This window comes from Microbacterium sp. B35-04 (assembly GCF_010634885.1).
In the GTDB taxonomy this organism is placed as follows: domain Bacteria; phylum Actinomycetota; class Actinomycetes; order Actinomycetales; family Microbacteriaceae; genus Microbacterium.
In genome coordinates this window covers 1-57,671 of record NZ_MWLP01000058.1, presented here as the reverse complement: position 1 = coordinate 57,671, position 57,671 = coordinate 1, and the positions used below count along the sequence as shown (strand labels likewise).

Genomic DNA, 57,671 nt, shown 5'->3' with positions numbered 1-57,671 from the left:
CACGAACCGCGGGTTGGTCTTGCGCCAGTCATCGTCGGGAATGTCGGCTGCCGATCGGATCTGCCCCGTCAGCAGACCGTGTCCGAGAGGCGAGTAGGGGACGAAGCCGATGCCGAGCTCGCGGAGCACCGGCAGGATCTCCGCTTCCACGTCGCGAGTCCACAGCGAGTACTCGGTCTGCAGCGCCGAAACCCGCTGCACGGCGTGTGCCCGGCGAATGGTCTGGACGGATGCTTCGGAGAGACCGAAGTGCCGCACCTTGCCTTCGGCGATCAGGTCGGCGACCGCGCTCGCAGTCTCCTCGATGGGCGTGTTCGGGTCGACGCGGTGCTGGTAGTACAGATCGATATGGTCGGTGCCGAGACGCCGCAGGGAGCCCTCGACCGCGGCTTTCACGTTCGCAGGTGTGCTGTCGGTGACGCCCGGTCCGCCGCCGGAGTGGGAGACGAGCCCGAACTTGGTGGCGATCTTCACCTCATCGCGGCGGCCACGGATGGCCTGGCCGACGATCTCCTCACTGAGGTAGGGGCCGTAGATCTCGGCGGTGTCGATGTGGGTGACGCCCAGGTCGAGGGCGCGGTGGATGGCACGGATGGACTCGTCGTTGTCGAGACCGCCACCGGTCGTGTAGGTGCCGGCCATCGTCATAGCGCCGAGCCCGATGCGGGATACTTCGAGGCTGCCGAGGTGTGCGTTCTTCATGGGTGTTCTCCGTTCCGGACGGTCTAGGCCTGTGAGGTGGGCATGGCCCACAGTTCGTAGTGGTTCGAGTCAACGCTTCTTCGCCAGAGTGAGCGTGGCCCTACCTATGGGTGCCCCCACAGGGACCCCTTATGCGCCCGGGAGTCGGCGTAGTTTCGGTGGCATGGAAGCCTCGGACGCGATCAGCGAGTTTCTCACCACGCGGCGCGCGAGGCTCACGCCGGCGCAGGTGGGGCTCCCGGACTTCGGCGGTCGCCGACGGGTTCCGGGGCTGCGCCGTGAGGAAGTCGCGCTGGTGGCGGGAATGAGCGCGGAGTACTACAAACGCCTCGAAAGGGGCAACGCCGCAGGCGTCTCCGAAGCAGTCATCGACGGTGTCAGCCGCGCCCTGCAACTCGACGAAGCCGAACACGCCCACTTGTACGACCTGATCCGCGTCGCCAACGCGGGCGCTCACCCGCAGCAACGAGTGAGGACCACCCGCAAGACGCAGCTCACATCCGGCATGAGGCAGACCATCGACGCCATGTCGACGGTACCGGTCTTCATGCAGAACGGCCGTCTTGACGCTGTCGCCACCAACCGGCTCGGGGCAGCTCTCTTCTCGGAGATGCTCGACGGCGCCCGCCCGCCGGTCAACGCCGCGCGATTCATCTTCCTCGAACCGCGCGCTCAGACCTTCTACCGGGAATGGGAAGCGCAGGCCCGCCAGATCGTGGCGGTGCTTCGTGCCGAAGCGGGCCGCTCGCCCTACGACCGTCAGCTGACGGACCTTGTGGGCGAATTGTCCACGCGCAGCGATCTGTTCAGAAGGCTCTGGGGAGCCCACGACGTCCGCGACCACCGCACCGGCCTGAAACTCGTCCACCATCCCGCGGTCGGCGACCTGGACCTCACTTTCCAAGCAATGGACCTCGCGTCAGACCGCGGACTCCAGATGATCGTGTTCTCCGCCGAACCCGGATCGGCTACCCACGAACGCCTCCAACTACTCGCCAACATGGCCGAAACAGCCATACCGAACGCGCCCGTTTGAGTGGCGTCTGCCGAAACGTGCCCCGCGCGCTTCAGCGCCTGGTTATGGTTGCTCGAGTGATCAGTGATCGCCTGTTGCGAGAGATGGCAGCTGAGCTCGTGGGCGTGCCCGGCGTGCGGGCAGTGGCTCTCGGCGGGAGCCGTGCCCGCGGAACCCACCGTCCCGACTCCGACGTCGATCTCGGCCTCTACTACGACCGGGCACTGCTCGATGTCGATGCTCTCGCGGCTCTCGCGCGACGATGGGTCGGAGGTCGAGTCGACATCGCGCCGCCCGGGGGTTGGGGGCCGTGGGTCGACGGCGGCGGGTGGCTTTCGGTCGACGGCGTCGACGTGGACTGGATTCTTCGCGATGTCGACCGCGTCCGCGAACAGTGTGAGCGCGCACGGGCAGGGGAGTTCGCGTTCTTCGCACAACCCGGTCACCCTTTCGGGTTCCTCGACGTCGCTTACGCCGGCGAAGTCGCGAACGCCCTGCCACTCGAGGATCCCGACGGCATCCTGGCGGGCATGAGAGCGCTGCTCACGCCGTTCCCTGCGGCGCTGCAATCAGCGTTTCTCCGCAGCCTCTGGCAGGTGGACTTCCTGTTGGACGGCGCGGCGAAGGGAGCGAAGCGAGGTGACGTCGCGTACGTGGCGCTCTGCGCGTCTCACGCCGTCATGCTCATCGCGCACGCGTGGCATGCTGCGGCCGGTGAGTGGGCTGTCAACGAGAAGGGACTCGTCCTCGACGTCGCCCGTCTCGCCATAGACTCACGGGGATTCACGGGATCCGCAACGGACATCCTTCAGAAGCTGGGGAGTGAACCCGGGCAACTCAGCCTCGCCGTTCGTCTGCTCCGCGAGCTTCCCCGACCCGACTCCGCGGCCCGGTGACGGACCCGACTCCGTCAGAGAATTCACCCTTCGGATCCTCGCCAGCGCGTGGGCTGCGCAATAGGATCACAGCACCCTGACCCAGAGTCCGGAAGCGACCGGCCGGTCGCTTTCGGAGATCAACCGAAGGAGAGATCGATGGGTACGCAGAACCTCGCACTGGTAGTCGGCTCGTACGACGACACGGCCTCCGCGGCGGACGATTACCAAGCCCTCCGAAGCGGCCAGGACGCCGGCGGGTACGAGATCATCGGCGCCGTGGTGCTCGTCCGTGACAAGGACGGCAAGGTCCAAGTGAGGGAGCACGGCGACAAGTCCGTAGGACACGGTGTGGCGTGGGGCGCGGGTGCCGGAGTGGTGGTCGGCCTGTTCGCGCCGCCGCTGCTGGCGGCCACCGCGGTCGGGGCCGGCATCGGTGCGATCCTCGGAAAGATCAAGAAGAACCGCGAGGAGAAGCAGTTCGGCGTCGATGTCGACGAGTACCTCGCGCCCGGGACCTCCGCCGTCGTGGCGGTCGTCGACGACAAGTGGGCCGACAACGTCGAGAAGGCCCTGACCAGGGCCGACAAGCGCATCAGCAAGGCGATCGACTCCGACGATTACGAGAAGCTGCGCAAGGCGATCGAGGAGTCGGCGGACGACGTCGTCGAGCAGATCAACTCCTGAGCTGCTGATGGGCCCGGTGCGCGAGCGCCGGGCCCCTCTGCCGCCACCTCACGCGAGATCACGGCCGTGGCCACCAGCGGGCTCAGAGCCTCACGACGCCTGCTGTCGGGGGTGTGCGATTCACAACCAGCCGTTGTCGGTTGCGATCCGGACGGCCTCGGCGCGCGAGGCCGCACCGAGCTTGCCGATGGCCGCTGACAGGTGGTTGCGCACGGTGCCCTCGCTCAGGAAGGTGGCCGCGGCGATGACGGCCGATGACCCGCCCCCGGCGGCCGCTGCCAGTACCTCCGTCTCCCGCTCGGTGAGCGGTGAAGCGCCGATACTGAGGCTGGCAGCGGCCAGCATCGGGTCGACCACTCGCAGTCCCGCGGAGACACGCCGGATGGCGTCCACCAATCGGTCGGCCGAGGCGTCCTTCACCATGAACCCGACGGCTCCCGCCTCCATCGCGCGCCGCAGATAGCCAGGGCGACCGAAGGTCGTCAAGACGATCACCTTCGCCGCGGCGTCGGCGGCCACGATCGCCGCCGTGGCGTCGATGCCGTCTCTGCAGTCGTCGGTGCCGGGCATCTGCACGTCCATGAGCACGACGTCGGGAGCGAACTCGACGGCTCGGCGGACCGCGTCCGGCGCGCTGTGGGCCAGGGCGACCACCTCCAGGTCGCGCTCGGTGCGCAGCAGTGCGGCGAGCGCCTCGGCGATGATCGCCTGGTCGTCGGCGATGAGCACCCGGATCATGGCGCACTCCGGTTCGGTTGTGGCGACGAGGTGAGGTCGGCGCGGACCGACGTGCCGCCCCCGGGTGCGGCCGCGATCTCGATCACGCCGCCGGCGGTGGCGACCCGTTCCGCCAGCCCCTTCAGCCCGTGCCCCGCCCGCTCCTTACCCGGTCCGACGCCGTCGTCGCGCACTTCGACGCGGTGCTCGTCCACGTCGATGACGCACCACGTCGCCTCCGCGTGCCGGACCACGTTGGTGACCGACTCGCGAACCACGTACCCGAACAGCTCGCTGACGGCATCGGATAACGCCGGAAGTGCCGCGGGCGTGCGGGCATCGATGCCGGCCGCGAGCAGCACCGACCGCGCGCTGGCGATCTCGGTGGCGAGCCGGATCTCATTCAGTCCCGACACGGTGGCGCGGACATCGCTCAGAGCCTGGCGGGCGATCGCCTCGACGGCAGCCATCTCCTCCTTCGCCGCGGAGGGTTCCGTGTCGGCGAGGCGGGCCGCCAGCGACGACTTGATCGTGATGGCGGTGAGCGAGTGGCCGAGGATGTCGTGCAGGTCGCGGCTGATACGGGCCCGTTCGGCGGCCACCGTGAGCATCGCCACCCTGGTCTGGCTGCGCTCCAGCATGCGTCTGATCCGGCTGCTCTCCAACCAACCCGCTATCCCGAGCCCCACGCCGAGGGACAGCGCGGCGATGAGGACCGGCATCCATAGCCCGCCCAGCAGCCCGGCCAGGCTGAGCGCCAGCGCCCAGCCGAGGAGGGCGAAGCGGGCCTGGTGCCACGGGATGAGGGTGGCCGTCAATATCGCGGGGTAGGCCCCGAAGTTGGCGAACTCCCATCCCCACAGCAGCGCCCCGCTGACCACGAAGCCCGTGAACCCGGCGACGTAGCACGAGCGGAGCCAGAGCGGGGCGTCGGCCGTCCAGGCTGCGCCGACATAGGCCGTGGCGAAGACGACGAGGTAGCCCGCCCGCAGGCCGAGCCCGACCGGACCCACCCCGACGGCGATGGTCGGGATTGCGAAGACGAGGAAGACGATGCCGACCAGGTAGGTCAGGAAGAGGTTCGGCCGCACCCGACGCCAGCGATACGGCAGGTCGGTCGGACCGCCGGGGAGCGCCCACGGCGCGGCCTCGGGATCGTCCCCCGGCCCGAAGGGCGCGGGCTGAAGCAGGCCGTTGAGGATGGATCGAGCCATGGCACCTCCTCGTGCTCAGCGCTTGCTGGTGGCCGCGGCTCGACGATAGCCGAGCGCACCCACGGCTGTCAGGACGATCGACCATGCCAGGAGCACCCAGATCGCACCCGAGGGGAAGTCGGCGTCGGGGAGGAAGGGGAAGCGGCCGAGTTCTCCCAGCCAGTATGTGGGGAGGACGGGCGCCACCGCCGCCATGACCGGCGGCATGGCATCGACCGGGAACCACAGGCCACCGAGCAGCGAAAGGGCGAGGAGCAGCATGGTCGTCACGCCCTGGACGGCCTCCGCCTTGACCCATACCCCGACCACCATGCCCAGCACCGTCATCGGCAGAAGGCCGATCCAGAGCAGGCCCAGCGAGGCGAGCCACTGGCCGGCGGTGGCGGAGACCCCGCCGATGGCTGCGCCGGCGATGAAGACGAGGAGCAGCGCGGGGAGAACGAGGAACATGGTCACGGCCGCTCGGGCCCACAGGAAGTCGCGCGGCGGCACGCTCGTGATCATCAATTGGCGAAACCAGCCGGACCGACGCTCGAGCGCGAGCTGTGCGCCCCCGCTCATCGCCGCGCCGAGGCTGCCGTACGCGGCCATCGAGACCATGATCATCGTCGAGGCGAGCCCGGCTTCGGACTCGCCGCCGTAGATGGTTGAGAAGATCAGATACAGCGTCACGGGCATGATGACGGTGAACACCACGAAGGTGACGTTCCTCGCTGTGAGCGAGGCACTGTGCAGCGCGTAATGGAGTGCCGGTGGCAGCCCGGTCGCGCGGCTGGTTCGGCGCCGGTCAGTGAACACGGTCATGAGATTGCTCCTCGGTCGGCGTCGGGCGTGGTGGTGAGTGCGAGGAAGGCGTCCTCGAGCGTGGCGGCGGTGACCTCGACGTCGCGGGCGCGATCATCGCGGAGGAGGGCGCGCAGCGTGCGATCGGATTCAGTGGTGTGCAGGTGCCATCGGGCCCCGACCCTCACGATCGCGACGACGCAGGGCAGCGCTCGCAGGGAGGCCGAGTCGACGCCGCCGGCTGCGAGCGTGATGGTGCGCCCCGCGACGCGCGAGCGGATCTGGTCACCGGTTCCCTGGGCCACGACCCGGCCGTGGGCGAGCACGATGATCCGATCGGCGAAGGCATCGGCTTCGTCGAGGTAGTGGGTTGTGAACAGGACCGTCCGCCCGGCGTCGGCGAATTCGCGCATCGAACGCCAGAAATCACGGCGCGCCTCGACATCCATCCCGACGGTGGGCTCGTCGAGGATCAGCAGGTCGGGGTCGGGCAGCAGTGCCAGCGCGTATCGCAGGCGCTGAGCCTGACCGCCGGACAGCCGGTCCGTCCTCGTCTTGAGAAATCCGCCGAGGCCGGCACGTTCGACGACCTCACGCACGGCGAGCGGCCGGGCGTGCAGACCGGACATCAATTCGAGGATGTCGATCACCCGGGTGTCGGCGAGCAGCGCGCCCACCTGAAGCATCGCCCCGACCCGACCCGCACGAACCGCAGTGAGCGGGTCGAGGCCGAAGACCGTGGCGGAGCCGGCGTCCGGTTTCGCCAGACCGAGGATCAACTCGGCAGCAGTCGACTTGCCTGCGCCGTTGGGGCCCAGAACGGCGACGATCTCACCGCGCTCGACGCGCATGGTGAGATCGTCGACCGCCCGTACGGCACCGTAGGACTTCGCCAGGCTCGAAAGCTGAACGGCGGCGACCTGGTCGTTCGAACCGGGCGCCGAGCGGGTGAGCCGGGCCGGATGGATGAGGTGCGTCTCGTACATGCCACCAGCCTCGCCGTGGCCGCGTCGTACTGCCTCAGCCCCGCGTCACGACCTGACGATGACATCTGTCACCGATGCAGTGGCCGGCGACTCTCCCGGAAGGGACAGGGTGCCAAGTAGCGGGCGAGGTCCGCACCGAGCCGACCGCGTCACGGACCGACCGCGCGGCTCGATAGAGTGCGTTCCATGACAACGGACGTGAGCCTGTACATCGGCCCGGAGACGGTTTACAAGAAGTTCCGGTTCACCGATGAGAAGGCGTGGGAAGCCGTTCGTTCGCAGATCCTCACCGCCATGAACGCGGGCAAGGGCACGATCGAGATCCCGTGGAAGGGCGACAGGATCGTCTACGTGTACAGCCCCTACCTCATGGTGACGTGGGTCGAGAAGGATACGGAGTAGCAGCAGTAGCGGCGGCCGCAGCCGCTTCTACGCCGGCTCGGTGGCGCGGACGAGTCCGCAGTTCACACACGACCACGCAACGAGAAAGCGCTCATCGTCGAGGATCTCGAAGCGCAGGGGATCGCCGCAGGTCGGGCAGACTCTCGGGTCCACAGCATCCGACTTCATTCCGTCAGCTTACGGACGAGAGCCGCGGCCCGGGACGTCCAGGCCGAAGCTTCCCGGCCTAGCCGCAGTTCGGACGGCAGCCGCGCTGCGTGACGGCGTCCACCAGCACCGTGCCGATGTCGGTCGGCTGCAGCGCCTGATACGCCGCACCGTCGGTCGCAGCGGCGATCTGCTCCAGGGCGGCCTGGTCGGTGTCGGGTCCGTAGCCGATCGCGATGACGGCGACGGGTTTCGCCGGATCACGCAGCGCTTCGAGCTGCGTGAGCAGCGCCGGCAGGTCGAGGCCGTCATCGTCCTCGTTGTACCCGTCGGTGTTGAGCAGGACCAGGTTGATCTGACCGGGGACATACGTGTCGCGCATGTACTGCACCGCTGCCAGCACGCTGTCGTACAGCCCCGTCCCGCCGCCGACGAGGCTGTCGAGCCCGTTCGCCGTGTCGATCGTGCGCTGTTTGTGAGCCGGATCGCCCAGCGGACCGAACGGGACGATCTCCTGCCAGTCCTGGCCGCCGATCCGCCGGCTGGAGAACACCCACGTGGCGAGCGACGAGTCGGCCGAGAGTGAGTTGACAGCGCGGACCGCGGCCTGTTCGAACAGGTCGATGCGCCGCATGTCGGCCGTCGCCGGCTGGAGCATGGATCCCGAGACGTCGTTGAGGGAGAGCATTCGCGACGGCGCAGTGAGAATCTGCCAGGTACGGAGCACCTCTGCCTGGTTCGCGCTGTCGCTCGGCTCGGCTGCCGCACCGGGGTCCTCGGCAGCCTCCGCGGTGGAGCCCGGAGCAGCGTTGCCCTCCGCATCGCGCAGGCCGTATTCGGCGAGTTGGTCGCCGGCGTCCGCGATCGCTGCGGCGAGCGCGTCCACGGCCATGAGCGTGTCACCCGAGGCGTCGGCGAGCGTCACGAGCGGCACGCTCACCGCCGGCTTCACGTCGGCGGGGTAGACCGGCACCAGGGGAGTCGCCGCGTCGTCGCCCTGCTCCAGCACCGCCTGTTCGGTCGTCATGGCGATGGTCGGCGTCGTTGAGGCCGCTGCCGCGGCCAGCGCGTCGGCCGCGGTGGGAACGACGCCGGTGTCGAGGGCGAGTGCGAGCGCGGTGAACGTCCGTGCGTCTCCGCCGAGCGCGGTCTGCAGGGCGAGCAGCGCGGCAGAGCTCGCAGCGACTGTCGCCGGATCCGGCAGTACGGCGGCGACCGTGCGTCCGGCGAGGGTCGCGAAGCCCGCGCCCTCCGTCTGCAGCGCCGTCGCGGTGGGTTCGGTGGTCGCGAAGACGACCGGGGTGGTGGCTACGGTGGCGCCGACCACGAGGTCCGCTGCGTCGACGCCCGTCAGTTCCGCCTGGCCGGTCGCCCGCGCCGGCCACATCGCGGAGTCGGGGACCCAGACGTCGAAGTCCGGCGCCGACCCCGCAGCCAACGCGGCCGCCGTGACGGCGCTGTCCTCGGCGCGGACCGTGACGTCCGGGCAGTCGGACCCGGATCCCGGCAGGTCGGCGACGATCGCCTCGAGCGCTCCGGCGACCGCGGGATCCGAGGTGATGCGAAGGGCCGACGGCAGACACTCGCCCGCCGCCGGCGGCGCCGTCTCGGGTTCGTCCGCGGCGCCGCGCAGGAACAGGATGCCGAGCACGACCGCAATCGCGACGGCCAGCGTCAGGATGACGGCCAGGAGGATCAGCGAGCGCTTCCGGTGCTGCGCGGCACGCGCGGCCGCGCGCGTGGGGGCGTTGTCGCCGGCGGGCGTGTTCGGCTGCATTCGAACCACATGCACTCCGATGGACGGCGGGTGGGGGCCCGCGTGCGGGGATACGACGTCGTATCGAGAAATACGGCATCGTACGTTGGGGGGACTTCAGTGGAGTATAGGCGACGGCGGAGAAGAGCCGAAACGGACCGTGCGCCTGGTCGCCGGTGCTCCCGGCAAGACATTATCGGAGCTGTCTGCCCAGCGATTCGAGGAGGCCGCGGGTGCCTTCTTCGCGATTGGGGCCGTCGGCCCAGAACTGGTCGAAGAAGACACCGTGCTCGGCATGGGTGAGCCGGGTGCCCTCGGGGATCTGCTCGAATTCGAACGCCGCCACCGAGGTCGACATGTGGGCGCCGTCCAGCCACATGTCGTAGGTCGTGACGATGCGGACGTGCTCGACGATGTCGGTGTAGACGGCCTCATACCGGGACACCGGGCCACCGTGGAACTTCGCCTCGTCGACATCGCGCCCGCCGACGCGGAAGTCGAACGCCCACTCGCGGGGCTCGAAGGTGTCGCCGTCTCCGATCCAGTTGCGCTTCTGCTCTTCGTCGGCGAACGCACGCCAGACTCTTTCGACGGGGACGGGATAGTCACGGGTGAGGGTGAACCCGGCGTGGGCGAGTCGGCGCTCGATCGTCATCGCTGCCCCTCTCGGGTGAAGGTGACGTGGATCGTCCCGCTTTCGGCGACCTCCGTGGTCACGCGGTGCGTGTGCTCGAGGCCGCGGAGGTCGTCCCACACGCGGTTGCCCCGGGCGAGCACGATCGGCGCGATCGTGACGTGCAGATCGTCGACGAGGCCGGCGCGCAGGAACTCCTGGGCGGTGCGCACACCGCCCCCGACCCGGACATCGAGTCCGCCGGCGGCGGCCGTGGCCTCCGCGAGAACGTCCTCGATGGCGCCGCCGCGGAAGTGGAACGTCGTGCCGCCGTCCATCGCGATCGACGGGCGGGGCGCCGAGTGGGTGAGCACGTAGACCGGGTAGCCGAACGGCGGTTCGTCGCCCCACCAGCCCTTCCAGTCCGGGTCGCCGGGGTTCGCGTGCAGGCCGAACATGGCCGCGCCCATGATCTCTGCGCCGACGCCTGAGAAATACGCCGAGGCATAAGAATCGTCGATGCCGGTCGTCCCCGCGCCGGTCGTGTCGCCGAGGACCTTCTGCCGGAACGTGCGAGTCGCTGCGTATGCCGTCGTGAGGGGTCCCCAATCCTCACCCATCGGATTGTCAGAGGACGGATCGGGCGCGGCGGTGTAGCCATCGAGCGATGCGAACAGGCCGATGCGGACGCGGGTCATGCGAGGTCTCCTTTGGTGATTGCGCGGGCGAGATGGATGCCGAGGCGGTCCGCCTGACGTTCGGCGGACGTTCGCTGGTCGCCGAGCCAGAGATGGAGGACGTCGAGCGCGCCGGGTCGCAGGCTCACGGTGCGCACTCGTCCCTGCTTGTTCGACGTCACCACTCGCGCGTCTTCGAGGACGCGCAGGTGCTGAAGCAGCGAGGGCAACGTCATCGAAACCAGTCCCAGGAGGTCCGACACGACCGCTGGGGACTTCGCGAGCCGCTCCACCACCATCCGTCGAGTGGGATCCGCGAGCGCGCGCAGCACCGCATCCAGCTCGTCGGAATAGTTAGGCATATGCCTAACTATTCCGCGTCTGGGGCGGCACGTCAAGAGAAGGAGATGAGCGGATGCGGCCGGCACCGGCATCCGCTCATCTCCTCGTCGGTCGGGTCAGAGAACGACCAGGAATCCGAGCACGGCGCTCGCCGCCGAGAGCACGGCGAGGACGATCGACGGCGTCGCCGACTCCTTGCGGCGGACGTGGACGGCGATCGCGCCGATCATCACGATGGCCAGTGCGGTGGCGGCGATCGGGGTGAGGATCGGGGCGATGCCCGTGAGGAGCGGGAGGATCAGGCCGATGCCGCCGATCACCTCCGCGGCGCCGATGAGCTTGACCGTCGGGTCGGTGAAGTCGTCGGCCCAGGCCATGCCGCTCGCAACGAGGGTGGGCCTCGGACGGGCGATCTTCATGGTGCCGGCGGCGATGAATGCGAGGGCGAGCAGGCCGTTGAGGATCCAGAGGGTGATGATCATCAGTACTCCAGGGGAAGAATCGTGGGGTCTGTTACTGTTTGTAAGCAACCTCATGATGCGTCACGCGAAGGACGCGTGCAAAAGGCACATGGGTGTGAGTAGGTGACATCGGATGGCGAAGACACTCACCGTCGAGGTCGCGGGCGATCCCGCCCCGACCGGATACGAGCGTTCGTGCGAGGGTGACCCGGCGGGCACAGACCACGGTCGCGCGATCCGCGACGTGCTCGACCGCATCGGAGACAAGTGGTCGCTGCTTGTGGTCAGCACCCTGCGCCGCGAGCGGCTGCGGTTCACCGAACTGCAGCGCCGCATCCCGGGTATCTCGCAGCGCATGCTGACCCTGACGCTGCGCCAGCTCGAGCGCGACGGGCTCATCACGCGAACGGTGCACGCCGAGGTGCCCCCGCGGGTCGAGTACGAGCTGACCGAACTCGGCGGAACACTCATCCAGCTCGCGATGGCGCTCGCCGACTGGGCGATCGAGAACCAGCCCCGCGTCGAGGAGTCCCGCGCGGCATACGACGCGGCGCACCAGCGCTGACGCCGGCGATCGAGGCAGCCGACGTCCCCGGTCTGCGCCATGATGGGCGCATGATCCGCACGCCCCCTCCAGTGGCCGGAGCTTCCCGCAGCGCAGGCGCGGCCTCGACCATCCGCCACGAGCGCCTTCGCTCGCACCGCCTGAGCGCACCGGCGCCCACCATCGCGGAGGCCGCACGGCACATGCTCGCGACGCAGGCGCAGGAGTTCTGGGGCGGGCGGTGGGCGATCGCAGCGCGCACGACCGGCCGCACCACCATCCGCGACGTCGACGCCGCGTTCGACCGTGGTGAGATCGTGCGCTCGTGGACGATGCGGGGCACCATCCACCTCATCCCCGCCGAAGACCTCGCCTGGGTCCTGTCGATCACGGCCGATCGACAGCGCCGCCAGGCGGCGGCGGTGCACCGGGCCGAGGGCATCGACGACACGGAGCTGGACCGGGCCGAGGCGGCGGTGCGCGCCGCGCTCGGCGGCGGCAATCGCCTCACGCGCAAGGAGACGTTCGAGGTGCTCGAGCGGGCCGGCGTGTCGACGGTCAAGCAGCGCGGCTATCACCTGCTCGTCGCGCTCTCGCTGCGCGGCGTCATCTGCCAGGGGCCCGTCGTGGCGCGCGAGAGCGGCCCGACCCGCGAGCAGTACCTCGTGCTGACCGACGACTGGATCGTCGAGGTCGCCACACCTCACGACTCTCTCGCGGAGCTCTTCGCCCGCTTCATCCAGTCCCACGGGCCCGCGGGAGCACGGGACTTCGCCTGGTGGACGGGGCTGCCTCTGGGGGTGGCACGTTCCGCGGCGGAGGCGGCATCCGCTCGGCTCACCCTCGTCGCGGACGAACCGGAGCCCCAGTATGTCGCCGCGACGGCGCCGCCCCGGCGCGTCGCCTCGGCGCCCGAGGTCGTCGCCCTCCCGCCGTTCGAGGAGTACTACATCTCGTACGCCGATCGCACGGTGGCCTGCGCGCCGGAGTTCCTGAAGGCGATAGGTCCGTCGATGAACGGGATCGTGCGGCCCATCATCGTCGCGCGCGGCGAGATCGTAGGCGTGTGGACGCATTCGGTCGCCGTCGGCCGCCACGCCGACGACCCCATTCCCGAGCTGTTCACGACGGATGCCTCCACCGACGCGGAAGTCGCCGCCGCGCTGGACCGCTACCGCGACTTCATCACCGCTGACCCGCGCAGCTGAACCCGCTAACGCACAAAAAGGCACACATCGGCGCTGCGGCTGTTCTGGATAGGAGCCTGAAGGTGGGCCGGATTCTCCGGGCGGTTTCCCGAGAAAGACGATCATCCGGCTCCCTGAACACCTGAACCGCACGGGCGATGTGTGGAATTGTGCGTTTGTGCCCAGATTCATTGCGTCTCCGGGCCGCGTCTTCTTCACTGGTCGCATCCACGCGTTCAACGGAGAGGCGTTCTCATGGACAGGCCACAGATCACCCGACGTGCTGCCCTTCTGGTCGGCGGAGTCATCGCTGTCGCAACCGTGCTGGGCAGCGTGCCCGCCACGGCGTCGGCGTCGCCGTTACCCACGGCGGTATCCGCCCCACCACAGATCGACGACCTCGGGCCCGCGGTCGTCCAGTTCTCGCTGATGAGCTCGGTGACCATCGGCGACACGCTGTATGTGGGATCGCGCAACGTGGAGCCCGCGCGGATCGTCGCCGTCCACGTGCCGACCGGCAAGGTGACCGCGGTCACCTACCTCGACACGGGCCACTCCCTGCAGGCCATGGCCGCCGACCCCACGGGGCGGTACGTCTACGCCGGGGTGCTGCAGAACGCCACCGGGCCTCAGCCGAATCTCTACCGATGGGATGTCACCACGCCCCAGGAGCCAGCCGTCCCGATCGGTCGGATCGGCAACCGCAATGTGCGGGCCATCGCCGTCGCCCCCGATGGCCACGTGTTCGCGGTCGGAGACGGCGGTCCCACCCCGCCGCCACTGTGGGAGTACGATCCCGGAACCGGTCTGGTGACGGACCTCGGTTCCCCCGACCCGTCGGCGACCGGCGCGCGGGCGGTGGCCGCCACCGACACGACGGTCTTCTACGGAGGAGGAACGCTCTTCGGCGGCGGCGCCGCGAGGGCCGGCCTTTACGCCTACGATCGCGCGACCGGCGCCTCTACCAACATCACCCCGGCGGAGATGCAGAACGATCCGAGCATCCGCGAACTGGCGGTCTTCGACGACACGCTCATGGTGGGATCGGCTGCATCGACCGAGCAGTCGAAGGTCGCCGCGATGGACCTCGGCGACTTCACGAGCTATTCGATAGCGACCTCGATCGGCAAGACCGCCAAGAAGTTCGCGATGATCGGCGACACGGTGTACTTCGCCAACGAGGCCGGCGTGATGTCGTACGCCCCCGCTTCGGGGGCGATCGAACAGCTCTCGTTCGACGGACCCTCCCTCGGCGAGATCTGGGGGGTCGACGACAGGGGCGACAAGCTGGTCGTCACCTCCGCATTCGGTTTCGTGGCCGAGATCGATCCGGCCGCGGGAACGTCCGTCATCACCGATCTCGTCACGGCCGGCGCACCCGCCTCGCCGCAGGCGGCCATGGGCTTGGCGGCCGGGCTCGGCTCGGTGTACGTCGGAGGGACCGGCGCCATCGCGCACCACGACCTCGCGGCCGGATCCGTCGACTACCTGCGCGCGCCGGGGGAGGCCAAAGACGCCATCTCCGTCGACGGCGTTCTCATCACGGGCCAGTACAGCTCGCAGGGCATCTGGCGATACGACCCCACCGACGGTCTTCCGCTCAGCCAGGCGGCCGACTTCCCGGGCGAGCAGAACCGCCCGCAGGACGTGCACTGGGACGACGTGAACAAGCTCGCGCTGGTCGGGGTGCAGTCCGACACCGTCGGAGGCGGCTCGCTGTGGACGTACGACCCGGCGACCGGCCAGTCCGACATGCTGCTCAACCCGATCGACGCCCAGCAGTACGTTCGCGCCGTCACCACGCGTGACGGCGTGGCGTACCTCGGTGGCGGCCTCCAGAACGCGGACGGTCCCGGCACCGTCGTCGCGGTCGACCCCGTCAGCGGCGAGGAGGCCTGGCGGATCGCCCCGCTCCCCGGCGCAGGCGTCTCTGCGCTCGCGGTGCAGGGGGATCACCTGTACGGATTGACCCGCAAGGGCGGCTTCTTCGTCGTCGACCTGGTGCAGCGCACCGTCGTGCACACCGCGGACGTCAGCTCGGTCAGCAGCGGGTTCGCGGCTCTCGTGACCAACCGCGGCGTCGTCTACGGCGTGTCTGACACGGACGTGTTCCGGTTCCACCCGGCCACCTTCGCCGTCACCGAGGTCGTCCCCGACATCAACGGCGCCTGGTACAGCGGTGCGCACATCACCAACGACGAGCTCGGCAACCTCTACACGCTGCAGGGTCGGAACCTGGTGCGGATCGACGATCGGCCGATCCCCGTGGACGTCGTGGCGGAGGCCCGCTGCCTCGGTTCGAAGGCGCACGTCATTGTGAGCGCGACGAACGACGGGCCGGAGCCGATCGTGCTGACGATCACGACACCGTACGGCGAGAAGGCATTCGCCTCGGTGGCTCCCGGAAAGAGCGCCACGGCGACGTTCCACACGCGCTCGACGAGCGCGCCGTCCGGTGCGGTGACGGTGCGGGCGGCCCGCGCGTCGGACGGTTTGGAGACGTCCAACCCGGCGGTCTTCGAGGCCGTCATATGCCGCTGATCGCTGTTCGAGGGGGACCCGACACGAGGAGAGTCCGCCGCACAGGCGCGGTGGACGAGAGAGAGGATCATCGATGACCACCCAGCTCACTCGACGGCAGATGCTGATCGGCACCGCATGCACCGTCGCGATCGCGATGACACTGCGGCCGGGCGATGCCGCCCTGGCGCAGCCACGCGCTGCGCTCGGACTCGGCGAGGTGCGCATCCGCGACCTCGGTCCGGGTGTGGTGCAGTTCCCGCTGATGAGCAGTCTCGTCGTGGGGAACACGCTCTACATCGGGTCGCGTAATCTGCAGCCGGCCCGCGTGATCGGCTTCGATCTGACCAGCCGCACGGTCACCAGCCGCACGGATCTCGACTCCGGGTACGCGGTCCAGGCGATGGTCGCCTCGCCGGACGGGACGGCGCTGTACATCGGCACTCTCCGCAAGGACGACGACACCGGTGCGAGCGTGCACAGGTGGGACCTCACCACGCCCGCCCTGCCCGCGACACCGCTGGCCACGACCGGCGACCGGGATGTGCGTGCCCTCGCCGTCGCCCCGGACGGCAGGATCTACGTCGCCGGCGGCGGTGAGCCGCCGAAGGCGCCGTCGCTCTGGGAGGTCGACCCCGTGACCGGTGCGGCCACCAACTGGGGAACTCCCGACCCCGGGGCCACGATCTCCCAGGCCGTGGCAGCAACCGCGTCGACCGTCTACTTCGGAACCGGGTCCACGCTCGCCGGCGGCGCCGGCAGCACCGCTAAGCTCTTCGCCTTCGATCGCAGCACCCGTCTGTTCGCCGACGTCCTGCCGCGCGAGGTCGCGGCCGCCGTCTCGGTCACCTCGCTGTCGGTGCTGGACGATCTGCTCGGCGTCGGACTCAAGGGACCCGGCAAGTCGCTCCTGCTGAACCTTGCCGCACCGTCGACCTACGAGGTCATCCCGCAGACGGGGGTGCAGCTCCGCCGACGGGGAGACGACATCTACTACGTGAAGGCGCCGAGCGTCATGGCGTACTCCCGGGTCACCAAGAAGATCACCAACCTCCAGACGGGCGACCTCGCCATGCTCTGGGGTCTCGATCTCGCGGGTGATCGCCTGGTTGGGGCATCCGAGTACGGGTTCGTCGCCGAAGTGGACCCCGCGACGCGCACCAGCACGATCACGGAGCTGCTGGACGTCGGCGCTCCCGCTGACCCGCAGGCGGTGATGGGCATCGCCGCCGGTGGCGGCTCGGTGTACGTCGGCGGCACCGGCGCCATCAGCCGGCTCGATCTCGCAACGGGGACGGTCTCGCGCATACGACTGGCGGGTGAGGCGAAGGACGGCGTGATCGTCGACGGCGTCCTCTACACCGGGCAGTACAACTCCCAGGGGATCTGGCGATACGACCCCGCGTCGGGCCATCCGCCCGCACAGGTGGTCGCCCCCACGGCTGGCCAGAACCGCCCGCTGGATGTGTGCTGGGATGCCGTGAACGGGCTGGTTCTGCTCGGTGCGCAGAACGACACCGGGGGTGGTGGCTCCGTCACGACCTACGACCCCGTGAGCTCAGCTCACACCACCACGGTGAATCCGATCGACGCGCGGCAGATGGTGCGCGCCGTCGCGACGGCGGACGGGGTCGCCTACCTCGGCGGTGACAATCTCTACACCGACGGCCCGCGAAGCACCGTCGTCGCGTGGGACCCGGTCGCCCATACGGAGCTGTGGCGCGTCGATCCGGGGCTCCCCACGGGAATCGCCGCGCTCGCGACCGATGGCCGTCACCTGTTCGCTCTCGGGAGACGGGCGAGCGGACTCGTGGTCATCGACCTTCAGAGCCGGATGGTCGTGCGCGTGGTGGACGTCAGTGGCGTCGCGACCGACTTCGGCGCACTGAACTACTTCGACGGCACGGTCTATGGTGTGTCCGACACGACGCTCTTCCGGGTTGACGCCGGCACTCAGCAGCTGTCGACCGTCGTCGCCGACATCGACGGCGGCTGGTACAGCGGACCGCACCTCGACATCGACGAGAACGGCGTCATCTACACGATGCGAGGGCTCAACCTCGTCGCCGTCCAGGACGGTGCAAGGCCGGGCCTCATCGACGTCGATGTGCTCGTGGAGCCGCGCCCCCTCGGCACGACGGTGCACCTCCGGGTGAAGGTGGCGAATCGTGAGGAGGGTGCGCTCGCGGTGACGATCACGACGGCCTACGGTCAGAAGACGTTCCCGGACGTCGCCGCCGGCCGAAACGCCGTCGCGAGCTTCCCCTGCCGCACCGGTTCGATTCCCGCGGGTACCGTCCGCGTCGAGGCGACACGCGCCGCCGACGGGGCGAGCACCGTGCGCACGGTGCCCTATGACGCCACCAGCTCCGGGTGAGCACGAGCTCCGAGTGAGTCACGGCCGGGCCTCATCGACGATGAGGCCCGGCCGTCGATCTTGATCCCGCTCGGTCAGCGCGGATCGTCTGCGACGGCACGAAGGACCCGCAGGTGGTCGCGGGCAGTGATCGCCGCACCCACGACCCCGGCATCCTCTCCGCACCGTGCCGAGAGGACGAACGGGCGTCGATGGAACGAGAGCAGCTGATCCAGCTGCGACCGCAGCGGACCGATCAGAGCCTCACCGGCCTGCGCGAGGCCACCGCCCACGACGATCGCGTGCGGGGCGAACGCCGCAACCAGGCGGGCGATACCTTGCGCGAGCGCCGTCACCGCATCAGCCCAGACCGCCGCAGCGAGTCGGTCGCCGCGCTGCGCGGCGTCGAGCACCTCGCGCGCTCCGCGAACCGGGTGTCCGGAGGCGGCCGCGTAGCGGCGGACGATAGAGGATGCCGAGGCGATGGTCTCGAGGCATCCCACCGCTCCGCATGGGCAGCGCTCTCCCGCGGGGTCCGCGACGGCGTGTCCGATCTCACCGGCGTACCCGCCTCCCGAATAGGGGACTCCGTCGATGACGAGTGCGCCGCAGACCCCGGTGCCGATGGCGACGACGACCGCCGACGCGTGTCCGTACGCGGCGCCGATGCGACTCTCGGCGAGCGCCGCGGCTCGCACATCGTGCCGCACGGCGACCGGGAGGCCGAGCTCGTCCTCGAGGAGCTGCCGAAGGGGCACGTCCTGCCAGCCCAGGTTCGACGCGTACCGGACCACACCGCTCGACTCGTCGACGAGGCCCGGCACACCCACGCCGACGGACCGCAGCCGCAGTGCGAAGCCGTCTCTCCCGCCGTGCGCGCGTGCGAGCTCGGCGATCGTGGCGACCACCGCCTCAGCTCCTCGCGGGGTCGGGGTTCGTCGGACCGCATCGATGCGACCGTCACGGTCGACCGCCGTGGATTTGATGTGGGTGCCGCCGATGTCGAATGCGAGCACGGCGTCGCCCCCGCCGAGAAGTCGGACGGGCGGTGCGGAGCTGCGGGACATGGGGAGTCCTTCGTTCGGTGCCGCCGATCGACGCGCGACCGGGTGGCGGGGTCAGGCGGTGATGGCGAAGCGCTCGGGCGCGAGCTCGTGAGCGAGCGGGCGACCTGTGGTCAGCCGGCGCAGTTCTTCCAGGACCGAGCCGGCCAGCCGGCCGAGCTCGGTGCCGAGCGATCCCGCGATGTGTGGCGTCAGCAGCACGCGGTCGGACGTGTACAGCGGATGGCCGGGCGGAAGCACCTCGGGAACCGTGACGTCGAGCACGGCGTACAGTTCGCGATCGACGACGCGCGCGGTCAGCGCATCCTGATCGATGATCTCGCCGCGTGCCGTGTTGATGAGCGTCGCGCCGTGACGCAGCAGCGCGATGCGCCGTGCGTCGATCATGTTGTCGGTCGCCGGCAGCGACGGGGCATGGACGGACACGACATCCGAGCTGGCGAGGAGCTCGTCGAGCTCGAGGGATGCGACGCCCAGGGTCGCGGCATCCATCTCAGAGAGGAAGGGGTCGTACACGACGACCTCCAGGGAGTACGAACGCAGCAGTTCGAGTACCCGGCGTCCGATCGTCGAGGCGCCGACGATGCCCACGCGCTTGCGGAAGTTGCCCATGTCGGGGAAGTCGGCGTCCGGCTGCACGTCGTCCTGCAGCTCGCGATAGCGGGCGGCGACCGGAAGCACGGCCTTGTTGGCGAGGACGATCATCGCGACGGTGTACTCGGCGACGGGGATCGCGTTGGCGACGGCGGCCGAGCTCACTCGGATCCCGCGTGCCAGCACGTCCTCGGTGAGGTACGGCTTGACCGATCCGGCCGAGTGCAGGATCGCCTCCAGTTTCGGCGTGGCCGCGAGCATGTCGGCATCGATCTCGGGCGCTCCCCAGCCGGTCACCAGCACATCGACCTCCGCGAGCGTGCGGCGTGCGGCATCCGACCGGAACTCGTGCAGGAATCCGGCGACATCGGCGACCTCGGCGAACTCGGCCACGCGCTCCGGCGGGTACATGCGGGGCCGCACCGACTCTGACATCGCGAACGCGATCCGCTTGCGAGCGCTCACTTGACACTCCCCGCCGACAGGCCCGACCGCCAGAAGCGCTGCAGCAGGACGAACGCGATCACCAGAGGCAGGATCGAGATGAACGACCCGGCGATCACCAGCGTCGAGAACTCGGGGTTCTGCTGCACCTGGCTCTGCCACAGGGCGATGCCGACGCTCGAGGGGAAGAGGTCGCGGTTCTGCAGCATGATGAGCGGCAGCATGAAGTTGTTCCAGATGCCCACGAACTGGAAGAGGGCGATGGTCACGAAGCCCGGCGTCAGCATGGGCAGTCCGATCCGCAGGAACGTGCGCACCGTGCCGGCACCGTCGACGCGGGCCGCCTCGAGGGTCTCGTCGGGGATGTAGCCGGCGCTGAACACACGTGCGAGGTAGACGCTGAACGGGTTGCAGAGCGTGGGGATGACGACGGCCCAGATCGTGTTGGTGAGACCGACAGAGGCCGCGAGCAGGTACAGCGGGATCACCGTGGCGGTGTTCGGGATGAGCACGCCCACCAGCACCAGGCCGTACCACGTGCCCTTGCCGCGGAACTCGAACTTGTCGAACGCGTACCCGGCCATCAGGGCGATGAACCCGCCGACGACGGCGCCGACGCCGGCATAGAGGATGCTGTTGACGAGCCAGCGCACGAAGATGCCGCCGTCCTGCGTGAACAGCTGCTCCATGTTCGCCAGGAACGCGCCGCCGAACGCGAACACTTCGCCCGAGTAGAGGCCGGTCGCGTCCTTCGTCGCCGCGAACACGAGCCACAGCAGCGGCAGGATCATGTAGGCGCAGCCGACCAGCAGCAGCCCGTTGACCCCCGCGATCGCGGGGAGGCGGCGGAGGATCTTCTTGCGGGTCCGCGGCGGTTCGGCCTGCGCGCGGACGGGAGCGGATCCCGCGGTCTGTGCCGCCGGCGGCGTGGCGAGTACGGCGCTCATCGCGTGCGCTCCTTCGACGTGAATCGGGTGACGGCCCACGACAGCAGACCTGCCAGGAGCGCGAGGATGATCGAGGCAGCGGCGGCCTGCGGCAGGTTGTTGCGGTTGAAGGCGGCGTCGTAGGCCCACATGTTCGGGACCCACGTGCTCGTGACCGCGGTCGTCGCCGACGACAGGATCTTGGGCTCGGTGAACAGCTGCAGCGAGCCGATGACGGTGAACAGCAGCGCGACGCCGAGCGCCGGCCACACCAGCGGAGTCTTGATCGAGAAGGCGGTGCGGATCTCTCCGGCGCCGTCGACGCGGGCGGCTTCGAGAACCTCGCGCGGCACCGTCTGGAGGGCGGTGAACAGGATGATGACGTTGTAGCCCGCCCACTCCCACACCGCGATGTTCACCATCGAGGGGAGCACGAGCTGCACCGAGAGGAAGTCGATCTCTATCCCGCCGGCGGCGAGCGCCTTGACGATCGGGCTCACACCCGGGGTGTAGAGGTACGCCCAGATGAGGGCGGCGATCACTCCGGGAACGGCGTGGGGGAGGAAGAGCAGAAGCTGGAACGCCCGCCGGGCGTAGGTGACGGCGGCGTCCAGCAGCAGCGCGAGCACCAGCGCTGTGATCAGCAGCGTCGGCACGTAGAGCAGGCAGTAGATCGCGAGGCGTCCGAAGCCTTCGAGGAAGGCACGGTCCGACAGCACGGCGAGGTAGTTGCCGATGCCGACGAAGTCGACGGTCGCATCGCCGAAGCCGAGCCCGCTGCGCTTCTCGGCGAACAGGCTCAGGCCGATCGCGTAAACGACGGGGGCGATCATGGTGACCGCGAAGAGGGTGAAGAACGGGATCAGGAAGATCGCCGCGGATCGGCCGCCCGTACCCGGGATGCTGCGCCGGCGGGTCGCTGAGCGGCCGGAGCGAATCTGGAGCGCCATGTGCGCAACCCTTCGAGAGGGGGCCCCGGCCGGGCGGGCTCGCCCGACCGGGGCCCTGCGGGACTACTCGGAGATCTCGAGGCCGAGCGACGTCAGACCGTCGACCGTCGCGGCCTGGGTCTGCTCGAGCGCGTCGGTGAGCGTCGGGGCGGTGGCCACGGCATCCTTCAGCGCGGTGCTGGTGATGTCGTAACTCGGTCCCCACGCCCACGGACCGAGGTTCTCGGACGCGTCGTCGAAGACGGCGTAGATGTCGTTCGCGTAGTAGTCGACCGGAGCGACGGATGCCGCGACCTCGTTGAGACCCGGATACGCGAGGTAGGCGGTGCCCACGGCGCCGCGCGCCTCGACAGCCTCCGGTGTCGTCGTCAGCCACTCCAGGAAGACGGCGGCGGCCGCGGCGTTCTCGGTGTTCTCGGTGATCGCGAAGCTCGTGCCGCCGCTCAGGGCGCCGCTGGGCTCGCCGTCCCATGTCGGGGGGACTGCGGCGATCCACTTGCCGGCCTGGCCCGCACCCTCGGTACGGGTCTTGAGTCCGGATGCGCTCCAGGAGCCGCCGACCCACCCGTTGATGACACCGCTGCCGAGATCGGCGGTCCACTCATCGCTGAAGCCGAGCTGCGCCTTGACGAGGTCCTCGTCGATGAGGCGCTGCCAGTAATCGGCCACCTCCACCGACGCGTCTCCGTCGATCGCGACCTTCCAGCGGTCGTCGTCGACGCTGAACCACTGGGCGCCGGCCTGCCATGACAAGGGCGCCAGCTGCGGCTCGTTGGTGAAGAAGCTCGTCAGGTATGCGTCCGGGTTCACGGCCTTGACGGCGCGCGCGGCGTCCTCGAACTCGTCCCACGTGGTCGGGACCTCGACACCCGCGGCGTCGAGCACGTCCTGGCGGTACCACATCACGAGCGGCGGTGCGTCGTACGGCAGCGCGTAGGACGCATCGGCGAAGCTGACGAGTTCGCGCACCTGCGGGTCGTACGCCTCGAGCACGTCCTTCGCGACGAGGTCGTCGACCGCGACGAGCTGGTCCGAGGCGACGAAGCCCGGGAGCCGGTCGTACTCGATGCCCGCGACGTCCGGGCCGGTGCCCGATTCGATCGCGGCGGAGAGCTTGGTGTATCCGCCGTTCGCGCCGTTCGGGATCTCTTCGAACGTGACGGTGATGTCCTCCTGGCTCGCGTTGAACGCCGCGGCCACGTCGGCCATGCCGCTCAGCGACGACCAGAACGTGACCTCGCCGGTGACGGGGCCGGAGGGAGTGGATGCCGCGGGCTCGGGGGCGGTGGACGAGCAGCCGGCGATGAGCGCGCCGGCGCTCAGCAGCGCGGCGGCGGCGAGTGTGGTTCGACGCAGGGACATGATCGGGTTCTCCTTTGAATCTTCAAACCTGTGCGAACCGATCCTGCGCCGCTGCGGCGCCTCAGCCAAGCGAAATGCGCTCAAACGCACAAAGGCGCACATCTCATCACGTGCGCACGGTGGAGTCCCGCACGACGAGGCTGGGCAGCAGAGTCATCCGCACGATCGTGTGCGGTGCGCCCTCCGGCTGACGGAGGCGGTCCACGCACAGCCGCACAGCCGCATGGCCGAGCTCATGCTTCGGAGGCGCGACAGCCGTAAGGGGTACGGCGGCCAGCGCCGAGATCTCGTCGTCGTAGGCGACGACCGCGAAGTCGTCGGGGATGCGCAGCCCTCGCTCGATGACCAGATCGGTGAGAGCCATCGAGTCCGCGTCACCCAGGATCACGGCGGCGGTGACCTCCTGCTCGATGCAGTCGTCGAGCAGGGCGTCCAGCTCGGCGATCGTCACGTTCTCGCCGACGCGCGGGGTGGTCAAGTCGCGGCGCAGCGCATAGCCGTCACCGTTCAGCCGACGCATCGCGCGGTCGAAGCCGTCGTGGAGGCTCGCCACCGTCGCCGCGGGCCTGGCGGCCAGCGCGATCCGCCGGTGGCCCTGATCCATGAGGTGGCGCACCGCCATCTCCGCGCCGTAGACGTGGTCGGAGCGCACCCACTCGAACCGCCCCGCGGTGCTCTCCTCGACGGAGCGCTCGACGAGCACGACCGGGATCCGCGCGGATTCCAGCAGGTCGCGCAGAGGCGAGACCTCGTCCCGGATGGAGTCGTGCGGCGTGATCATCAACGCGTCCACGCCCCCGGCGATCAGCCGCTCGGCCTGGCGCAGCTCCTCCGCCGGCGAATAGTTTGTCGCACCCACCACGAGCCGGCAGTTGAGCTCGCGCGCCGCTTGGCTGGCGCCCCGGATGACCTCCGGGAAGTAGTAGTTCGCGGTCGGCACGATCATGCCGATCGTCGCCACCGGCCGAGTGACTGCCGGTACCCGATCCGCTCCTGCGCGCTCCTGCTGCGCGGCCACCGCGGGTGAGGTGGCGCCGCCGTGGACGCGGACCACGAGGCCTCGCTGCTCGAGTTCGAGCAGGTCCCGGCGCAGCGTCATCGCCGAGACGCCGAGGCGTCGCGCGAATCCGGCGTTCTCGAGCGACCCGCGCAGCTCTAGTTCACGCAGGATCGCGTCGTGGCGTGCGGCTGCGACCATGTTCGGCTCCGGTCCATTTCTCATCGGTGCGAACGAACGAACGCACAAATGCGAACGTAGCAGATCGTGGTGCGCCGCCGAAGGGGCCCAGCTCGTACTCAGGCGTGGCGGTCGAGGAAGTCGTAGACCTCGTTGTCGTCCACGCCGGGGAAGGCGCCGCGGGGGAGTGGCGAGAACATCTGCATGTGCACGCGCGCGCTCGGCCAGGCCTTGCCCGACCAGCGCTCCGAGACGTCGGAGGCGACGCGGCGGCAGCATGACTCGTCGGGGCAGGTGGAGGTGGCGCGCTTCTGCGTCTCGCGTCCGCGGAACCACCGCGCATCATCGAACGGCACGCCCACGGTGATGGAGAATTCGCCGTCGGACGTGCTGCCCGTCTGAGTGGAGCACCAGAACGTGCCGGCAGGGGTGTCGGTGTACTGGTAGTGCTCGGTGGTGCGGTTCTGCTCAGAGAAGGCGGCCCGCGCCGAGAACCTGCGGCAGGCGATCTGCCCGTCGACAGCGCCGGTCACGTCCATCGGCAGCGGCAGATCGTCGTTCTCGTACACGCGGGTGATCGCGCCGGACCCGTCGACCCGGAGGAAGTGCAGACGGATGCCGAGATGCTGCGTGGCGAGGTTCGTCAGCCGCATCCCCGCCGCCTCGTGGGTCACGCCGAACGCGTCGCGGAAGTCCTCGACGGCGAGGTTGCGGTCCTTCTTCGCCTGCTGCAGGAACGCGACCGACGCGGTCTCGGGCATGAGGCAGCACGCGGCGTAGTAGTTGATCTCGAGGCGCTGCTGCAGGAAGTCGGCGTAGTCGGTGGGCCGCTTGTGGCCGAGCAGGCGGTGCGCCATCGCCTGCAGGGCCATCGACCGCAGGCCGTGACCGCCGGGGATGGATGCCGGGGGCAGATAGATGCGGCCGTGCTCGAGGTCGGTCACCGAGCGGGTCGAGTGCGGCAGGTCGTTGACGTAGAGGAGCTCGAAGCCGAGCTTCTCGGCCATGATGCTGACGGTGCGGTGCGTGAGGGCGCCCGAGACGTGCCCGGCCGCCTTCAACTGCTTCTCGGCGAGCTTCTCGATGTCGGGCAGGTAGTTGTCGCGCTCGCGCATCATGAGCCGCAACTCTGTGTTGGCCCGACGCGCCTCTTCCGGAGTGGCTATCGCCTCGCGCTCTCGGCGCTGCAGCTCACGGTGCAGGCCCAGGATGGACTCGATCGTGTCGTCGCTCATGCCCTTCGACACCTTGATCGGCGGGACGCCGAGCTGACGGAAGACCGAGCTGGTCTGAGCGCGCTCGAGCTCGATCTCGAGCGCCGCACGACGATTGGGCGGCTCGGTCGACAGCAGGTCGCCGACATCCACGCCGGTCGCCGTCGCGATCCCCTGCAGGAGCGAGAGCTTCGGCTCGCGCTTGCCGTTCTCGATGAGGCTGAGCTGGCTCCCTGCGACGCCGACCACCGCTCCCAGCTCATCCAGCGTGTAGCCATGGGCGAGACGCTGATGACGGATGCGGTGGCCCAAGGTCGACAGTTCCAGGGAGGTCGGCGGCATTCCTTGATGCTAGCGAAAGAATCCCAACTCTTGACACCGGATTTCGTGGGAAGAGGCATCCATCACGGTCGAAAGTAGAGGAAGAGCACGAATCTGCATCGTCGAAACCATCTGACGGTCGAATCAACGAGGAGCGACACCATGGCCCTTGCCGACATCTTCACCCGGACCGAAGGCTCTGGACCCGCACGTCCCACCGCCGCCCCCAGCGGCACCGTGCGGACGTATGGCGAACTGCCGACCGTTCAGGGCGAGGGCATGGTCGCACTGCGCGCCTGGGTCGACGAGATCGCCGCGCTCACCCGTCCCGCGCGCGTGCACTGGGTGGAGGGCTCTCGCGCCGAGAACGACGCGCTGCTGCGCGAGATGGTCGACGAGGGCAAGCTCATCAAGCTCAACCCCGAGTGGCGCCCCGGCTCCTACCTCGCGCGCTCGCACCCCAGCGACGTCGCCCGCACCGAGGCGCGCACCTTCATCGCCTCCGAGCGCGAAGAGGACGCCGGCCCCACCAACAACTGGGCCGCGCCCGACGAGATCCGCGCCACGATCACGCCGCTGTTCGAGGGGTCGATGGTCGGCCGCACGATGTACGTCGTGCCGTTCTCGATGGGCCCGGTCGGCGGTCCGCTGTCGCACATCGGCGTTCAGGTCACCGACAGCGCCTACGCCGTCACCTCGATCGGCATCATGACGCGCGTGGGCACCGAGGTGCTGCGCGAGATCGCCGGCGGCGCCCCGTGGGTCAAGACGGTGCATTCCGTCGGCGCCCCGCTGCAGCCGGGGGAGAAGGATGTCGCGTGGCCGTGCAACGACGAGAAGTACATCGTGCACTTCCCCGACACCCTCGAGGTCTGGTCGTACGGATCGGGTTACGGGGGCAACGCGATCCTCGCCAAGAAGTGCTTCGCCCTGCGTATCGCGTCGGTGATCGGCCGCAACGAGGGGTGGTTGGCCGAGCACATGCTGCTCATCCGGGTGATCGACCCCGCTGGGCGCGCCTACCACCTCGCCGCGGCGTTCCCGTCGGCGTGCGGCAAGACGAACCTCGCGATGCTCCGCCCGACGATTCCCGGCTGGCGCGTCGAGACCCTCGGCGACGACATCGCGTGGCTTCGTCCGGGTGAGGACGGCCGCCTGTGGGCGATCAACCCCGAGGCGGGCTTCTTCGGCGTCGCGCCGGGCACCGGCGCCTCCACCAACGTGACGGCGGTCGAGACGCTCTGGGGCAACACGATCTTCACGAACGTCGCGCTCCGGCCCGACGGCGATGTCTGGTGGGAAGGGCTCACCGACGAGCCGCCGGCAGAGCTCACCGACTGGGAGGGCAAGCCGTGGACGCCGGCATCCGGTCGTCCCGCCGCCCACCCGAACTCGCGGTTCACCGTCGCCGCCGCGCAGTGCCCCCAGATCGCCGACGACTGGGACGCCCCGCAGGGCGTGCCGCTCGACGCCATCCTGTTCGGCGGGCGGCGGGCCACCAACGTGCCGCTCGTCGTCGAGGCGACCGACTGGACACACGGCGTGTTCATGGGCTCGAACGTGTCGTCCGAGCGCACCGCCGCCGCCGAGGGCACCGTCGGAGAGCTCCGCCGCGACCCGTTCGCGATGCTGCCCTTCTGCGGCTACAACATGGCCGACTACTTCGCCCACTGGCTCAAGGTCGGGCAGAAGCTGCGGTTCGATCGTGCGCCCCGGGTCTTCCAGGTGAACTGGTTCCGCAAGGGCTCGGACGGGCGCTTCCTGTGGCCCGGCTTCGGCGACAACTCGCGCGTGATCGACTGGATCATCCGCCGCATCGAGGGCGAGGTCGGCGCCGTCGAGAGCCCGATCGGCCGCCTGCCGCGCACGGAGGACCTCGACATCTCGGACCTGGACGTCTCGCAGGACGACCTCGACGAGCTGTTCGCGGTCGACCCGCAGCTGTGGCTGCAGGAGGCCGACCTCACCGAGGAGTTCTACCGCACCTTCGAGGGACGCGTTCCGGCCCCGCTGTGGGCCGAGCTCGCCGCCCTGCGCTACCGCCTGCAGCGCGCCTGATCCCAGACCGGCGCTCGCTTCGTCTTCTTGGCAGAACGGGCGGGCGCCTGCACGACCCGCGGTTTCTTCACACCGACCGGTCGCACCGGATGCCCCGGCCCCACCTGTGCGGGGCCGGGGCATCCTTCATCCGTCTGCCTCTCAGACCAGCAGCTGGTGCTTCGCGAGGTCGCGATAGAGCGGCGTGGTCTGCACGAGCTCCGAATGCGTGCCCTGCCCCACGACCTGGCCGTGATCCATCACGACGATGTGGTCGCTGTCGACGACGGTCGAGAGGCGATGCGCGATCACGATGAGCGTGCGGCCGGCGGCGACCGCGTCGATCGCCTCGCGCATGCGCTGCTCGTTGAGCCCGTCGAGCGACGAGGTCGACTCGTCGAGCAGCAGGATGGGGGGAGCGGCCAGCAGGGCCCGCGCGATCGCGAGGCGCTGGCGCTCGCCGCCCGAGAGCATGACGCCGGCCTCCCCGACGGGCGCATCCACGCCGAGCGGGTTGCGGTCGAGGACGTCGCCGAGATTCACGGCGCGCAGCACCGCCTCGCACTCGGAGTCGGATGCCTCGGGCGACGCCAGACGCAGATTGTCGCCGATCGTGCCGGCCAGCGTCGGGGCGTCCTGCTCGACATAGCCGAGCTGCGCGCGCAGCGCGTCGCGGTCGAACGCCCGCACGTCGGTGCCGTCCAGCAGGATCGCTCCGCCCGTCGGATCGTAGAAGCGCTCGATGAGCGCCAGGGTGGTGCTCTTTCCGGCGCCCGAGGGGCCGACGAGCGCGACGCGCGCGCCGCGCGGCACCGAGAACGACACGCCCCGCAGCACGCCGGCATCGGCGGAGACGGATGCCGCGGCATCCGTCCGTCCGTCGCCGTCCGCCGTCGCACCGGCGTCGCTGACGACGATGGCGGAGGTGTCGACGTGGGCGCTCTCGAGCACCGCGCGCGCCTCGGACTTGGCCTTGCGACGCGCCTCGACGACGTTCTCGGGGTACCGGAACCGCACATCGCGGAACTCGATCGCCGCCGTGGCGGCGCCTGCCGGTCGCTGAGCCTGTCCAAGGGCCGACACAGCGGCGACCCGCGCGGCGACGGCGGCGTCGTCCTGCGACTCGGTCGGAAGGTCGAGCACCTCCTGGATGCGGCCCAGGGCGCCGAGCGCCTGACTCACCGAGGTGATCGCGCCGAAGAACGACCCGAGCGGCGCGATGAGCATGAACAGGAACATGATGAAGGTCACGAGGCTCGCGATCGAGAGCGCCCCGGTCGCGACACGGAAGCCGCCGAGGCCGATCACGACGAGCAGCGAGACCTGCAGCGCGATGCCGGCGATCGGCACGACGAGCGCCGACACCTTGGCGATGCGGACGCCCACGGTGTAGGCATCCGTCGCCTGCGCGGTGACCGACTCGACCTCGCGCTCCGTCGCACCGGACGCGCGCACGGTGCGGATCGACCCCACCGCGCGCTCGACGCCCGAGGCGAGTGCGCCCACCTTCTCCTGCTGCTCAGTGGACGCGGTGCGGATGCGGCCGCTCAGGGTCACGACTCCGAGCACCGAGATGCCGATCACGAGCACGATGATGCCCAGCAGCACCGGATCGATGAGCGCCATCATCACCAGAGCGCCGGCGAACAGCAGCGCGTTGCCGATGGAGTCTGCGAGGCCCTGGGTGAGCGCGGCGTAGAGGAGGGTGGTGTCGCTGCCGACCCGCGACACGATGTCGCCGGTGCGACGCGCGTCGAACTCGCTGATCGGGAGATGCAGGATGCGGGCGATGAGCCGGCGTCGGCTGGAATACACGACGGCGGTGCCCGTGCGCTGCAGCAGGTAGTGCTGCCAGCCCGAGATGAGCGACGAGAGCAGCACGAACCCGACGAGCGCCCAGATCAGCAGGCCGAGATCGAGGTTCTCCTGCACCCGCGTGATGACCTCGCCGACGAGCAGCGGCTGCACCAGCGACGTAGCCGCGCTCAGGATGCTGAGCACGACCACCACCGCGAGCGTGCGCTTGTGCTCGAAGAGGTACGGCAGCAGCTGCCCGAAGCTGGCGCGCGGACCCTCGTCGGGCTTGCCGCGACGCCCGCGGCCGCGCGGGGCGCGAGGGGGGGACGCCGCAGGTGGTGCGGCGGCGGGGGCTTCGTCGAGTTCGGCGGAGGGCATGGGTGTACCTCGTTCGTGAAAAGGGCTTACCTTCGACCGTACTTCTTGTGGACGGCCTGTCTGCTCACGCCCAGGGCGCTCGCGATCGCCTGCCACGAGAAGCCGAGGTTGCGGGCCTTCCGCACCTGCACCTCTTCGGCGCGCGCGAGCTCGCGGCGCACCTCGGCGAGACGGTGGAGCTCGGCAAGCGGTTCGCGTGCGTCCGCGGCGCCGATCAGGGTGCGCAGGTCGTCTCCGCTCATCGCGTCGCCTCTCATGGTGGGCGGATGCCGCGGGTCGCGGCATCCGTCGTCAACCTTAGTTGACGGCTCTCACCTCGTCAACTCACGTTGACGTTTGCCGGCGCTCGACGTGGGCCGCGAGACATTCGCAAATGTCGCGCTGCAGGGCCGATTCGGTGACATATGCGAAGTCTCGCGGCCCGTGAGGCGGGATCCTGCGCCATGTCGGGACCGGGCGTTAGGGTGGTCCGGTGCCTGCGCCCGTCATCACCGCCGAGAACCTCGTCAAGGCCTACAAGGTCAAGGGGAAGCCCGACTTCCTCGCCGTCGACGGGCTGTCGTTCGAAGTGGCGCCCGGCGAGTCGTTCGGCCTGCTCGGTCCGAACGGCGCCGGCAAGTCCACGACCATGAAGATGGTCGGCGCCGTCTCGACCCGCACCAGCGGTGAGCTGTCCATCCTCGGACTCGACCCCGACCGGTACGGGCCCGAGATCCGTTCGCGCCTCGGGGTGGTGCCGCAGCAGGACAACCTCGACGGCGAGCTCAACGCGCGCGAGAACCTCTACATCTACGGGCGCTACTTCGGCCTTCCCGGCAAGGTGTGCCACCAGAAAGCCGACGAGCTGCTGGCGTTCGCCCAGCTCGAAGACAAGGCGAAGAGCAAGGTCGAGCAGCTCTCGGGCGGCATGAAGCGGCGCCTCACGATCGCGCGCGGGCTGATCAACGACCCGCGCATCCTGCTGCTCGACGAGCCGACCACGGGCCTCGACCCGCAGGCGCGCCACGTGCTGTGGGACCGCCTGTTCCGCCTCAAGGAGCGCGGCACGACGCTCGTGCTCACGACGCATTACATGGACGAGGCCGAGCAGTTGTGCGACCGGCTCATCGTCGTCGACAAGGGCCGCATCATGGCCGAGGGCACGCCTGCGTCCCTCATCCGGGAGCACTCCAGCCGCGAGGTGCTCGAGGTGCGGTTCGGCTCGGATCGCAACGAGCAGGTGGCGCCGCAGCTCGAGGGCATCGGCGAGCGCGTCGAGGTGCTGCCCGACCGCATCCTGGTCTACGCCCGCGACGGTGAGGCAGTGCTCGAAGCCGTGACTCAGCGCGGCCTCACCCCGATCACGTCGCTCGTGCGCCGCTCCAGCCTCGAGGACGTGTTCCTGCGCCTCACCGGAAGGTCGCTGATCGAATGACCGCGGTTCCGGAAGACGCTCACCCCTCGGGGGAGCCGGTCGAGTCAAGGATGCCGCTTCCCGGTGCGTCCGGCGGCCCCGGTGGGTCCGGCGGGCAGGCATCGGCGACCGTCACGCAGCTGTCGCTCGACGAGCTGCGCGCCGAGGCGATGCAGTGGGGCCGCAAGCCCCGTGCGTTCGGCACGTTCTACGTCACCGAGCACATGGTGCGGGCGATGCGCGCGTACGGCTGGACCATCGTGGTCGGCGCCCTCGGGCAGCCGATCCTGTACCTGCTGGGTCTCGCCGTCGGCCTCGCCGCGCTCATCGACGCGCCCATCGTGCAGAACGGCGTCGAGGTGTCTTACCTCGTCTTCGTGGCGCCCGCCCTGCTCATGACCGCGGCGATCTCGGTGGCGTCCGAGGAGTTCTCGTACCCGGTGATCGCCGGGTTCAAGTGGCGCCGGTACTTCTTCGGCTTCAGCGCCACCGGGCTGTCGCCGGGCCAGATCGCGGGCGGCGTCGTGACCGGGGCGTCCGCGCGCATCGTGGTCGTCGTCCTGGCCTACTACCTGTTCCTCTGGCTGTTCCAGGCGGTGCCCGACCCCGCGACCGGCTGGCTCACCATCCCCATCGGCCTGCTCGCGGGGCTCGCCTTCGGCATCCCGTACATGGCGTACGCCGCGTCGATCACCGATGACAAGGGCCAGGTCGCGATGGTGCAGCGCTTCATCTTCATGCCCATGTTCCTGTTCTCGGGCACCTTCTACCCGCTGGCCACGCTGCCGCTGTGGCTGCAGTGGATCGGATGGGTCTCGCCGCTGTGGCACGCGACCGAGCTCGGGCGCATCGCCACCTACGGCATGCCGGCCGAGCCGTTCGCCATCATGATCCACATCACCTACCTGCTGGTGCTGTCGATCGGTGCGTACCTGATCGGTCGGCGGGTCTTCCAGAGAAGGCTCGGCGCATGAGCGTCGCGACCGGAGCCGAGACCACGGTCAGGCGCGCCGGCGGCGTGCGTGCGCTGTGGGCGGGCAACCCGCAAGCCGTCGTGCAGCGCGGGGTCATCGCGGCGCGCTCCTCGAGCTGGGGCGTGGTGCTGTCGGGCTTCTTCGAGCCGGTGTTCTATCTCGCCTCGATGGGGATCGGTCTGGGCGCCCTCATCGGCGACGTGCAGACCTCGAGCGGGATCGAGGTGCCGTACGCGGCCTTCATCGCCCCTGCCCTCCTCGCCGTCTCGGCGATGAACGGCGCGATCTACGACTCGACGTGGAACGTGTTCTTCCGGCTCAACTACGGCAAGCTCTACGAGGGCATGCTGGCCACCTCGCTCGGCCCGCTGGACGTCGCCCTCGGCGAGATCCTCTACGCGCTGCTGCGCGGCCTGCTCTACGCGACCGGGTTCATGGTCATCATGCAGATCCTCGGGCTCAACCTCGCGTGGACCGCGATCCTGGCGCTTCCGGCGGTGATGCTCATCGCCTTCGGCTTCGCCAGCGTCGGCATGGCGGTCACGAGCTACATGAAGACGTTCCAGCAGATGGACTGGATCAACTTCGTGCTGCTGCCGATGTTCCTCTTCTCAGCGACGCTCTACCCGATCACCATCTACCCCGAATGGGTGCAGCACATCATCATGGCGTTCCCGCTGTGGCACGGGGTCGAGCTGGTGCGCGGGTTGACCACCGGCATCCTGACTCCTGCGATGTGGTGGCACGTGCTCTACTACGTCGTCATGATCGCGATCGGCCTGGTGTTCACGACGAAGCGCCTGCGCGCGCTGTTCCTCGACTGACACCGGCCACGGACGACGGATGCCGCAGCCCACGCGGGCTGCGGCATCCGTCGTGCGTGCAGGGCCGAGGTCAGAGCGAGCCGGTCGCTCCCACCCCCAGGTCGGCGTCGTAGTCGATGTCCTTCGTCTCGGGCGCCAGGATCAGCGCGATGAAGGTCAGCACGCTCATCGCCGAGAGGTAGAGGCCCACCAGCACGGGGCTTCCGCCGGCGGAGGCCCACAGCCACACCGCGACGATCGGCGCGAGCGCGGCGCCGAGGATCGACGACACGTTGTACGAGATCGCCGAGCCGGAGTACCGCACGTTCGTCGGGAAGAGCTCCGGGAGCACCGCGCCCATCGGGCCGAAGGTCGAGCCCATCAGCATGAAACCGAACACGAGGAACGCCTGCACGAGTGCGCCGGTGAACTTCGGGTCGACCTGCGGCAGCAGGAAGATGTTGAACGTGAGACCGAACACGATGATGAGTCCGGTCACCCACAGCAGCAGGCGTCGGCGTCCGATCGCGTCGGCGATCGGTCCCGACAGCAGCGTGAAGATGCCGAAGAACACGACGCCGATGATCTGCATCACCACGAAGTCGGTGTAGCCGAAGCCGAGGCCCGGGTAGAACTGCGCGGCGAAGGCGGTGGCGTCGAACGGGTTGCCCGCGGCTTCTGCGGCGGCCTGCGCGGCGGCCGAAGCGGTCTCGAGGTCGGCGGCCTTGGTGCCGTAGGACAGCGTGAAGTTCGTCATCAGGTAGAACAGCACGTACGTCGCCAGCATGATGAACGTGCCGAGGATCAGGTGCCACCAGTGGTGGCGCAGAACGGTCGCGAGCGGGAACTTGCGGATCGCGCCCTTCTCCTCGGCCTTCACGAAGGTCTCGGACTCGACCAGGCGCAGTCGCACCCACAGGCCGATGATGACCATGACGGCCGAGAACAGGAACGGCACGCGCCAGCCCCACGCGAGGAACTCCTCCGACCGCTGCCCGGCACCGTCGGGGTGGGGGAGCAGGTAGTTGATGGCGAGGAACACCGAGTTCGCGATGATGAAGCCGAGCGGCGCACCGAGCTGGGGGAACGTGCCGTACCAGGCGCGCTTGCCCTTCGGGGCGTTCTCGGTCGCGACGAGTGCCGCACCCGACCACTCGCCGCCGAGTGCGAAGCCCTGCGCGAGGCGCAGCACGAGCAGCAGCACGGCCGCCCACACGCCGATCTCGTTGTAGGTCGGAAGGCACCCGATGAGGAAGGTCGCGATGCCCATCGTGAGGAGCGAGGCGACCAGCGTCGCCTTGCGGCCGAAGCGATCGCCGAAGTGGCCGAAGACGATCGCGCCCAGCGGACGGGCGACCATCGCGGCACCGAACACGCTGAACGACAGCAGCAGCGACGTGGTGTCGTTGCCGGTGGGGAAGAACAGGATGGGGAAGACCAGGACGGCGGCGGTCGCGTAGACGTAGAAGTCGTAGAACTCGATCGTCGTGCCGACGAGGCTGGCCAGGATGACGCGGGAACGGGGATTGGCGGGGGCCGCGGGGGTGGCGGCCGTGGTCGGGGAGGAGGTCAATTTTCACCTGGGCATGCGCGGAGCGGGACATCCTGGTGGGATGCGGCGGTGGGCGTCCGCGTGGCGCAGGGTGACGCGTCAGGCGGCACTGCACTGGATCACCGTGGGCGCGGGCGTTGTCGCCCGGCACGAGCATCGAGTCTACTCCGGCGAATCGGCCGCGGCTCCGGATGCGGAAAGCGGATGCCGCGGCTCAGAGCCGCGGCATCCGCTCGCACTTCTGCGGGGTGGTGTCAGCGCCAGATGACTGCGATGGCGGCGTTCGTGAGGGTCAGCACGCCGACCGCCCAGAACATCGCCGGCGGGAGCGCTCCGGTCTTGCGCTGGCGGCCCCGGCCGATGCCGAGGAGCGCGCCGATGATGAGCAGGATGACGAGCTTCACGCCGAGTTTGACGTAGTTGAGGTCGTACTCGATGCCCCACGGCGCGGCGAGGATGAGTCCGGCGACCGCGGCGAGGGCGAGACCCCAGTCCATCACGCGGGTGAAGCGCCGCTTGCCGTTCACCGCCTCCACCACCCAGGCGCCGAAGAGCACGGCGAAGCCGACCAGGTGAATGAGCACGACGACGTGACGGAGGGTTTCCATGCCATCAGTCTAGCTGAAGGTTCGCCGATCACCAGGGGCCCGGGTCGTTGAGCGAGCGAGGAACGAGCGAGACGAAACGTCCGAGGCGTTTCGTCTCGCTTCGCTCGCTCAACGACCGACGAGCGTCAGCCGCGAAGCTCCCGCAGCACGACGGCGGTGCGGATCGCGGCATCCGCTGCTTCGTGACCCTTGTCTTCGATCGACCCGGGAAGGCCCGCGCGCGCGATGCCCTGCTCCTCGTCGTCCAGCGTCAGCACGCCGAAGCCGACGGGCTTGCCGGTGTCCAGCGCCACCCGCGTGAGGCCGTCGGTGGCCGCGTTCGAGACGAACTCGAAGTGGGGCGTGCCGCCGCGGATGATGACGCCCAGCGCCACCACCGCGTCGGCGCCGGCATCCAGCGCCGCCTTCGCGACGACGGGCAGCTCGAAGGATCCGGGCACCCGCACGATGCGGTGCGAGGCGCCCGCGGCCTTCACGGCGCGTTCGGCACCGGCGATGAGGCCGTCGGTGATGGTCTCGTGCCACGTCCCCGCGACCACGACGACGTCGAGTCCCGTGCCGTCGACGGTGCCGGTGGCCTGGGGTGAGCCCTTGCCGCTCATCGTTCTGCTCCCTCGTGCATGTGGGCGATCGCGTCGGCGAGGTCGGCCTCCGCGATGATGTGACCCATGCGGTCACGCTTCGTCGCCAGGTACTGGTGGTTGTTCGGGCCGACGCCGACCAGCAGGGGCACCTGCTCGACGATGTCGAGGCCGAGTTCGCGCAGCTGCTTCACCTTGTCGGTGTTGTTGGTCAGCAGGCGCACCCGCTCGATGCCGAGATCCGACAGGATGCCGGCGGCCGCCGCATAGTCCCGAGCGTCGGCGGGAAGGCCGAGCGCGAGGTTGGCGTCCACGGTGTCGAGTCCGCGCTCCTGCAGGGAGTACGCGCGCAGCTTGTTGATGAGCCCGATGCCGCGGCCCTCATGACCGCGCATATAGATGACGACGCCGCCGTCCTGCTCGATCGCGTCGAGCGCCGCCTCCAGCTGCGGACCGCACTCGCACTTGAGGGAGCCGAAGGCCTCGCCGGTCAGGCACTCGGAGTGCACCCGCACCAGCGGCGCGTCGCCCAGCTCGCCCGACACGACCGCGATGTGGTCGGTGCCCGTGACGCGGTCCTTGTACGCCAGGAACCGGAAGGCGCCGTGCGAGGTGGGCACGTTCGCCTCGGCACGCAGGCTCACGCGACGCTTGTGGGCGTTGCGGGTCGCGGGGTCGCAGGGGTCGTGCTCGTCCAGGTAGGCGGTGAGCAGCTCGATCGTGATGACCGGGATGTCGTACTCGGCGCCCAGCTCCTGGAGCCCCGGCAGCCGCATCATGCTGCCGTCGTCGGCGACGACCTCTCCGATCACGCCGACCGGCGCGAGTCCGGCGAGCTTCATGAGCTCGACGGCGGCCTCGGTGTGGCCGGCGCGCTCGCGCACGCCACCGTCGACGGCGCGCAGCGGCAGGATGTGGCCGGGACGGATCACGCTCGTGGGCTTCGACTCGGGATCGGCGAGCACGTTGAGCGTGTGCGCACGGTCGGTGGCGCTGATGCCGGTCGAGACCTTGTCCGCCGCGTCGACGCTGACCGTGTAGGCGGTGCCCCGCGCGTCTTCGTTGTTCTCGACCATCGGCGGCAGATCCAGGCGGTCAGCCCAGTCCGAGGGCATGGGGGCGCACAGGAACCCGCTCGTCCAGCGCACCGTCCACGCGACCCACTCGGGACTTGCGAGCTGAGCCGACAGGATGACGTCGCCCTCGTTCTCGCGGTTCTCATCGTCGGCGACGATGACCGGCCGTCCGGCGCGCAGCGCCTCGAGGGCCTCGGGGATCGTGGAAAGGCTCATTCCGAGCCTCCTTCCGTCGGTGCGGACGCGTCCGCGGGGAATGCGGTGTCGGCGGAGCCAGCCGCGGGCATGGCGGCCGGGAACGACAGCAGGCGCTGCACGTGGCGCGCGAGGATGTCGGTCTCGAGGTTGACGCGGTCGCCGGGCGCACGAGCGCCGAGGGTGGTGGCGGCGAGGGTCTCGGGGATGAGCGACACCTCGAACCATGCCTGCGCCAGGGTCCCGGATCCTGTCGAAGGGGCGGGGCTCGCATCGCTGACCGTGAGCGAGACGCCGTCGACGGCGATCGATCCCTTGTCGACGACGAGCGGCGCCAGCTCCGCCGGAAGCGAGATGCGCAGCACCTGCCACTCAGCGCCGGGACGCACGTCGAGCACTTCGCCGGTGCCGTCGATGTGGCCCTGCACGATGTGCCCGCCGAGGCGGCCGTGGGCGGCCATCGCGCGCTCCAGGTTCACGACGCGGCCGGGGGCGACGCCGTCGAGCGTCGACATGTCGAGCGTCTGCTTCATCACGTCTGCGGTGAACCAGTCGTCCCCCTGCCCGACGACGGTGAGGCACACGCCGCTGACCGAGATGGAGTCGCCGTGTCCGGCATCCGACACCGACTTCGGTCCGCGTACCGTCAGGCGCACGCCGTCGCCCGACGGGTCCACGGCGGTGACCTCGCCGATCTCTTCGATGATTCCGGTGAACATCACTCGTCTCCTTCCGACGACGGGGTGCCCACGCGCCGGCGCTCTGCGCGCGGCGCGCCTGCGCCGGCGAGATCGGGCGTGGGATGGGCGACGAACAGCAGATCGTCGCCGAGTGGGGTGACGGATGCCACGGCCAGGCGCTGCGCTTCGCCGATGGTCGTGACGCCGATGTCGTGCAGCGCGAGTCGCTCGCCGCCCAGCAGAACGGGCGCGACGTAGACGAGCAGCTCGTCGGCGAGTCGCTCGCGCAGGAACGAGGCCGCGACGGTCGGGCCGCCTTCGACGAACACCCGCTGCACGCCGCGTCTGCGCAGGTCTTCGAGTGCGGCGGCCAGGCCGCCTGACGCGGGGTCGCCCGGGTACTGGAGGAACGCGTGCGGGTGGCGGCGCAGCGCCGCGCCGGCGGGGACCGCCCGGGTGCCGACGACGACGGGCACCGGCTGGTGGGGCAGCAGGGATCCGTCGTCGTCCCGCGCGGTGAGTGCGGGGTCGTCGGCCAGTACCGTGCCGGTCCCCGCGATGATCGCATCGCTCTGGGCGCGCCGACGGTGCACGTCGGAGCGCGCCGCCGGTCCGGTGATCCACTGACTGGTGCCGTCGGAGGCCGCGGCCCGGCCGTCGAGGCTCTGGGCCCACTTGACGGTGACGTGGGGGCGTCCGAGCCGCTGGACGGTGAGCCACGAATCGAGGAGCGCCGTCGCCTCTTCGGCCAGGACTCCCGCCTCGACGTCGACGCCCGCGGCGCGCAGCCGACCGCCGCCACCCGAGGAGTGATCGCCCGGATCGGCGATGGCGTAGACGACCCGCGTCACTCCGGCTGCGATGAGGGCCTCGGAGCAGGGACCGGTGCGGCCGGTGTGGTTGCAGGGCTCGAGGGTCACGATCGCCGTCGCCCCGCGCGCCGCGCCCGGGGCGAGCTGCGACAGCGCGTCGACCTCGGCATGCGGCGTGCCGGCGCCCCGGTGCCAGCCCTCGGCGATGATCTCGCCGTCGGGCGTGAGCAGCACAGCGCCCACCTGCGGGTTGATACCGCGCGGACCGCGCAGCGCGTTCGCGAGCGCCCGACGCATCGCGTCCTGTTCCGCCGTGCCGGCCATCCGCCCCTCGTCTCGTGATCTCGAGGCTCCGGGGGCAGGGGAAGCGGCGACGCGCGCGGCGTCGCTGTGTGCTGCCTCCCATCCGGACTAGCGACCACGCTCCCGAAGGAACCACGTCGCATCACCGTCGGTTCCGGAATTCCACCGGATCGGCCAGGGCGTCATCCGAAACGGATGCTGAAGCCTTGGCTCGCGGACTGTCACCGCCGGTTCGGATTCTCACCGACCCCGGAGCACGTTGATGCTCTCGATTGTAGTCAACGCGGCATCCGCCCAGACATTCCATGTCTGCGCATGAAGTGCCGGAGCGCGCATACGACCGGTGTCGCGCGTCCCGATGTCCCTGCGCGGACGTAGCCTGGGAGGGGATGGTGAGGCGATGAGCACGGTGGGTCCGATGCGGGCATTCGAAGAGCTGAAGGCGCGTCCGTATGCCGACGTGCTGATCATCGGCGGCGGCATCAACGGACTCGCCACCTTCCGCGATCTCGCACTGCAGGGCGTCGATGTCGCCCTCGTCGAGCGCGACGACTTCATCAGTGGCGCCTCCGCCGCGTCGTCGCACATGATCCACGGCGGCATCCGCTATCTCGAGAACGGCGAGTTCCGCCTCGTGCAGGAGGCCGTCACCGAGCGCAACGCCCTGCTGAAGACCGCGCCGCACTACGTGCGTCCGCTGCAGACGACCATCCCGATCTTCTCGATCTTCTCGGGTGTCCTCTCGGCGCCCCTGCGCTTCCTCCGTCACGGCGGGGGGAAGCACCGCGGGCGCGGAGCGGTGCTGATCAAGGTCGGGCTCGTGATCTACGACTCGTTCTCGCGCGGCGGCGGGTTGTTCGGAACGGCGACCGTGCCGCGGCACACGTTCCACGGACGCCGGCGATCGCTCGCGCAGCTGCCGCAGCTGAACCCCGACGTGAAGTACACCGCGACCTACTGGGACGCCTCGCTGCACGACCCCGAGCGCCTCGCCATCGACGTGCTGCGCGACGGGCGCTCGGCCGGCGGCGCCCGCGCCCGCGCGGCGAACTACACCGCAGCAGTGGGTGTCGAGGACGGCGGCGTGGTGCTGCGCGACGCCGTCACCGGCGAGAAGACGCGGTTCGCGGCATCCGTCATCGTCAACGCCAGCGGCCCGTGGACGGATGAGACCAATCTCGCACTGGGGGACCCCACCCGCTACATGGGCGGCACGAAGGGATCCCACATCGTGCTCGACCACCCGGAGCTGCTCGCGGCGACGGGCGGGAGAGAGCTGTTCTTCGAGAACGAAGACGGGCGCATCGTGCTCATCTACCCCCTCAAGGGGCGCGTGCTCGTCGGCACGACCGACCTCGAGCACGACATGGCGCAGCCGATCGTCTGCACTGAGGCCGAGGTCGACTACTTCATCGAGCTGATCGGGCAGGTGCTTCCCGCGATCCCGGTGGAGCGGGCGCAGATCGTCTACCGCTTCGCCGGGGTGCGGCCGCTGCCGGGCCACGGCGAGGTGTCGCCGGGCTTCGTCTCGCGCGACTACCGCGTCGAGTCGGCGCCGCTCGGCGACGGCGACGCCTCGGCGTCGGGGTCGTCAGCGTCACCGTCGGCTTCTCGCCGCACGAGCGCGACGGTGCTGAGCCTCGTCGGAGGCAAGTGGACGACGTTCCGGTCCTCGGCCGAGCACCTGGCCGACCGCGTCCTCGCGCTGCTGGCGATGCCGCGCCGCCGCTCGACCAGAGGTATGCCGATCGGCGGGGGCCGCGGCTATCCCACGACCGAACGCGCACGCCAGCAGTGGATCGCGGCGCACGCCATCGACGTGCCGACTGCGCGCGTCGCGACGCTGCTCGACCGCTACGGCACGGTGGCGGAGGCGGTGGTCGATGCCGTCGCCGCCGATCCCGATGACGCATCGCTGCGGTTCCTGCCCGACTACAGCTCGGGGGAGCTGCGCCACCTCGCGGCGACCGAGGATGTGGTCCATCTCGACGACATCCTGCTGCGGCGCACCAGCATCGCCTTCATCGGCGCGGCGACGGCCGAGGCGCTCGCCGAGGTGGCCGACGCGATCGCGCCGGTGCTCGGCTGGGATGCCGGCCGGGCGGCGGCGGAGGTCGTCCGTGCCCTCGACCGGGTCCACGCCGCGGACCCCGCGTGGTCCCCGGCGTCCGCGCGATAGCCTGACCGCACCCGCGCCCCGCGCGCGACCACCGCAGGCGCTGCCGCCCGCTGAGGAAGGAGACGACGGTGCCCGACCACGTGCTGTCCATCGATCAGGGCACGACATCCACCCGCGCGATCCTCTTCGATGCCGCAGGCGCCGTCGTCGCCGTCTCTCAGCGCGAGCACGAGCAGATCTTCCCCCGCGCGGGGCAGGTGGAGCACGACCCTGTGGAGATCTGGACGAACACCGAATGGGTGATCGCCTCATGTCTGTCGCGCGCCGGGATCAGCGCGGCCGACGTCGCCGGCATCGGCGTCACCAACCAGCGCGAGACGGCGATCGTGTGGGAGAAGCGCACCGGCCGGCCCGTGCACAACGCGCTCGTCTGGCAGGACACGCGCACTCAGCCGCGCATCGATGAGATGACCAAGGTCGGCGGCCCCGACCGGTTCGCGGACACGACGGGATTGCCGCTGGCGACGTACTTCTCGGCGTCGAAGGTCGAATGGATCCTCGACCACGTCCCCGGTGCGCGCGCGGCGGCCGAGGCCGGTGACCTGCTGTTCGGCACACCCGACACCTGGGTGGTGTGGAACCTCACGGGCGGCGCCCGCGGCGGGATCCACGTCACCGACGTCACGAACGCATCGCGCACGCTCCTGATGGACCTGCGCACGCTCGACTGGTCCGACGAGCTCCTGTCGACCTGGCGCATCCCGCGGGCGATGATGCCCGGCATCCGTTCCTCGTCCGACGTCGTCGGGCACTCGCAGCTGCCGTCGGTGCTCGACGGCGTGCCGATCGCGGGCATCCTCGGTGACCAGCAGGCGGCGACGTTCGGGCAGGCGGCGTTCGACGCGGGCGAGTCGAAGAACACGTACGGCACCGGCAACTTCCTCCTCGTGAACACCGGGACCGAGATCGTGCGCTCGCGCAGCGGCCTCATCACCACGGTCGGCTACCGGATCGGCGACGAGCCCGCGCGGTACGCGCTCGAGGGCTCGATCGCGGTGACCGGGTCGCTCGTCCAGTGGCTGCGCGACAACCTCGGCATCATCCAGCGCTCGGAAGACGTCGAGACGCTGGCCGCGACGGTCGACGACAACGGCGGCGCCTACTTCGTGCCCGCGTTCTCGGGGCTGTTCGCCCCGTACTGGCGGCCGGACGCGCGCGGCGCGCTGGTCGGCCTCACGCGGTACGTGAACAAGGCGCACATCGCGCGCGCCGCCCTCGAATCCACGGCGTTCCAGACCCGCGACGTCATCGAGGCGGTCGTCGGCGACACCGGCCGCACGCTCGAGGAGCTGCGCGTCGACGGCGGCATGACGCGCGACGACCTGCTCATGCAGTTCCAGGCCGACATCCTCGGCATCCCCGTCGTGCGTCCGAAGGTCGTGGAGACGACCGCCCTCGGCGCGGCCTACGCGGCCGGGCTCGCGACGGGCGTGTGGAGCGGCCTCGACGAGCTGCGGACCCACTGGCAGGAGGACGTGCGCTTCGAACCGCGGATGCCGGAGGACGAGCGCGAGCGACGGTTCCGGCAGTGGCGCAAAGCCGTGTCGAAGTCCCTGGACTGGGTCGACGATGACGCGCGGATCCTCATGGACACGATCGGCGACTGAGTCTCCGGGGTGCGGCAGGCTGCGCGGGGGCAGGCTGCGAGCACCGCATGAGGGCGCAGTGGTAGCGTCGCGCGCGTGCAGCAGGAACCGCCGGAGAGGCTCGAGGGAGACCGGAGCCCCTCGAAACGGACGACCGGCACGGCGGGCGACCGCGATACGTTCGATGACCTGCGCTCGCGCATCGTCGCGGGCGACTACCCGGTGGGGACGCGTCTGCCCAGCGAGCTCGAGCTCGCGGCGCACTACGGCGTCTCCCGCACGTCGGTGCGCACGGCGCTCGCCCTGCTCTCGCGCCGAGGACTCATCGAGTCGCGCCCGGGCACCGGCTGGTTCGTCCAGCCTGGACAGACCCAGGGCTTCGACCGGATGCGGTCGTTCACGCAATGGGCGACGAGCCGCGGCCGCAGTCCCGGCGGCATGATCTTCTCGCGTCGATGGCGGCGTGCGACGGCCCGCGAAGCGCGGATGCTCGACATCGGCACGGGAGTGGAGGTGCTCCATTTCACCCGCATCCGCACGCTCGACGGGCGGCCGGTGATGGTGGAGCGCTCCACGTGGGCACCGTGGGTCACCGGACTCATCGAGACGCTGCCGGACGACGTGGTCTCCACGACGCGTGCACTCGCGGACGGCGGTATCGCGGTCGCGTTCGGGAACCACCGCATCGAGGCCGTGGCGGCGTCGAGCGAGGACGCACGTCTGCTCCGCGTACGCCGGTCGAGTCCGCTCCTGCAGGTGCAGCGCGAGACGTTCGGTTCCAACGGGCGGCCCATCGAGTTCGGCGAAGACCGCTACGTACCCCACACGATCGCCTTCGAGGCCCAGGCGGCCGGCGTGGCGGAGCAGCCGCGCACCGCGCCCGGCCTCTGAGGCGGTGCCTGTTCGACCCACTGTGCGCAGTGGGTCGGCGAGATCGTCGCATCGGGGCGTGAGTCCGCCGGATTGTCCGAGGCCGTTCACCTCGCCGACACCTGGGGCCCGTTACGTGGCGTTGTTCCGCTTCCGGACTCTCGAAGGACGCCGCCGTGTCGAACTCACCCGCTTCCCACCGCTCGCACATCCATCCCTGGATGGCGCGGGTCGTCGCCACCGTCGCGACCGCCGCCGTGCTCGCTTCCGGGATGACGGTGCCCGCCCAGGCCGCCGTCGACCCGGAATCGCTCACGCTCGAGCAGCTGCGGGAGCCGCTTCCGGCTGCCGACCTGCTCGATGTCGAGTTCGCGGACGGCACGGCCGTCGACCGCTCGCCGCGGGCGCGGGCACTCACGGCCGGGGCGGCGGCGACCGTCGCCGACGACGAGGAGGTCGGTTCTCAGGTCGCGGTGGGCGCTGCCGGAGCGCAGTCGGCGTGGCAGACCCCGCTGTGGTCCGACGCGGACTACGCCGCTCTCGCCGACGACTTCGCGGTCGAGGCCACCTTCCGCATCGATACGCCGATTGCCGGCTCCGACGTGGTCGCCGTTGTGAGCGGCCAGGAGGAGGGCGGAATCGGCCTCGACGCGCACGCCGCGGACGATGCCGGGTACACGCTCCAGCTGGCGACGGCCGGTGGGCCCGCCGCGGATCTCGAGTACGGCCGTTGGTACCACGTCGTCGGCTTCTTCGACGGATCGCGGTCCGGTCTCTACGTGGACGGCGCGCTCGCAGCGGCCGTGGACACCGCCTCGTTCGACGTCACGCCGAGCGCCGACGGTGCGCACTCCGTGGTCATCGGAGGCGACGTCACCGCGGACGGCGCAGTCAGCAGCACGTTCGGCGGGCGCCTCAAGAGCACGGCGATCTACAGCCGGTCGCTCTCCGAGCTGGACGTCTACCGGCTGTCGAGGCTGAGCCTCACGTCGCTCGACACGGTGGCACCCCTCGTCGAGGTCGCCGGCGACGTTCCGGCGACGGCGACGCTCGGCGAGCTTCTCACCGTGCCCGGCGCCGAAGCTCTCGACGACACCGGCGCCGACGCCGAGGTGGTCGTCACGGTCGGCGGACCGGACGACATCGAATCCGCTATCACGCCCAACGGCGACGGCACGTACAGCTTCATCCCGTCGCTGGACGGCACGTACACGCTCTCCTATTCCGCGGTGGACGAGGCGGGACACATCGCTCGCGAGCCTTTCACCATCACGGTGGGCGACGGCAGCATGCCCCCGGCCGCAGAGGCTGAGGCTGAGCCCGAGGCGGGGCCGGCGACCGAGGCCGGTGCTCTTGCCACCGACCCGCAGACGTCGGCCGACGCCGACGCCGACGCCGATGTCACGTTCGCGGCGATCGGCGACATCCATGACAGCTGGAGCGAACTGGGCGAGGCCTACGACTTCTGGGACGCGCAGGGCGTCGACGCCACGCTCTTCGTCGGCGATCTCACCAACAGCGCCACCGCGTCGGAGTTCCAGGGACTCAAGGACACGATCGACTCGAAGGCCGGCTACGGCATCCAGCTCGTCGCCGCGCTCGGCAATCACGATGTGAGTTCGCTCGGCTCGTACGACCTCTTCACCAACTCGACCGGCGGCCAGGCGCCGAATGCGGACTACGTCATCAACGGCTACCACTTCATCACCGTGAGCCCGGGTTCGGGCACGCTCGACACCGCGACGGGCCGGCCGTCGGTCGCGAGCTCGGGCAACTACGCCTACGCGGCCGCGTGGGTGCAGCAGCGCCTGGCCCTCGCCACGGCCGAGGATCCGACGAAGCCGGTGTTCGTCCTCGTGCATCACCCGCTGAAGTGCACCCACTACGTGTCCAACGAGTGGTACGGCTCGGGCCTGACCAACGGCCAGTGCGGCTCGCAGCTCACCTCGGTTTTCGACGGCTTCCCGCAGGCGGTCGTGTGGGGCGGTCACATCCACACGCCGCAGAACATCTCGTCGTCGATCTGGCAGGGGCAGGAGGGACGATCCGGCACCGGCGCCACCCAGGGCTTCACGACGGTGAACGCGCCGCCGCTGGCGTACTTCGAGTTCGAGTCTGGCGTGGTGAACACCAGCCCCACGAGCCGCGGCAACGACAGCACCCCGGATGACGCGGGCAACAGCCGCCAGACGGCCATCGTCGAAGTGCGCGGATCCGAGGTCACCATCAAGAACTACGACCTGCTGGCCGATCAGTGGATCGATCAGACGTGGACGTGGGACGTCGCCGACGCGATCGACACGAGCCTGTCGTACGACGAGCGCTTCCCCCTCAACAACACCCATCGCGCGAGCCAGACCTCCGCGCCGGTGTGGCCGGCCGGCTCTGCGGTCGCGGTGACGGGCATCGCGAGCGACAAGGCGATGGTGACTTTCCCGCAGGCCGTTCCCGCACCCAACGCCGTGCAGGACATCGTGCACAAGTACCGCTACACGACGGTGGATGTCGCCACCGGCGCGACCGTCAACACATTCCTGCAGTGGTCGGGCTTCTACAATCTGCCCCTGCCCGCCAGCCGCAATCACGAGGTCTGGGGCCTGACCGCGGGCCGCGAGTACGAGGTGCGTGTCACCCCCGTGAACACCTGGGGCAAAGAGGGCGCGGCGCTCACCGCGCGCTTCACCGCGGGTGAAGGCGGCACCACACCGGGCCAGCCGTTCGACCCGACGGCGCTGACGTTCGAGCAGCTCGCCGAGCCCATCCCGTCGGCCGATCTGCTCGACATCGACTTCGGCGGCGGCACCGTCGCCGATCTCTCTCCGCGTGCGCACGCCGTCATTCAGGGGACCGCTCCGATCGCGGTCGACCCCGTCCTCGGCAAGGAAGCGGCCACGTACACCGCTGATTCGGCCCAGGGCTCGCGCATCGCCTGGTCGGACGCCGACTACGCCCTCACCCAGGACGGCTTCGCGATCGAGGCGCTCGCCAAGGTGCCCGCGATCACGACCGAGCGCGACATGATCTCCAACACGCAGACGTCGGGGCAGGGTCTCGAGATGCTTCCCGGCAGCGTGGCGGGCAAGGTGACGCCCGAGCTGTGGGTGCGCCTGGGCGGCAGCTACGTCGTGGCCCGCGCGACGAATGCGCTCACCGCAGGCGAATGGGCGCACGTGGTGGGACAGTACGACGGCGCGGCCCTCAAGATCTACGTCAACGGCGTGCTCAAGGCTCAAGTCGCGGCATCCGGCAACGTCCAGAACCCGTCGGGTGCGGCGCGCTCGTGGGTCATCGGCGGCGACATCTCCTCGACCGGGGGCGTCGAGTACCCCTTCCAGGGATCGATCGGCCTCGCTCGCATCTACGGAGCCCCGCTGTCGGAGAAGGACATCTACCGTCTCTCGACCCGTGAGCTCACGGCGAACGACACCGTTGCACCGATGGTCCGCGTCGTGCCGCCGCCGCCCAGCAAAGGCACGGTGAACGCCGCGTACACGGCGCCTGCGGCGCAGGCGGTCGACAACTCCGGCCGCGTCACGGTCACCGCGGCGGTCACCGGACCGGACGGCGCCTCGCTGGCCGTCACGCCGGTGGAAGGCGGTCGGTTCGCCTTCACGCCGGTCGCGACCGGCGACCACACGCTCGTTTACACCGCGACCGACAGCGCCTTCAAGCAGGCGGAGGCATCGTTCACCGTGTCGGCCATGGGCGAGGGGACGTCGCTGACGCCCGATCCGGTCGTCGCTTACACGTTCGACGGCGAGACGGGCTCGACCATCGCCGACCGCACGGGCAACGGGGTGGCGGCGACATGGCGCGCCGGCGTGGAGTATCTGCCGGGCATACACGGAACGGCCGCGCATGTGAACGGGCAGAACAGCTTCCGCTTCCCGGGGGTAGCCGGCCTCACCGACGCGGCGGGCGACTTCTCCGTCGAGTTCTGGATCAAGCAGACCTCGTTCACGGGTGACGCCTGGATCTTCTCCAATCGCCCCGACGGCAGCTGCGGCGACGGCTTCTCCCTGTTCAATGCGACGGGATCCGACGGCGTGCTGACCTCGTGCTGGGGCACGGCGGGCGCGAAGCAGTACGCCGACCCGTGGGGCACGAACGGCATCAACGGCACGTGGCACCACATCGGCGCCGTCGTCGACAGGTCGGCACAGCAGATCCGCTACTTCGTGGACGGTGCGCTGACCGGCACGAGCAGCGCGGGGTCCGTGACGGCCGGAAGCATCTTCAGCTCCTCGAGTCCTTGGTGGTTCGGCTACAACGGCAGCTACTCGCCGACCATCGACGCGCTCGTGGACGACTTCGCCTTCTACGACGTCGCTCTCACCGCCGGCGAGATGTCCGATCGCTTCGGCGCCGGCCTCGGCCCGGTGCAGCACGCCGTGACCGTCGGCGACGCTCCGCACGGTACTGCGTCGGCCGACGTCGCGGCCGCCGTCGAGGGAGCGACCGTCACGCTGACGGCAACGCCCGACGCCGGTTATGAGCTCACGGGATGGCAGACGACGCCCGAGGGCGTCGAGATCGGCCAGGACGGCACCTTCACGATGCCTGCCGCCGCTGTCGCAGCGACTCCGGAGTTCACGCCGATCGCCTACGCCATCGCCTTCGATCTCGGCGGCGGCAGCGCGGACAACCCCACGACGTACACGATCGAGTCGGACGCGATCACCCTCGCGGCTCCGACGCGTCCTGGCTACGCGTTCGAAGGATGGACCGGCACGGGACTCGACCGTCCGACGATCGAGGTGGCGATCCCGTCCGGATCGCTCGGCGACCGCGCCTACACGGCGACCTGGCGCCCCGTCGCCGCGGACCAGACCGTGCCGACCGTGACGGTCAAGACCGAGTCGAAGGGCAAGGACGGCGTTTACAGCACGGTGTCGTTCAAGCTCTATGACGCCGGGAAGATCGACAAGGTGGAGCTCAACGGAGTGCTGAAGGATCTCGTGGACAACGTCTGGAGCGACCTCAACGGCGTGAAGCCCGGCGTCTTCGGCGCCGTGGCCGGGAAGAACACCCTCGAGGTGTCGGATGTGGCCGGAAACGTCACGACCGTCGCCTTCACCCTCGACATCACAGCGCCGACGGTGATCGCCAAGGACGAGCCGCTGGCGGGCGTCGGCGGCTATGAGGCGGTATCGTTCAAGCTCTTCGATGCGAGCAGCGTCGACCGCGTGGTGCTCAACGGCACGGTCAAGGATCTGCAGGACGCTCCCTGGAGCGACCTCAACGGCGTGAAGCCCGGCGTCTTCGGGGCGGTGGCGGGCGAGAACACCCTCGTGGTGTACGACATAGCCGGCAACTCCACGACCGTGACGTTCACGCTCCGCCAGCGGCACGCGGTGACGGCGGACTCGGCCGGTCACGGCACCGCGTCCGCAGACGTCGCGAGCGCGCTGACCGGCGCGACGGTCACGCTCACGGCGACGCCTGACACCGGCTACCACTTCAGCGGCTGGACGACGACGCCCGCGTTCGTGGCGGTCGCGGCGGACGGCACATACACGCAGCCGGACGCCTCGGTCGCGGCGATCGCCTCGTTCGCCGCCAACGCGTACACGGTGGCGTTCGACGCCAACGGCGGCTCGGGCGCGCAGCCCGCGGCCTCCGCTGCCTATGGCGAGGAGCTGGTGCTGCCGGCCGTGGCGTTCACGCACGAGACCGACGTGTTCGCAGGGTGGGCTCTCACGCCCGGCGGCCCGGCGGTCTTCGCCGACGGAGCGACGGTGAGCAATCTGACGGTCGAGCATGATGCCGTGGTCACGCTCTACGCGATCTGGAAGCCCGCCCCTCCGGCGGCCTGGCGCGCGAGCGTCGTCTACTTCGGCGGCGAATACGTGCTCTACCGTGACCGCGTGTATCAGGCGCAGTGGTGGACCCAGGGGATCGCACCCGATTCGGTCCGCAACGGCGCGTGGGCCGAGGTGGGCGCCGAGATCAGCACGCCCCAGGGTGTGGTGCGCGCCTGGACGGCGTCGTGGACCTATCTCGGCGGCGAGATCGTCGCTCACGGGGGACACCTGTTCCAAGCGTCGTGGTGGACACGCGGCGATCAGCCCGGCACCGGCGGGAAGTCGCCGTGGAAGGACCTCGGTGCGTACTGACCTGCCCAGCGGCGCCGCCCCAGCGCGGCGCCGCCCGCGCAGCGTGCTCGGCCTGCGCAGCGTGCTCGGCCTGCGCAGCGTGCTCGGCCTCCTGGTCGCCGCGGTCTCCGTGATGCTCCTCGCCGCCCCTGCCGCCGCCCACACCTACGCGGCGACGGTGTACGCGAAGCTCTCCGAATCGGAGCCGGGGCTCGTTCGGGCCGAACTCGACATCGAGTACGTGCTGCTCGCGACCGACGGCGCCCGCGCCATGGACGATGCGGCGTTCGAGCAGGACGCGTACGACGATGTCCAGGCATCCGGGCAGGATCCGACGAAGCTGACCACGCGAGTGCTCGAGCAGTACTCGGAGACGGTGCGGGCGTACGTGCTGCCGCGATTCACGATCGCGGCGGGCGCGGAAGCGGATGCCTCGGCCTGCCCGAACGAGCTCGTCGAACCGTATTCGATCACGTACGTCGACGGCGTCCCGCACGCGCACCTCGTGCTCGAGGCGGACTGTCGCGCCACCGCTGCGGAGGAGGGTGGGACATACCGGGTCACGACGCAGTTGTTCCCCGGCACGGATCCCGGCGGCAAGACCACCACGGTGGTGACCTACGATCTGCTGGCCGGCTCCGGGGTCGCGAGCCTCGACACCGACGCCGGCCCGACGATGACGACGTCGCAGGACTGGGGCGCACGGATGGGGGAGTTCTTCATCCTGGGTGCCGAGCACCTGCTGTTCGGTGCCGACCACATCCTGTTCCTGCTCGCGCTCATCGTCGCCTCGCGGCGCCTGCGCGACGTGGTGGTCGTCGCGACCGCGTTCACCGTCGCGCATTCGGTGACGTTCATCCTCGCCGCCCTGGGGGTCGTCAGCGTCCCCGCGAGCATCGTCGAGCCGATCATCGCCCTCTCGATCGCCGTCGTCGCGCTGTGGTTCCTGTGGGGGCTCTGGCGCGACCGCGGCTCCGTGCAGGAGCTCTACGGCCCCGGCGGATCTGCGTACATCGGGTCGGGGCCGGTCGGACCCGGACCCGCCGCGGCCGGCACGCGGCCGAAGAGGTCCGGCGGCACCGCGGTGCTCGAACGTGCGCCCGCGATCCTCGAACCCCGAGTGACCGCCCGAACCGGGCAGTTGGGCTTCACGCGGGCCGATGGGCTGCGGGTGGGCATCGTCTTCGTCTTCGGGCTCGTGCACGGCGTCGGCTTCGCCGGGGCACTGGGCATCGACGAGCCGTTCTCCTGGGGACTGCTGGGTGCGCTGCTGGTGTTCAACGTCGGCATCGAAGCAGCCCAGCTCAGCATCGTCGTCGTGGTCTTCCCGCTTCTCCTGCTGCTGCGGCGCTCGCGGCCCCGCGTCGCGATGTGGGTGGCCGCGATCCTCTCCGCCGCGGTCGCCGTCGTCGGACTGTTCTGGTTCGTCGAGCGGCTGCTGGGCGCGTAGGGCTACTTCAGCAGTCGCGACAGCCGGCGGTCGGCGAGGATCTTGCCGCCGGTCTGGCACGTCGGGCAGTACTCCAGCGAGTTGTCGGCGAAGAAGACGCTGCGCACCTCGTCGCCGCAGACCGGGCAGGTCTCACCCCGACGCCCGTGCACCTGCATGCCCCGACGCTTGGCGTCCTTCAGCTCGGCCGGGGGTTTGCCGGATGCCTCGGCGACGGCATCCGTCAGCGTCTCGGTCATCGCGTCGAAGAGCCGGGTGACCTCGTCGTCGGTGAGCGAGGTCGCGAGGGCGTAGGGCGACATCTTCGCCGCGTGCAGGATCTCGTCGGAGTAGGCGTTGCCCACCCCCGCGATCGTCGCCTGGTCGCGCAGCACGCCCTTGATCTGGGTGCGGCGTCCCTCCAGCAGCCCGGCGAGCGTGTCGCGCGTGAAGGCCGGGTCAAGCGGGTCGGGCCCGAGTCGTGCGATACCGGGCACGTCGGCGGGGTCTCGCACGACGTACACCGCCAGCGACTTCTTCGTGCCCGCCTCGGTGAGGTCGAACCCGGCCCCGTCCGAGAGCGCGACGCGCAGGGCGATCGGCGTCTTGCCCGGCCGGATGATCGTCTTCGGCAGCTCGTCGTACCAGCGCAGCCACCCGGCTTTGGCGAGGTGGAACACCAGATGCGGCCCGGTGGTCGCGAGGTCGACGAACTTGCCGTGTCGCGCAGCGCCGGTGATCTCGGCATCCGCCAGGGACTCGATCGGCGGGTCGTACGTCTTCAGCGCCGCGATGTTGGCGACCGTCGCTCGCGCGATGCGCACACCGGTGAGCCGCTCGCGGAGGAAGTCGACGAGCCCCTGCACCTCGGGCATCTCGGGCATGCGCTCATCCTGCCACGCGGCGGGGACACCGGGGATCCGCGGGCGGAAGCGAGTGGTCGGTCTCCGCGTTCGGGCGTGCCACAGCTCCTCCTCAACGACGCACCAGACCCCCTCGGAGACCGGTGTTCCAGGGCTCGCCGATGCCCCGCAATAGCGCAGGCGGAGTTACGGCACGCGCCCGCAGGAACAGCTCCTCCACAGAAGCCCAGCACTGCAAGCTCTCCACAGGTCCGTCCCGGCCCAGCCGGCACCGCCGCCGCAGATCCCACGATGGGGCCATGCTCGATGCGCAGCAGGCCGTCACACGGGCGTACCTCACCGCGGCCGGACTGAGCAGGCGGGGCATCCGCCGCGCGATCACGGAGGGCACGCTGGTGCGCGTCCGCCGTGATCGCTACATGTCGGCTCTCTCGACGGACGCGATGCGCCAGGCGGTGCAGATCGGTGGCCGCCTCACCTGCCTTTCGCTGCTGCAGCTGCTCGGGGTGTTCGTCTTCGAGAACACACGACTGCACGTGCACATCGCGCGTGGCGCGAGCCGGCTGCGCTCGACCGGGATCGGGAGCGGCCGGCTGAAGCCGATCGACCAGCGCAGTGAGGTGCTGCATTGGATGCCGCTCCTCGGTGTGGTCGCGGCGGATACGGCGGTCGTCGGCGTCCTGGACGCGCTCGCGCACGCCGTGCTCTGCCAGGCGCCGCGATTCGCCGTTGCGACGATCGACAGCGCATTGAACAAGAAGCTGATCCGCAAGCGGGACGTTCTTCGACTGTTCGATGCCCTGCCGGCTCGGTTCGGCGTGCTCGAGCCGCTGGTGGATGGACGAGCGCAGGCCGGGTCGGAGACGATCGTCAGGCTCTGGGTACGAGCACTCGGGTGCGCGGCTGTCCCGCAGGTGTCGTTCGCCGGTGTCGGCTTCGTCGACCTCCTCGTCGACGGATGGCTGGTCATCGAATGCGACAGCAAGCAGTATCACTCGAGCTGGGAACAGCAGCTCAAGGACTACCGACGCGACCTGGCGTTGGCTCAGCGCGGATATGTCGTGCTGCGGCTGACCGCCGAGGACATCCTCTACCATCCCGAGCGGGCGCAGGCGGCAATACGCGGGCTGGTCGACGCGCGCCGAGCGGTTGCGCGCGGCTGACCGCGGATGCCGGTACCGGTTCTGGTGCCCGTGCCACAATTCCGCCTGAACCGGGCGTCAGGTCGAGGAGAGCCGGAGAAGGCCGCGAGCCAGGGCGCCGCGTGCCCCGATCCAGGCGGAGTTGTGACCCCGCTCGGGGTGCGCCAGATGTCGTGGTGGTGAGAGTGGCCGGCTGCGGACGCGGCATCCGCCCCCCTCTCACGCGCGGACAAGCGGGCATGCGCACACGCAGGAATGCGGAGAGGGTCGAGGGGTGGCCCGTGCCGTAACTCCGCCTGAAGGTTGGCTTCAGGCGGGCACGCCGCGCGAATCCGGTGTGCGGGCACGCGCAGGTCTGAGTGCGGACGGAGTTGTGGCGCGGCCCCGCGGTGGTCAGTCCAGCGCGGGCCAGGACTGCGGGGTGCGGTCGTCGGTGGCGAGGACGCCGGCGATCCAGCCGTCGTCGCGGCCGTGCGAGCCGACGAGCGCCTGCCGCAGCGTCCCCTCGTAGCGGAAGCCGAGAGTGCGCGCGGCGCGCGCGGAGCCGACGTTACCCACGACGGCACGCCACTCGATGCGATCGAGGCCCAGTCCCTCCGGCGAGAAGCCCCAGTCGATCACAGCGCGGGCAGCTTCGACCGAGAGGCCGCGCCGACGCGACCACGGCGACACCCAGTATCCGAGCTCCCCGGAGCCGCGTCCGTCGAGGCGGTACAGCCCGATCATGCCGGCCAGCACCGAACCCTCACGCATCGCCCAGCTGACATGGGCGCCGCTCTGCCAGTCGGCGGCGACACGCGGTACGAACTCCTCGGCGTGCCGGCGTTCGTACGGGGAGGGGACCGGCGTGTAGCGCTGGATCTCGGCATCCTGGCACGCCTCGTAGATCGCGTCGACGTCGCCGTCAACCGGCAACGACAGTTCGAGGCGGTCCGTTCGCAAGATGGAGGGCTCGATCCCGCCCACGCTACCGGCCCGCGCCCTGGCTCAGCGAGACCGGCGCAGGAGGCCGACCTTGTCGTAGACGTCGTCGAGCGTGCGGTTGGCGACCGCTTCGGCCTTGGCGGCGTTCGCGGCGAGCACGCGGTCGAGCTCGGCCGGATCGTCGAGAAGCTGCAGGGCGCGCTCGCGCACAGGACCGAACTCGTTCACCACGACCTCGGCGAGGCCCTTCTTGAAGTCGCCGTAGCCACGCCCTGCGTACTCGTCCTCGATCGCGGGGATCTGCCGGCCGGTGAGGGCCGCGTAGATCACCAGCAGGTTCGAGACGCCGGGCTTGGCCTCGCGGTCGTAGCGCACCGAACCCTCCGAATCGGTGACGGCGCGCATGACCTTCTTCGCCGACACGGCCGGGTCGTCGAGCATCCACAGCACGCCGGCATCCGACTCCGCCGACTTCGACATCTTCGCCGTCGGGTTCTGCAGGTCATAGATGCGCGCCGTCTCCTGCTGGATCACCGGCATCGGAACGGTGAACGTCTGACCGTAACGGCTGTTGAAGCGCTCGGCGAGGTCGCGCGTGAGCTCGACGTGCTGCTTCTGGTCGTCGCCGACCGGGACGATGTCGGTCTGGTACAGCAGGATGTCGGCCGCCATCAGCACCGGGTAGGTGAAGAGCCCGACCGAGGTGACCTCCGAGCCGTAGCGCTGCGACTTGTCCTTGAACTGCGTCATGCGCCCGGCCTCGCCGAACCCGGTGACCGTCGACAGGATCCATGCCAGCTCGGCGTGCGCCGGCACGTGCGACTGCACGTACAGCGCTGATTTCGACGGCTCGATGCCGGCGGCGATGTACTGCGCGGCCGTGCGGCGCGTCTTCTCGCGGAGCTCCGCCGGATCGTTCGGCTGCGTGAGCGCGTGGAGGTCGACCACGGAGAAGAACGCGTCGTACGACTCCTGCAGATCGCGCCACTGCATGAGGGCCCCGATGTAGTTGCCGATCTGGAGCGAGTCGGCGGAGGGCTGCATGCCGGAGTACAGGCGCGGTTTGCTCATCCGTCAAGTCTATTGAACGGATGCCGCGGCCCCGCGCCCGCCCACCGACCCGGCGGGCTCACCTCGGTCGCCCGCCGCCGCCTGGGCGATCAGTGGCCGATCGTGTAGTCCGCCACGACGGGGGAGTGGTCGCTCCAGCGGGTGTCCCACGAAGGTGCGCGCACGACCCGGTAGTCGACCACCCGGGCGCCGAGCTCCGGCGTCGCGAGGTGGTAGTCGATCCGCCACCCGGCGTCGTTGTCGAACGCGCGTCCGCGCATCGACCACCAGGTGTACGGGCCGTCGACGTCGCCGTGGAAGCGGCGCCCGATGTCGACCCAGCCGAGGCCGGCGCCCCGCGAGCCGTCGGCACCGGTCACCTCGGCGCCCTCCTCGCCGAAGAAGCGATCGAAGTACGCGCGCTCGCGCGGCAGGAAGCCGGCCTTCTTGATGTTGCCCTTCCAGTTGCGGATGTCGAGCTCGCGGTGGCCGACATTGAGGTCGCCCATGACGAGCGCCAGCGGAGACGCGGCCTTGAGCTGCGGCATCCGCTTCTCCATCGCGTCGAGGAAGGCCCACTTCGCGTCCTGCTTGGGCGTGTCGGCCTCGCCGGTGTGCACGTAGGCGCTCACGACGATGAGCCGCTCGCCGTCGATGTCGAAGTCCGCCTCGATCCAGCGGCCTGCGCTGTCGAGGACTTCGGCTGCGTCCTCGGCGGCCGGGCCGAGCACGCGGCGCACCTCGATCGAGGGGATGCGGCTGGCCACGGCCACGCCCGCTCGCCCCTTCGAGAGGGCCTCGTCGTTGACGATCTCCCAGCCGGGCAGAGCCGCCCGCAGCTCCTCCTCGGTCGCCCGCACCTCCTGCAGGGCCATCACGTCGATGTCGGCGGCATCGAGCCAGTCGATCATGCCTTTGCGGGTGGCGGCACGGATTCCGTTGACGTTGACAGAGGCGATGCGAACACGGCGAGACACGACGGCAAGACTATCCGCCACCGCCGACACTCATTCGAACAGGCTGCCGGCCTTCTTCTTCTGTGCCGGGGGAGTGGCGGCCTCGACCTGGGCCAGCTCCTGCTCCGCGGCGCGTACCGCGCGGTCAGCGGCGAACAGGCGGTACCACGGCGCGGTCTCGCGCGCCTCCCGCGCGGTGCGCAGGCGCACCCGGGCGGCCACCAGCAGCGCGGCATGCTCCGCCGCGAGCCGGTCGGCCTCGGTCTGGGGGAGCAGCGGGACCTCGTCGTCCTTCGCCGCGACCGCGACCCATGCGGCCGCGACGAGCATGATGATGCCGATGATGCGGAACCACAGGAGCAGACCGACGAAGATCGCGAACGTGGCCAGCAGTGCGTTGGTCGGCGTGTAGACGAACAGCCAGCCCGTGAACAGCTGCAGCACGGTGATTGCGCCGCCGCCGAGGAGTGCACCGGGCCAGATGCGCCGCCAGGGGAGTTGCGTACCCGTGAGGTACCGGATCAGCCCGGCCAGCGCCGCGCTGAAGATCGCGAACGAGATCAGGATCGAGCCGACGCTCGTGGTCACTCCCACCCAGCGCGACGCGTTGCCCCATCCGAATAAGGCGAACACCCACTCCAGCGCCCACGTGCCGAGCGTCGTCGCGGCGAAACCCACCACGAGGGCGAGGGCGAAGACTCCTGCACCGATGAGATCGCGTGCCTTGAGGTAGAAGTAGCTGCGGAGGTCGGGCGGCAGGCCGAAGATGTCGCGCACCGCGCGGCGCGTGAACGTCACGAAGCCGATGGCCGTCCAGATGAGGGTGCCGAGGGCGATGATGCCGGTGACGCCGAGCACGCCGGCATTGCTCGTCGCGACCTCGGTGACCTGCGCGGGGGTGAACAGCCCCTCGTCGCTGATCAGGCCCGGGATATAGCTGTTGATGAGGTTGATGAGCCCGGCGACGGCCTCCGAGCTTCCGCCCAGCCACAGCCCGGTGGCGGCGAACGCCACGTAGATCGCGGCGAACGTCGCGAACAGCGCCTGGTAGCTCACGCCCGCGGCGAGCAGGAACCCGTTGTGCTGCAGGAAGTGACGCCACACCCGCACCGGGAACCACGCGAGGGTGCGCTGGGTGATCGCCGTCGCCCGGCTGATCGGCTGGTCGAAGCGCTCTCGCAGACTCTCCTGCGTCGCCTCCCAGCGGGCGCGGAGAGACTCCTCCTCCCGCTGCGCGGCATCCGCCTGGTCGCGGGCCTCTTCGTGGCCCTGAGCGCGAGTGGGGTCTCGGCCGTCGGAGTCGTTCCGTTCGGTCACGGAAGTCACACTATCGACAGACGGATGCCGCATCG

Annotated in this window: 48 protein-coding genes (1 of these 48 running past the window's edge); 18 read left to right on the top strand and 30 right to left on the bottom strand. The window is 69.8% G+C overall.

Annotation, left to right across the window (positions count from 1 at the left end):
- Positions 1-702 carry the 5' portion of an aldo/keto reductase gene (locus tag B1729_RS13875; RefSeq protein WP_163617605.1) on the bottom strand. The gene continues 279 nt to the left of window position 1, outside the view, so only the first 702 of its 981 coding nucleotides appear in the window; it begins with the start codon at positions 700-702; its stop codon lies beyond the left edge, outside the window.
- Positions 703-865: 163 nt separating this feature from the next.
- Here B1729_RS13875 and B1729_RS13870 point away from each other — a divergent pair, with 163 nt between their 5' ends.
- The 3 genes from B1729_RS13870 to B1729_RS13860 all read left to right on the top strand — a co-directional run bounded on the left by B1729_RS13870 (position 866) and on the right by B1729_RS13860 (position 3,279).
- Entirely contained in the window at positions 866-1,738 is an 873-nt protein-coding gene (locus B1729_RS13870; protein WP_163633284.1) for a helix-turn-helix transcriptional regulator, read from the top strand.
- An 83-nt stretch (positions 1,739-1,821) separates the two neighbouring features.
- Positions 1,822-2,613 (top strand): nucleotidyltransferase domain-containing protein, encoded by a 792-nt coding sequence (locus B1729_RS13865; RefSeq protein WP_239539645.1) that lies wholly within the window; start codon positions 1,822-1,824, stop codon positions 2,611-2,613.
- Between the two features lie 138 nt (positions 2,614-2,751).
- Complete coding sequence (locus tag B1729_RS13860; RefSeq protein ID WP_163617608.1) at positions 2,752-3,279, top strand: DUF1269 domain-containing protein; 528 nt, start codon at positions 2,752-2,754, stop codon at positions 3,277-3,279.
- 120 nt (positions 3,280-3,399) lie between these two features.
- On the opposite strand, the gene B1729_RS13855 is transcribed toward B1729_RS13860, so the two are convergent.
- Genes B1729_RS13855 through B1729_RS13840 form a run of 4 tightly spaced genes read right to left on the bottom strand, consistent with a single transcriptional unit; the run spans position 3,400 to position 6,979 of the window.
- Positions 3,400-4,017 carry a response regulator transcription factor gene (locus B1729_RS13855; protein WP_163633280.1) on the bottom strand — a complete coding sequence of 206 codons (618 nt, stop codon included), beginning with the start codon at positions 4,015-4,017 and terminating at the stop codon, positions 3,400-3,402.
- The gene (locus tag B1729_RS13850) at positions 4,014-5,210 is read right to left on the bottom strand and encodes a sensor histidine kinase (protein ID WP_163633278.1); all 1,197 of its coding nucleotides are present in this window, start codon (positions 5,208-5,210) and stop codon (positions 4,014-4,016) included. The genes B1729_RS13855 and B1729_RS13850 overlap by 4 nt, the downstream gene beginning before the upstream one ends.
- A gap of 15 nt (positions 5,211-5,225) precedes the next feature.
- On the bottom strand, positions 5,226-6,014 hold the full coding sequence (locus tag B1729_RS13845; protein ID WP_163633276.1) for an ABC transporter permease: 789 nt from the start codon (positions 6,012-6,014) through the stop codon (positions 5,226-5,228).
- Positions 6,011-6,979: an ABC transporter ATP-binding protein gene (locus B1729_RS13840; RefSeq protein WP_163633274.1), complete on the bottom strand. Its 969-nt coding sequence runs from the start codon at positions 6,977-6,979 to the stop codon at positions 6,011-6,013. Before B1729_RS13840 ends, B1729_RS13845 begins: the two co-directional genes overlap by 4 nt.
- Before the next feature lie 186 nt (positions 6,980-7,165).
- Between B1729_RS13840 and B1729_RS13835 the strand changes: the two genes are divergently transcribed.
- Positions 7,166-7,381, top strand: coding sequence for a hypothetical protein (locus B1729_RS13835; protein ID WP_163617613.1), 216 nt, complete (start codon positions 7,166-7,168; stop codon positions 7,379-7,381).
- A gap of 226 nt (positions 7,382-7,607) precedes the next feature.
- On the opposite strand, the gene B1729_RS13830 is transcribed toward B1729_RS13835, so the two are convergent.
- The 5 genes from B1729_RS13830 to B1729_RS13810 form a co-directional block, all read right to left on the bottom strand.
- Positions 7,608-9,305, bottom strand: a complete 1,698-nt coding sequence (locus B1729_RS13830; protein WP_163633272.1) for a VWA domain-containing protein — start codon at positions 9,303-9,305, stop codon at positions 7,608-7,610.
- Between the two features lie 172 nt (positions 9,306-9,477).
- Positions 9,478-9,939, bottom strand: a complete 462-nt coding sequence (locus B1729_RS13825) for an SRPBCC domain-containing protein (RefSeq protein WP_163633270.1) — start codon at positions 9,937-9,939, stop codon at positions 9,478-9,480.
- The gene (locus tag B1729_RS13820; RefSeq protein ID WP_163633268.1) at positions 9,936-10,595 is read right to left on the bottom strand and encodes a dihydrofolate reductase family protein; all 660 of its coding nucleotides are present in this window, start codon (positions 10,593-10,595) and stop codon (positions 9,936-9,938) included. The genes B1729_RS13825 and B1729_RS13820 overlap by 4 nt, the downstream gene beginning before the upstream one ends.
- A complete protein-coding gene (locus tag B1729_RS13815) occupies positions 10,592-10,936 on the bottom strand; it encodes a metalloregulator ArsR/SmtB family transcription factor (protein ID WP_163617617.1) in 345 nt (114 codons plus the stop codon). The genes B1729_RS13820 and B1729_RS13815 overlap by 4 nt, the downstream gene beginning before the upstream one ends.
- Before the next feature lie 96 nt (positions 10,937-11,032).
- Entirely contained in the window at positions 11,033-11,398 is a 366-nt protein-coding gene (locus B1729_RS13810; protein ID WP_163617618.1) for a DoxX family protein, read from the bottom strand.
- Positions 11,399-11,510: 112 nt separating this feature from the next.
- On the opposite strand from B1729_RS13810, the gene B1729_RS13805 reads away from it, so the two are divergent.
- The 4 genes from B1729_RS13805 to B1729_RS13790 all read left to right on the top strand — a co-directional run bounded on the left by B1729_RS13805 (position 11,511) and on the right by B1729_RS13790 (position 18,005).
- Positions 11,511-11,942, top strand: a complete 432-nt coding sequence (locus B1729_RS13805) for a helix-turn-helix domain-containing protein (protein WP_163633266.1) — start codon at positions 11,511-11,513, stop codon at positions 11,940-11,942.
- Positions 11,943-11,992: 50 nt separating this feature from the next.
- Positions 11,993-13,129, top strand: coding sequence for a winged helix DNA-binding domain-containing protein (locus B1729_RS13800; RefSeq protein WP_239539644.1), 1,137 nt, complete (start codon positions 11,993-11,995; stop codon positions 13,127-13,129).
- A 234-nt stretch (positions 13,130-13,363) separates the two neighbouring features.
- Complete coding sequence (locus B1729_RS13795; RefSeq protein WP_163633264.1) at positions 13,364-15,649, top strand: PQQ-binding-like beta-propeller repeat protein; 2,286 nt, start codon at positions 13,364-13,366, stop codon at positions 15,647-15,649.
- Between the two features lie 73 nt (positions 15,650-15,722).
- Positions 15,723-18,005, top strand: coding sequence for a hypothetical protein (locus tag B1729_RS13790; RefSeq protein WP_204318925.1), 2,283 nt, complete (start codon positions 15,723-15,725; stop codon positions 18,003-18,005).
- A gap of 74 nt (positions 18,006-18,079) precedes the next feature.
- Here the strand turns inward: B1729_RS13790 and B1729_RS13785 are convergent, their stop codons facing one another.
- The 7 genes from B1729_RS13785 to B1729_RS13755 all read right to left on the bottom strand — a co-directional run bounded on the left by B1729_RS13785 (position 18,080) and on the right by B1729_RS13755 (position 26,057).
- On the bottom strand, positions 18,080-19,051 hold the full coding sequence (locus B1729_RS13785) for an ROK family protein (RefSeq protein WP_163617622.1): 972 nt from the start codon (positions 19,049-19,051) through the stop codon (positions 18,080-18,082).
- A gap of 51 nt (positions 19,052-19,102) precedes the next feature.
- A complete protein-coding gene (locus B1729_RS13780; protein ID WP_239525822.1) occupies positions 19,103-20,107 on the bottom strand; it encodes a hydroxyacid dehydrogenase in 1,005 nt (334 codons plus the stop codon).
- Entirely contained in the window at positions 20,104-21,033 is a 930-nt protein-coding gene (locus B1729_RS13775) for a carbohydrate ABC transporter permease (protein ID WP_163617623.1), read from the bottom strand. Before B1729_RS13775 ends, B1729_RS13780 begins: the two co-directional genes overlap by 4 nt.
- Positions 21,030-21,962: a sugar ABC transporter permease gene (locus B1729_RS13770; RefSeq protein ID WP_163633261.1), complete on the bottom strand. Its 933-nt coding sequence runs from the start codon at positions 21,960-21,962 to the stop codon at positions 21,030-21,032. Before B1729_RS13770 ends, B1729_RS13775 begins: the two co-directional genes overlap by 4 nt.
- Positions 21,963-22,025: 63 nt before the next feature.
- Positions 22,026-23,324 (bottom strand): sugar ABC transporter substrate-binding protein, encoded by a 1,299-nt coding sequence (locus tag B1729_RS13765; protein ID WP_163633259.1) that lies wholly within the window; start codon positions 23,322-23,324, stop codon positions 22,026-22,028.
- Positions 23,325-23,430: 106 nt separating this feature from the next.
- On the bottom strand, positions 23,431-24,522 hold the full coding sequence (locus tag B1729_RS13760) for a substrate-binding domain-containing protein (protein WP_163633257.1): 1,092 nt from the start codon (positions 24,520-24,522) through the stop codon (positions 23,431-23,433).
- A 98-nt stretch (positions 24,523-24,620) separates the two neighbouring features.
- Entirely contained in the window at positions 24,621-26,057 is a 1,437-nt protein-coding gene (locus B1729_RS13755) for an XRE family transcriptional regulator (protein ID WP_163617627.1), read from the bottom strand.
- A gap of 141 nt (positions 26,058-26,198) precedes the next feature.
- On the opposite strand from B1729_RS13755, the gene B1729_RS13750 reads away from it, so the two are divergent.
- On the top strand, positions 26,199-28,094 hold the full coding sequence (locus B1729_RS13750) for a phosphoenolpyruvate carboxykinase (GTP) (protein ID WP_163617628.1): 1,896 nt from the start codon (positions 26,199-26,201) through the stop codon (positions 28,092-28,094).
- A 141-nt stretch (positions 28,095-28,235) separates the two neighbouring features.
- Here the strand turns inward: B1729_RS13750 and B1729_RS13745 are convergent, their stop codons facing one another.
- Positions 28,236-30,248, bottom strand: a complete 2,013-nt coding sequence (locus B1729_RS13745; RefSeq protein ID WP_163633255.1) for an ABC transporter ATP-binding protein — start codon at positions 30,246-30,248, stop codon at positions 28,236-28,238.
- 26 nt (positions 30,249-30,274) lie between these two features.
- Entirely contained in the window at positions 30,275-30,490 is a 216-nt protein-coding gene (locus B1729_RS13740; RefSeq protein ID WP_163617630.1) for an AsnC family protein, read from the bottom strand.
- Between the two features lie 230 nt (positions 30,491-30,720).
- Here B1729_RS13740 and B1729_RS13735 point away from each other — a divergent pair, with 230 nt between their 5' ends.
- The 3 genes from B1729_RS13735 (at position 30,721) to B1729_RS13725 (ending at position 33,439) form a co-directional block, all read left to right on the top strand.
- Complete coding sequence (locus tag B1729_RS13735; protein WP_163617631.1) at positions 30,721-31,662, top strand: ABC transporter ATP-binding protein; 942 nt, start codon at positions 30,721-30,723, stop codon at positions 31,660-31,662.
- A gap of 149 nt (positions 31,663-31,811) precedes the next feature.
- Positions 31,812-32,615 (top strand): ABC transporter permease, encoded by an 804-nt coding sequence (locus B1729_RS13730; protein WP_239525837.1) that lies wholly within the window; start codon positions 31,812-31,814, stop codon positions 32,613-32,615.
- Positions 32,612-33,439 (top strand): ABC transporter permease, encoded by an 828-nt coding sequence (locus tag B1729_RS13725; protein ID WP_163617632.1) that lies wholly within the window; start codon positions 32,612-32,614, stop codon positions 33,437-33,439. Before B1729_RS13730 ends, B1729_RS13725 begins: the two co-directional genes overlap by 4 nt.
- A 70-nt stretch (positions 33,440-33,509) precedes the next feature.
- On the opposite strand, the gene B1729_RS13720 is transcribed toward B1729_RS13725, so the two are convergent.
- The 6 genes from B1729_RS13720 to ribD form a co-directional block, all read right to left on the bottom strand.
- A complete protein-coding gene (locus tag B1729_RS13720; RefSeq protein ID WP_163617633.1) occupies positions 33,510-34,991 on the bottom strand; it encodes an MFS transporter in 1,482 nt (493 codons plus the stop codon).
- 233 nt (positions 34,992-35,224) lie between these two features.
- On the bottom strand, positions 35,225-35,578 hold the full coding sequence (locus B1729_RS13715; protein WP_163633253.1) for a Fe-S protein: 354 nt from the start codon (positions 35,576-35,578) through the stop codon (positions 35,225-35,227).
- A gap of 125 nt (positions 35,579-35,703) precedes the next feature.
- The gene (ribH, locus tag B1729_RS13710) at positions 35,704-36,180 is read right to left on the bottom strand and encodes a 6,7-dimethyl-8-ribityllumazine synthase (protein WP_163617635.1); all 477 of its coding nucleotides are present in this window, start codon (positions 36,178-36,180) and stop codon (positions 35,704-35,706) included.
- Entirely contained in the window at positions 36,177-37,451 is a 1,275-nt protein-coding gene (gene ribA / locus B1729_RS13705; RefSeq protein ID WP_163617636.1) for a GTP cyclohydrolase II, read from the bottom strand. Before ribA ends, ribH begins: the two co-directional genes overlap by 4 nt.
- The gene (locus B1729_RS13700) at positions 37,448-38,149 is read right to left on the bottom strand and encodes a riboflavin synthase (RefSeq protein WP_163633251.1); all 702 of its coding nucleotides are present in this window, start codon (positions 38,147-38,149) and stop codon (positions 37,448-37,450) included. Before B1729_RS13700 ends, ribA begins: the two co-directional genes overlap by 4 nt.
- A complete protein-coding gene (gene ribD / locus B1729_RS13695) occupies positions 38,149-39,246 on the bottom strand; it encodes a bifunctional diaminohydroxyphosphoribosylaminopyrimidine deaminase/5-amino-6-(5-phosphoribosylamino)uracil reductase RibD (protein ID WP_163617638.1) in 1,098 nt (365 codons plus the stop codon). The genes B1729_RS13700 and ribD overlap by 1 nt, the downstream gene beginning before the upstream one ends.
- 379 nt (positions 39,247-39,625) lie before the next feature.
- On the opposite strand from ribD, the gene B1729_RS13690 reads away from it, so the two are divergent.
- The 5 genes from B1729_RS13690 (at position 39,626) to B1729_RS13650 (ending at position 51,405) form a co-directional block, all read left to right on the top strand.
- Positions 39,626-41,404 (top strand): glycerol-3-phosphate dehydrogenase/oxidase, encoded by a 1,779-nt coding sequence (locus B1729_RS13690; protein WP_163633249.1) that lies wholly within the window; start codon positions 39,626-39,628, stop codon positions 41,402-41,404.
- A gap of 68 nt (positions 41,405-41,472) precedes the next feature.
- The gene (gene glpK / locus B1729_RS13685) at positions 41,473-43,011 is read left to right on the top strand and encodes a glycerol kinase GlpK (RefSeq protein ID WP_163617640.1); all 1,539 of its coding nucleotides are present in this window, start codon (positions 41,473-41,475) and stop codon (positions 43,009-43,011) included.
- A 75-nt stretch (positions 43,012-43,086) separates the two neighbouring features.
- The gene (locus tag B1729_RS13680) at positions 43,087-43,881 is read left to right on the top strand and encodes a GntR family transcriptional regulator (RefSeq protein ID WP_163633247.1); all 795 of its coding nucleotides are present in this window, start codon (positions 43,087-43,089) and stop codon (positions 43,879-43,881) included.
- Between the two features lie 155 nt (positions 43,882-44,036).
- The gene (locus tag B1729_RS20620; RefSeq protein ID WP_204318924.1) at positions 44,037-49,976 is read left to right on the top strand and encodes a LamG-like jellyroll fold domain-containing protein; all 5,940 of its coding nucleotides are present in this window, start codon (positions 44,037-44,039) and stop codon (positions 49,974-49,976) included.
- Complete coding sequence (locus B1729_RS13650) at positions 49,966-51,405, top strand: HupE/UreJ family protein (protein ID WP_239539643.1); 1,440 nt, start codon at positions 49,966-49,968, stop codon at positions 51,403-51,405. Before B1729_RS20620 ends, B1729_RS13650 begins: the two co-directional genes overlap by 11 nt.
- 2 nt (positions 51,406-51,407) lie before the next feature.
- Here B1729_RS13650 and B1729_RS13645 read toward each other — a convergent pair whose 3' ends face one another.
- Positions 51,408-52,268, bottom strand: coding sequence for a DNA-formamidopyrimidine glycosylase family protein (locus B1729_RS13645; RefSeq protein ID WP_163617643.1), 861 nt, complete (start codon positions 52,266-52,268; stop codon positions 51,408-51,410).
- Positions 52,269-52,546: 278 nt separating this feature from the next.
- On the opposite strand from B1729_RS13645, the gene B1729_RS13640 reads away from it, so the two are divergent.
- Positions 52,547-53,410: a DUF559 domain-containing protein gene (locus tag B1729_RS13640; protein ID WP_163633245.1), complete on the top strand. Its 864-nt coding sequence runs from the start codon at positions 52,547-52,549 to the stop codon at positions 53,408-53,410.
- A 372-nt stretch (positions 53,411-53,782) separates the two neighbouring features.
- On the opposite strand, the gene B1729_RS13635 is transcribed toward B1729_RS13640, so the two are convergent.
- The 4 genes from B1729_RS13635 to B1729_RS13620 all read right to left on the bottom strand — a co-directional run bounded on the left by B1729_RS13635 (position 53,783) and on the right by B1729_RS13620 (position 57,636).
- Positions 53,783-54,346: a GNAT family N-acetyltransferase gene (locus tag B1729_RS13635; protein WP_163617656.1), complete on the bottom strand. Its 564-nt coding sequence runs from the start codon at positions 54,344-54,346 to the stop codon at positions 53,783-53,785.
- Positions 54,347-54,376: 30 nt separating this feature from the next.
- The gene (trpS, locus tag B1729_RS13630; protein ID WP_163633243.1) at positions 54,377-55,384 is read right to left on the bottom strand and encodes a tryptophan--tRNA ligase; all 1,008 of its coding nucleotides are present in this window, start codon (positions 55,382-55,384) and stop codon (positions 54,377-54,379) included.
- A gap of 89 nt (positions 55,385-55,473) precedes the next feature.
- Positions 55,474-56,340, bottom strand: a complete 867-nt coding sequence (locus tag B1729_RS13625; protein ID WP_204318923.1) for an exodeoxyribonuclease III — start codon at positions 56,338-56,340, stop codon at positions 55,474-55,476.
- Positions 56,341-56,370: 30 nt separating this feature from the next.
- Positions 56,371-57,636 carry a YihY/virulence factor BrkB family protein gene (locus tag B1729_RS13620; protein ID WP_239539642.1) on the bottom strand — a complete coding sequence of 422 codons (1,266 nt, stop codon included), beginning with the start codon at positions 57,634-57,636 and terminating at the stop codon, positions 56,371-56,373.
- Between the last annotated feature and the right edge of the window lie 35 nt (positions 57,637-57,671).

Excerpts from the sequence above, each read along its gene's own strand:
- B1729_RS13870 (WP_163633284.1), top strand. The coding sequence starts at position 866 with ATGGAAGCCTCGGACGCGATCAGCGAGTTTCTCACCACGCGGCGCGCG.
- B1729_RS13865 (WP_239539645.1), top strand. The coding sequence starts at position 1,822 with ATGGCAGCTGAGCTCGTGGGCGTGCCCGGCGTGCGGGCAGTGGCTCTC.
- B1729_RS13860 (WP_163617608.1), top strand. The coding sequence starts at position 2,752 with ATGGGTACGCAGAACCTCGCACTGGTAGTCGGCTCGTACGACGACACG.
- B1729_RS13855 (WP_163633280.1), bottom strand. The coding sequence starts at position 4,017 with ATGATCCGGGTGCTCATCGCCGACGACCAGGCGATCATCGCCGAGGCG.
- B1729_RS13850 (WP_163633278.1), bottom strand. The coding sequence starts at position 5,210 with ATGGCTCGATCCATCCTCAACGGCCTGCTTCAGCCCGCGCCCTTCGGG.
- B1729_RS13845 (WP_163633276.1), bottom strand. The coding sequence starts at position 6,014 with ATGACCGTGTTCACTGACCGGCGCCGAACCAGCCGCGCGACCGGGCTG.
- B1729_RS13840 (WP_163633274.1), bottom strand. The coding sequence starts at position 6,979 with ATGTACGAGACGCACCTCATCCATCCGGCCCGGCTCACCCGCTCGGCG.
- B1729_RS13835 (WP_163617613.1), top strand. The coding sequence starts at position 7,166 with ATGACAACGGACGTGAGCCTGTACATCGGCCCGGAGACGGTTTACAAG.
- B1729_RS13830 (WP_163633272.1), bottom strand. The coding sequence starts at position 9,305 with ATGCAGCCGAACACGCCCGCCGGCGACAACGCCCCCACGCGCGCGGCC.
- B1729_RS13825 (WP_163633270.1), bottom strand. The coding sequence starts at position 9,939 with ATGACGATCGAGCGCCGACTCGCCCACGCCGGGTTCACCCTCACCCGT.
- B1729_RS13820 (WP_163633268.1), bottom strand. The coding sequence starts at position 10,595 with ATGACCCGCGTCCGCATCGGCCTGTTCGCATCGCTCGATGGCTACACC.
- B1729_RS13815 (WP_163617617.1), bottom strand. The coding sequence starts at position 10,936 with ATGCCTAACTATTCCGACGAGCTGGATGCGGTGCTGCGCGCGCTCGCG.
- B1729_RS13810 (WP_163617618.1), bottom strand. The coding sequence starts at position 11,398 with ATGATCATCACCCTCTGGATCCTCAACGGCCTGCTCGCCCTCGCATTC.
- B1729_RS13805 (WP_163633266.1), top strand. The coding sequence starts at position 11,511 with ATGGCGAAGACACTCACCGTCGAGGTCGCGGGCGATCCCGCCCCGACC.
- B1729_RS13800 (WP_239539644.1), top strand. The coding sequence starts at position 11,993 with ATGATCCGCACGCCCCCTCCAGTGGCCGGAGCTTCCCGCAGCGCAGGC.
- B1729_RS13795 (WP_163633264.1), top strand. The coding sequence starts at position 13,364 with ATGGACAGGCCACAGATCACCCGACGTGCTGCCCTTCTGGTCGGCGGA.
- B1729_RS13790 (WP_204318925.1), top strand. The coding sequence starts at position 15,723 with ATGACCACCCAGCTCACTCGACGGCAGATGCTGATCGGCACCGCATGC.
- B1729_RS13785 (WP_163617622.1), bottom strand. The coding sequence starts at position 19,051 with ATGTCCCGCAGCTCCGCACCGCCCGTCCGACTTCTCGGCGGGGGCGAC.
- B1729_RS13775 (WP_163617623.1), bottom strand. The coding sequence starts at position 21,033 with ATGAGCGCCGTACTCGCCACGCCGCCGGCGGCACAGACCGCGGGATCC.
- B1729_RS13770 (WP_163633261.1), bottom strand. The coding sequence starts at position 21,962 with ATGGCGCTCCAGATTCGCTCCGGCCGCTCAGCGACCCGCCGGCGCAGC.
- B1729_RS13765 (WP_163633259.1), bottom strand. The coding sequence starts at position 23,324 with ATGTCCCTGCGTCGAACCACACTCGCCGCCGCCGCGCTGCTGAGCGCC.
- B1729_RS13760 (WP_163633257.1), bottom strand. The coding sequence starts at position 24,522 with ATGGTCGCAGCCGCACGCCACGACGCGATCCTGCGTGAACTAGAGCTG.
- B1729_RS13755 (WP_163617627.1), bottom strand. The coding sequence starts at position 26,057 with ATGCCGCCGACCTCCCTGGAACTGTCGACCTTGGGCCACCGCATCCGT.
- B1729_RS13750 (WP_163617628.1), top strand. The coding sequence starts at position 26,199 with ATGGCCCTTGCCGACATCTTCACCCGGACCGAAGGCTCTGGACCCGCA.
- B1729_RS13745 (WP_163633255.1), bottom strand. The coding sequence starts at position 30,248 with ATGCCCTCCGCCGAACTCGACGAAGCCCCCGCCGCCGCACCACCTGCG.
- B1729_RS13740 (WP_163617630.1), bottom strand. The coding sequence starts at position 30,490 with ATGAGCGGAGACGACCTGCGCACCCTGATCGGCGCCGCGGACGCACGC.
- B1729_RS13730 (WP_239525837.1), top strand. The coding sequence starts at position 31,812 with ATGCAGTGGGGCCGCAAGCCCCGTGCGTTCGGCACGTTCTACGTCACC.
- B1729_RS13725 (WP_163617632.1), top strand. The coding sequence starts at position 32,612 with ATGAGCGTCGCGACCGGAGCCGAGACCACGGTCAGGCGCGCCGGCGGC.
- B1729_RS13715 (WP_163633253.1), bottom strand. The coding sequence starts at position 35,578 with ATGGAAACCCTCCGTCACGTCGTCGTGCTCATTCACCTGGTCGGCTTC.
- ribH (WP_163617635.1), bottom strand. The coding sequence starts at position 36,180 with ATGAGCGGCAAGGGCTCACCCCAGGCCACCGGCACCGTCGACGGCACG.
- ribA (WP_163617636.1), bottom strand. The coding sequence starts at position 37,451 with ATGAGCCTTTCCACGATCCCCGAGGCCCTCGAGGCGCTGCGCGCCGGA.
- B1729_RS13700 (WP_163633251.1), bottom strand. The coding sequence starts at position 38,149 with ATGTTCACCGGAATCATCGAAGAGATCGGCGAGGTCACCGCCGTGGAC.
- ribD (WP_163617638.1), bottom strand. The coding sequence starts at position 39,246 with ATGGCCGGCACGGCGGAACAGGACGCGATGCGTCGGGCGCTCGCGAAC.
- B1729_RS13690 (WP_163633249.1), top strand. The coding sequence starts at position 39,626 with ATGAGCACGGTGGGTCCGATGCGGGCATTCGAAGAGCTGAAGGCGCGT.
- B1729_RS13645 (WP_163617643.1), bottom strand. The coding sequence starts at position 52,268 with ATGCCCGAGATGCCCGAGGTGCAGGGGCTCGTCGACTTCCTCCGCGAG.
- B1729_RS13640 (WP_163633245.1), top strand. The coding sequence starts at position 52,547 with ATGCTCGATGCGCAGCAGGCCGTCACACGGGCGTACCTCACCGCGGCC.
- trpS (WP_163633243.1), bottom strand. The coding sequence starts at position 55,384 with ATGAGCAAACCGCGCCTGTACTCCGGCATGCAGCCCTCCGCCGACTCG.